This is a genomic window from Pseudonocardia sp. EC080619-01, from assembly GCF_001420995.1.
Lineage (GTDB): Bacteria > Actinomycetota > Actinomycetes > Mycobacteriales > Pseudonocardiaceae > Pseudonocardia.
Genome location: NZ_CP012184.1, coordinates 5,546,104 through 5,603,774, shown reverse-complemented (window position 1 = coordinate 5,603,774; position 57,671 = coordinate 5,546,104). Strand labels below are relative to the sequence as shown.

Below are 57,671 nucleotides of genomic sequence, written 5' to 3'. Positions count from 1 at the left end.
CGGCCGCGTAGTTGGCCTGACCGGCGCCGCCGAACACCCCGGCGACCGAGGAGAACAGCACGAACGCGTCCAGGTCGAGGTCCCGGGTCGCGTGGTGCAGGTTCCACGCGCCGTCGACCTTCGGTGCCAGCACGCGGGCGAGGCCCTCGGGGGTCTGCGAGGCGAGCACGCCGTCGTCGAGGACGCCGGCGGTGTGCACGACGGCGCGGACCGGGTGCCCGGCCACCAGCGCGGTGACCGCGCCGGGGTCGGCGACGTCGCACGCCGCCACCGAGACCTCGGCGCCCAGCTCCTCCAGCTCCGTCACCAGCTCGGCGGCGCCCGGTGCGTCCGCACCGGAGCGGCTGGTCAGCAGCAGGTGCCGGACCCCGTGGGTGGTGACGAGGTGGCGGGCGACGAGGCCGCCGAGCCCGCCGGTGCCGCCGGTGACGAGGACGGTGCCCTCGGTGGTCCAGGGCCGCGGCAGGGTCAGGACGATCTTGCCGATGTGGCGGGCGGCGCTCATGAACCGGAACGCGTCGGGGGCGTCGCGGACGTCCCAGGTGCGGACCGGCAGCGGGTCCAGCACGCCCGCCGCGAAGAGCTCCATCAGCTCCGCGAGCATCTCCCCGACGGCGGCGGGCTCGACCCACGCGAGGTCGAACGCCTGGTACGAGACACCGTCGGGTGCCGCGTCCGCGTCCCGGACGTCGGTCTTGCCCATCTCCAGGAACCGGCCACCGTCGCCGAGCAGGCCCATCGAGGCGTCGACGAACTCACCGGCCAGCGAGTTGAGGACGACGTCGAAACCGGCCCCGGCGAAGGTCTCGGCGAAGTCCAGGGTCCGCGACGACGCGATGTGGTCGTCGGCGACCCCCAGCGAGCGGAGCACGTCCTGCTTCGGCTCGGATGCCGTCGCGTAGACCTCGGCTCCGAGGTGCCGGGCGATCTGCACCGCGGCCATGCCGACGCCACCGGCGCCGGCGTGGATCAGGACCTTCTCCCCCGCCGTCAGGTTCCCGAGCTCGCGCAGGGCGTGCCAGGCGGTGAGGAACACCAGCGGGACCGACGCGGCGGTCTCCCAGCCCCAGCCGTCGGGGAGCCGGGTGAGGCGGCGGGCGTCGTCGACGGCGAGCGAGGAGAAGCTGCCGGAGATCATGCCCAGGACGTGGTCGCCGGGGGCGAGCCCGGTGACGTCCGGGCCGGTCTCGACGACCACGCCGGCGGCCTCGTGGCCGTACCGGCCGGCGTCGCCGGGGTACATGTCGAGGGCCTTGAGCACGTCGCGGAAGTTCAGCCCGGCGGCGCGGATCTCGACCCGCACCTCGTGCCCGGTGAGCGGGGCGGTCGCCTCCGGGTACGGCACGAGCGCGAGCCCGTCGACACTGCCGGGGGCGGTGCTGTCGAGACGCCAGGCGTCCGCAGCCGGTACCCGGAGCCCGGGACCTGCCTCCGCGCGGGCCAGCCGCCCGGCGAGCAGCGCGCCGTCGCGGACCGCGATCTGCGGCTCGCCGGTGTGCAGCGCGGCGAGCAGCAGGCGGCCGTCGTCGGTGGTGCCCGCGGTCCCCGGGTCGCGGTCGACCAGCACGATGCCGTCGGGGAACTCGGACTGCGCGGAGCGGACGAGGCCGTGCACGGCGGCGGCGACGACGTCGGTGGGTGCGGTCCCCCCGGCGGCGACGGCGCCACGCGTGACGACGGCCAGCCGCCCGGTGGCGGCACCGGCGGTCCACTCCTGCAGCAGGTCGAGGACCGCGGCGGTCAGGGCGTGGGTGGTGGCCGCGGTGCCGGTGTCGGTGCCGGTGCCGGTGCCGGTGTCGGTGCCGTCGACGGTGACGACCACCGTGTCCGGGAGGTCGTCCGCCAGGGCGGCGAGACCGGTGTGGACCTCTGCCTCGGCGCCCGCGGCGGACAGGCCGTCGGCGACCTCCGCGGCGGCCGCGCCGCCCCGGCCGATCCCGATGACGGCGACCCTCCCGGGCTCGGGGGTGCCGGTGGGGGTGCCGGCCGGGGTCCAGTCGAGCGCGAACAGCGCGTCACCGGTGGCGTCGCCGGTGGGTGCGAGCTGTGCCTCGGCGACCGGGCGGACCGCGAGGGTGTCGATCGTCGCGACGGGGTGGCCGGCGGGGTCGGCGGCGGCGATCGCGATGCCGCCGCCGGTGCGGGTCAGACGAACCCGGAGCGCGACGGCCCCGGTGCCGTGCAGGGTGACGCCCTCCCAGGAGAACGGGAGTCCGGCGGAGCCGTCGTCGTCGAGCATCCCGGCGTGCAGGGCGGCGTCGAGCAGGGCGGGGTGCAGCCCGAAGCGGGCGGCGTCGTCCGCCGCACCGTCGGCCTGCTCGGGCAGCGCCACCTCGCCGTAGACGGTGTCGCCGTCCTGCCAGGCCGCGGTCAGGCCCCGGAACACCGGGCCGTAACCGAACCCGGCGTCGGCGAACCGCTCGTAGCACCCCTCGACGTCGAGCTCGGTCGCCCCGGCGGGGGGCCAGGTCGTGGCGTCGAACCGCGCCGGCTCCGGCGCGTCCGCGGTGAGGGTGCCGGTGGCGTGCTGGGTCCAGGGTGCGTCGCCGGCGTCGTCGGGCCGGGAGTGCACGGTGACGGTGCGGCGGCCGTCGTCGTCGGCGACGCCGACCCGGACCTGGGTCCGGACGGCGCCGCGGGCGGGGACGACGAGCGGCGCGGCGAGGGTGAGCTCCTCGACGCGGTCGCAGCCCACCTCGTCGCCGGCCCGCAGGGCCAGCTCGAGCAGGGCGGTGCCGGGGACGAGGACGGTGCCCCGCACGGTGTGGTCGGCCAGCCACGGGTGGGTGGCGAGCGACAGCCGCCCGGTGCAGAGCACGCCCTCGCCCTCGGCGAGCTCGACGGCGCCGTGCAGGACGGGGTGCCCGGTCGCGGTGAGCCCGAGGGCGCCGGCGTCGGTCGCCGGACGGGTCGCGGCGGGCCAGTAGGTGGCGTGCTGGAAGGCGTAGGTCGGCAGGTCGACGCGGCGGCCGCCGGGAAGCAGCTCCGTCCAGCCGACGCGGGCGCCGGCGACGTGCAGCCGGGCCAGCGCGGTCAGGGCGGCGCCGGCCTCGTCGCGGTCGCGGCGCAGGACGGGAACGGTCTCGGTCGTCTCGTCGGGCAGGGTGTCGCGGGCCATCGCCGAGAGCACGCCGTCGGGGCCGAGCTCCAGGAACGTCGTCGCACCGGCCTCGGCCAGCGCCCGGACACCGTCGCCGAAGCGGACGGCCTCCCGGACGTGCCGCACCCAGTACCCGGGGTCGCACAGCTCGCCGGGCCCGGCGAGCGCCCCGGTCAGGTTCGACACCACCGGGATCACCGGCTCGGCGTAGGTCAGCTGCTCGGCGACGGCACGGAACCCGTCGAGCATCGGGTCCATCAGCGGCGAGTGGAACGCGTGCGAGACCGCGAGCCGCCGGGTCCTGCGGCCGGTGAGCTGCTCGCCGACCGCGGCCACGGCGTCCTCGTCGCCGGAGACGACGACGGCGGACGGGCCGTTGACGGCGGCGATCGCAACGCCGTCGGTGAGGTGCGGGCGCACCTCGTCCTCGCTCGCCTGCACGGCGAGCATGGCGCCCCCGGTGGGGAGGGCCTGCATCAGCGACGCACGGGCCGCGACCAGCCGGGCGGCGTCGGCGAGGGAGAACACCCCGGCGACGTGCGCCGCGGCGATCTCGCCGATGGAGTGCCCGGCGACGAGGTCGGCGCGCACACCCCAGGACTCGACGAGCCGGTGCAGCGCGACCTCGATCGCGAACAGGGCGGGCTGGGTCGCTCCGGTCTCGTCGAGCGCGGCGGCGGCCGCGTCACCGGTGCCCCAGACGGTCGCCCGCAGGTCGCCCCCGAGCTCGGCGTCCAGGGCCGCGACGACGGCGTCGAACGCGTCGGCGAACACCGGGAACCGCGCGTGCAGCTCGCGGCCCATCCCGAGCCGCTGCGAGCCCTGCCCGGAGAACAGGACCGCGGTGCGGCCCGCGCGGGCGCGGCCGGTGACGGTCGCCGGGTCGCTCGCGCCGTCGGCGAGCGCGGCGAGCGCCCGCCCGGTCGCGTCGGCGTCGGTGGCGAGGACGACGGCGCGGTGGTCGAACGCGGAGCGGCCGGTCGCCAGGGAGTGGGCGACGTCGACGGGGCGCAGCTCCGGCCGCCCGGTGACGGCGCTTCGGAGCCGGGCGGCCTGGTCGCGCAGCGCCTCCGGGGTCTTCCCGGACAGCACCCACGGCAGCGGGCCGTCGGGCCCGGGCTCCGCCGGTGCCTCGGCCGGGACGGCGGCGGGCTGCTCGACGATCACGTGGGCGTTGGTGCCGCTGATCCCGAACGACGACACGGCGGCCCGCCGGGCGCGGCCGGTCACCGGCCACGCCGTCTGCCCGGTGAGGAGCGCGACGGTGCCGTCGGACCAGTCGACGTGCGACGACGGCGCGTCGACGTGCAGGGTCCGCGGCAGCACCCCGTGGCGGAGCGCCTGCACCATCTTGATCACCCCGGCGACGCCGGCGGCGGCCTGGGTGTGGCCGATGTTGGACTTCAGCGAGCCCAGGTGCAGCGGGCGTGCCGGGTCGCGGCCGGCGCCGTAGGTCGCGATGAGCGCCTGCGCCTCGATCGGGTCGCCGAGGGTGGTGCCGGTGCCGTGCGCCTCGACGGCGTCGACGTCCGACGGGCTCAGACCGGCGCTCGCCAGTGCCCGGCGGATGACGCGCTGCTGCGAGGGCCCGTTGGGGGCGGTGAGGCCGTTCGAGGCGCCGTCCTGGTTGACGGCCGACCCGCGGACGACGGCCAGGATGTCGTGACCGTTGCGGACGGCGTCGGACTGCCGCTCCAGGACGAGCATGCCGACGCCCTCGGACCAGCCGACGCCGTCGGCGCCGTCGGCGAAGGGCTTGGAGCGGCCGTCGGCGGCGAGGCCGCCCTGCCGGGAGAACTCGACGAACGTGGCCGGGGTCGACATGACGGTGACGCCACCGGCGAGAGCCAGCGAGCACTCACCGGACCGCAGGGCCTGCATCGCCCAGTGCATGGCGACCAGCGAGGACGAGCAGGCGGTGTCGACGGTGACGGCCGGGCCCTCCAGCCCGAACGTGTAGGACACCCGGCCCGAGGCGACGCTGCCGGCGCTGCCCTGGCCCTGGAAACCCTCGTACTCCGGGCCGCCGAGGTTGTCGGCGTAGTCGTGGTACATCACGCCGGCGAAGACACCGGTGGCGCTGCCGCGCAGCGAGACCGGGTCGATCCCGGCCCGCTCGACGGCCTCCCAGCTGGTCTCCAGCAGGAGCCGCTGCTGGGCGTCGGTGGCGGTGGCCTCGCGCGGGCTCATCCCGAAGAACCCGGCGTCGAACTCGGCGGCGTCGTGCAGGAAGCCGCCGTGCCGGGTGTAGGAGGTCCCGGCGTGGTCGGGGTCCGGGTCGTAGAGGCCGTCGAGGTCCCAGCCGCGGCCGGTGGGGAACGCGGTGATCGCGTCGGTGCCGTCGCCGACGAGCTGCCACAGGTCCTCGGGCGAGGTGACCCCGCCGGGGTAGCGGCAGGCCATCCCGACGATGACGACCGGGTCGTCGGCGAGCGGCGGCAGCGCCGCGGGTTCCGGTGCGAGCGGGGCCGCGGAGCCGACCAGCTCGGTGCGCAGGTGGGTGGCGAGCGCCGACAGGGTCGGGTGGTCGAAGACGGTCGTGGCGGGCAGCCGCAGACCGGTGGCGGTCGCGAGCGTGTTCCGCAGCTCGACGGCGGTGAGCGAGTCGAAGCCGAGGTCGCGGAAGGCGCGGTCGGCGTCGATGTCGGCGCCGGAGGCGTGCCCGAGGACCAACGCGGCGGCACCGCGGACGACGTCGAGCAGGGCCTCGTGGCGCTGGTCGTCGTCGAGGCGGGCCAGCCGGGCGACGAGCCCGGCGTCGGCCGCCGCCGCGGCACCGGCGGCGGTGCGGCGCGGTGCGGTGACGAGTCCGCGCAGCAGGGCGGGGACCGGGGTCCGGCCGCGGAGCGCGGCGAGGTCGAGGCGGGCGGCGACGAGGGCCGGGTCGCCGGTGGCCGGTGCGGCGTCGAACAGGGCGAGGCCCTCGTCGGCGGTGAGCAGCGGCATCCCGGAGTCGGCGGCCCGGCGGACGTCGCGCTCGTCGAGGGCGGCGGTCATGCCGAGCCCCTGCTGCCAGGGTCCCCAGGCCAGCGCGGTGGCGGGCAGGCCGGCGGCGGCGCGGTGCGCGGCGAGGGCGTCGAGGAACGCGTTGCCGGCGGCGTAGTTCGCCTGACCGGCGCCGCCGAACACCCCGGCGACCGAGGAGAACAGCACGAACGCGTCGAGGTCGAGGTGCGCGGTCGCGCGGTGCAGGTTCCAGGCGCCGTCGACCTTCGGGGCGAGCACGGTGTCGAGGCGCTCCGGGGTGAGCGAGGCGAGCACGCCGTCGTCGAGGACTCCGGCGGTGTGGACGACCGCGGAGACCGGGTGCGCGCCGGGCACACCGGCGACGAGCGCGGTGACGGCGTCGGCGTCGGCGACGTCGCAGGCGGCGACCGACACGTCCGCGCCGTGATCCTCCAGCTCCGCGACGAGCTCCGCCGCACCCGGCGCGCCCGCGCCGGAACGGCTGGTCAGCAGCAGGTGCCGGACGCCGTGGGCGGTGACGAGGTGGCGGGCGACGAGTCCGCCCAGTCCACCGGTGCCGCCGGTGACGAGCACGGTGCCCTCGGACGACCACGTCGTGCCGCCGGTCGCGGCGGCGCGGGTCAGGCGGGCGGCGAGGACCTCGCCGCCGCGGACGGCGAGCTGCGGCTCGTCGAGGGCCGGTGCGCCGGCCAGGTCACCGGTCGCGGCGGCGTCGGCGGCCGGGTCGAGGTCGAGCAGGCCGAACGCACCGGGGTTCTCGGTCTGCGCGGAGCGGACCAGCCCCCACACCGCGGCGGCGGCGGGGTCGGCGACGGACTCGTCGCCGGTCGCGACGGCGCCGCGGGTGACGAGCACGAGCCGGGACCCGGCGAGCCGGTCCTCGGCCGACCACCGCTGGAGCAGGTCGAGGGTGGCGCCGACCCGGGCCCGCACGTCGCGCGGGGTGTCCGCGGCGGCGGCCGCCGCGGGCACCGCGGCGAGCACGGTCGCCGGCACGGGCGCGACCCCGGCACCGGTGACGGCTGCGTCGGCTGCGTCGGCTGCGTCGGCTGCGTCGGCGAGGAGTGCGTCGAGGGAGTCGTACCGGGTGCGCCCGTCGGCGAGCGCGTCGGTGACGGGGTCGCCTGCGGCGCCGAGCACCGCGAACGGCACGGTCTCCGCACCGGCGGACGGGGTGGCGGGGTTCCAGTCGAGCCGGAAGAGGGCGTCGCGCACGGCCGCGCCGGTGCCGAGTGCGGCGGGATCGACCGGGCGGGCCAGCAGGCGTCCGGCGGTGGCGACGGGCTGCCCGCCGGGGTCGGCGACCGCGACGGTCAGACCGCCGCCGTCGGCGGGCTCCAGGCGCACCCGCAGCGCGGTCGCACCGGTGGCGTGCAGGGTGACGTCCTCCCAGGCCCACGGCAGCCCGCCGGTGCCGTCGCCGGTGAGCAGCACGGCGTGCAGGGCGGCGTCGAGCAGGGCGGGGTGCAGCCCGAACCGGGCGGCGTCGTCCGCGGCGCCGTCGGCCTGCTCCGGCAGCGACACCTCGGCGTAGAGGGTGTCGCCGTCCTGCCAGGCCGCGGTCAGGCCCCGGAACACCGGGCCGTAGCCGAACCCGGCGTCGGCGAACCGCTCGTAGCAGCCCTCGACCGGCAGCGGAGCCGCACCGGCCGGCGGCCAGGTCGTCGCGTCGAACCGCACCGGCTCCGGCGCAGCCGTGGTGAGGGTGCCGGTGGCGTGCTCGGTCCACTCGCCGGTGTCCCCGGGGCGGGCGTGCACGGTGACGGGTCGGCGCCCGGTCCCGTCGTCGGCCCCGGCCCGGACCTGCACGGCGACGGTGCCGCCGGTGGGCAGGGTCAGCGGTGTGCCGAGGGTGAGCTCCTCGACGGCGGTGCAGCCGACCTCGTCGCCGGCCCGGACGGCGAGCTCCAGCAGCGCGGTCCCGGGCAGCACCACGGTGCCGGCGACGGTGTGGTCGGCGAGCCACGGCTGCGCGGACGCCGAGAGGCGGCCGGTGAGCAGCGCGCCCGCGCCGTCCGGGAACGCGACGGCGGCGCCGAGCAGCGGGTGCCCGGCGGCGCCGAGCCCGGCCGCGCGGACGTCGCCGCGGGCAGCGCCGGCTCCCGGCCAGTAGCGGCGGTGCTGGAAGGCGTAGGTCGGCAGGTCGACGCGGGCGGCACCGGTGCCGTCGAACACCGCGGCCCAGTCGGCGCGGACGCCGCGGACGTGCAGCGCGGCCAGCGCGGTGACGACGGCGACGTCCTCGGAGCGGTCGCCGCGCAGCACCGGCACGGTGACGGCGGTACCGCTGCGGGGCAGGGAGTCCTGGGCCATGGCGGACAGCACGCCGCCGGGCCCGATCTCGACGAACGTGGCGGCGCCGCGGCCGGTGAGGGTGGTGACGGCGTCGGCGAACCGGACGGGTTCGCGGACGTGCCGCACCCAGTACCCGGGGTCGCACAGCTCGTCGGCACCGGCGAGGTCACCGGTCAGCGAGGACACCACCGGCACGGCGGGGGCGGCCGGATCGAGGCCGGCGACGACGGACCGGAACTCCTCGAGCATCGGCTCCATCAGCGGCGAGTGGAACGCGTGGCTGACCCGCAGCCGGCTGGTCCGCCGTCCGCGGTCGGCGAGCACCGCCGCGACGGCGTCGACGGCGTCACCCGAGCCGGAGACGACGACCGACGACGGGCCGTTGACCGCGGCGATCGCGACGTCGTCGCCGGTGAGCAGCGGAGCGACCTCGTCCTCGGTCGCCTCGACGGCGACCATGGCGCCGCCGGTGGGCAGCGCCTGCATGAGGGTGCCGCGGGCGGCGACCAGGCGTGCGGCGTCGGCGAGGGTGAACACGCCCGCCACGTGCGCGGCGGCGATCTCGCCGACGGAGTGGCCTGCGACCAGGTCCGGGGTGACGCCCCAGGACTCCAGCAGCCGGTACAGCGCCACCTCCAGCGCGAACAGCGCGGGCTGGGTGGCGCCGGTCTCGTGCAGCGCGGCCTCGCCGGTGTCGCCGCGGCCCCAGACGACCGGACGCAGGTCGGAGCCCAGCTCGGCCTCCAGCGCGGACAGCGCCGCGTCGAACGCCTCGGCGAACGCCGGGTAGCGGGCGTGCAGCTCCCGGCCCATGCCGAGGCGCTGTGAGCCCTGCCCGGAGAACAGGAACGCGGTGCGGCCGGTGGCGGCGCTGCCGGTGACGACGGCCGGGTCGGGCTCGCCCGCGGCGAGCGCGGCCAGGCCGCGCAGCGCCTCGTCCGGCCCGGTGCCGACGACGACGGCGCGGTGCTCGAGGGCGGCGCGGGTGCTGAGCAGGGACCAGCCGACGTCGGCGGGGCGGAGTGCCTCGTCGTCGCGGACGCGGGTGAGGAGGCGGGCGGCCTGGTCGCGCAGCGCGTCGGCGGAGGCGCCGGACAGCGCCCACGGCACGGCCGGGAGCTCCCGCGAGCCGGTGGTGACGGCGGGCGTCACGACCGGGGCGGGCTGCTCGACGATCACGTGGGCGTTGGTGCCGCTGATCCCGAACGAGGAGACGCCGGCGCGGCGGGCGCGGCCGGTCTCCGGCCAGGCCACCTGCTCGGTCAGCAGTTCGACGGTGCCGTCGGACCAGTCGACGTGCGACGACGGCGCGTCCACGTGCAGCGTGCGGGGCAGCACCCCGTGCCGCATGGCGAGCACCATCTTGATGACGCCGGCGACACCGGCGGCGGCCTGGGTGTGCCCCAGGTTGGACTTGACCGACCCGAGCAGCAACGGCCGCTCCGGATCGCGGTCCCGGCCGTAGGTCGCGATCAACGCCTGGGCCTCGATCGGGTCACCCAGGGTGGTGCCGGTGCCGTGCGCCTCGACGACGTCCACGTCACCCGCGGCCAGCCCGGCGTTGGCCAGGGCCCGGCGGATGACGCGCTGCTGCGACGGCCCGTTCGGCGCGGTGAGCCCGTTGGATGCGCCGTCCTGGTTGACCGCGGACCCGCGCAGCACCGCGAGGATCTCGTGGCCGTTGCGGAGCGCGTCGGACCGCCGCTCCAGGACGAGCATGCCGACGCCCTCGGACCAGGCGACGCCGTCGGCGCCGTCGGCGAAGGCCTTGGAGCGGCCGTCGGGGGCGAGCCCGCGCTGGCGGGAGAAGTCGACGAACGTGCTGGGGGTCGACATGACGGTGACGCCGCCGGCGATGGCGAGCGTGCACTCCCCGGCCCGCAGCGCCTGCGCGGCGAGGTGCATCCCGACCAGCGACGACGAGCACGCCGTGTCGACGGTGACGGCCGGGCCCTCCAGCCCGAGGGTGTAGGACACCCGGCCGGACGCGACGCTGGGGGCGCTGCCGTTGCCGCGGAAAGCCTCGTGCTCGTCGCCCGTCAGCGTGGTGCCGTAGTCGTTGTACATGACACCGGCGAACACACCGGTGGCACTGCCGCGCAGGCTGGTCGGGTCGATCCCGGCCCGCTCCACCGCCTCCCAGCTCGTCTCCAGCAGCAGCCGCTGCTGCGAGTCGGTGGACAGTGCCTCGCGGGGGCTCATCCCGAAGAACCCGGCGTCGAACTCGGGGGCGGTGTGCAGGAACCCGCCGGCGCGGACGTGGGTGTGCCCGGGGCGGTCCGGGTCCGGGTCGAACAGGTTCGCCAGGTCCCAGCCGCGGTCGGTCGGGAAGGGGCCGGTCGCGTCGGCACCGTCGCCGACGAGCCGCCACAGGTCCTCGGGCGAGGCGACCCCGCCCGGGTAGCGGCACGCCATCCCGACGACGACGACCGGGTCGTCGGCGACCGCGGCGGCCGGGACCGGGGCAGCGGCGTCGGCCGCAGCAGCGTCGGCGGTGTCGGTGTCGGTGCCGAGCAGCTCGTCGCGCAGGTGGTCGGCGAGCGCGCCCGGCGTCGGGTAGTCGAAGACCATCGTCGCGGGCAGCCGCAGCCCGGTGGCGGCGTTCAGACCGTTGCGCAGCTCGACCGCGGTGAGCGAGTCGAAGCCGAGGTCCTGGAACTGGCGGCCGGTCTCGACCTGGCCGGGGTCGGCGTGCCCGAGGACCTGGGCGATCCGGTCGCGGACCAGGTCGAGCAGCGCCTCGCGGCGGCCGGCGGCGTCCAGCCCGCCGAGCCGGGCGGCGAGGTCACCGGCCGACGGCGACGCCTGCGCGGCGGCGCGGCGGGCGGGGCGGCGGATCAGGCCGCGCAGCAGCGGCGCCGGCTCGCCCTGGGCGCGCAGGGCGGGCAGGTCGAGCCGGACCGGGGCGAGCGCGGCGGACGTGGCGTCACCGGTGACGGCGAGCGCGGCGTCGAACAGGGCGGTCCCCTGCTCCGGGGTCAGCGGCGGCATCCCGGAGCGGGCGATGCGCTCGACGTCGACGTCGCCGAGCGAGCCGGTCATGCCGACGGCGCGGCTCCACGGGCCCCAGGCGAGCGCGACGGCGGGCAGTCCGGCCGCCCGGCGGTGCACGGCCAGCGCGTCGAGGAAGGCGTTGCCCGCGGCGTAGTTGGCCTGGCCGGGGCTGCCGAAGGTGGCGGCGACCGAGGAGAACAGGACGAACGCGTCCAGATCGAGGTCGCGGGTGAGCTCGTGCAGGTGCCAGGCCGCGTCGGCCTTCGGGCGGAGCACGGTGTCGAGGCGCTCCGGGGTCAGGGAACCGATCACGCCGTCGTCGACGACGCCCGCGGTGTACACGACGGCGGTCAGCGGGTGCGCGTCCGGGACGCCGGCGAGCAGCGCGGCGAGCGCGGCGCGGTCGGTGACGTCGCAGGCGACGGCGCGGGCGGTCGCGCCCAGCGCGGACAGCTCGTCGACCAGCCCGGCGGCGCCGGGGGCGTCCGGGCCGCGGCGGCCGGCCAGCAGCAGGTGCCGCACGCCGTGCTCGGCGACGAGGTGCCGGGCCAGGACGCCACCGAGCCCGCCGGTCCCGCCGGTGATCAGGACGGTGCCGTCGGGGTCCCAGTGGTGCGGCTCGGCGCCGGCCGGGATGCGGACCAGCCGCGGCACGAGGACGGTGTCGGCGCGGACCGCGAGATCGGGCTCGTCGGCCGCCGCGGCCAGCGCGGAGACGAGCGCGGCGGTGTCGACGGCCGGGTCGGCGCCGGTGGCGTCGTCGGGCAGGTCGAGCACCGCGAGCCGGCCGGGGTTCTCGGTGCGGGCGGTGCGGACGAGGCCGTGGGTCGCGGCGGCGGCCGGGTCGGTGCCGTCGGTGGCGCCGCGGGTGAGCAGCACGAGGCGGGCGTCGGCGAACTCGGCGCCGGCGAGCCACTGCTGGACCAGCTCCAGGGTCGCGGCGGTGCCCGCACGGGTGGCGTCGGCGACGGTGCCGCGGCAGGGCACGGTGGGGACGGTCCCGGCCAGCACCAGCTCGGGGACGGGTTCGCCGGATGCGGCCAGCGCGGCCAGGTCGGGGTAGGTGCGCACCGGGATCCCGGCGGCCCGCAGCGCGGCGGTGCCGACCGGGCCGGGGCCGCCCGCCTCGGGACCGACGACGGCGACCGCCGCCGGGGCCTGCCCGGTGCCGTCGCGCAGCGGGGTCCACTCCTGGCGGAACAGTGCGTCGTCGTGGCGGTCGGTGCCGGTGCCGGCGGGGACCTCGCGGGAGACCAGCGAGTCCACGGACAGCACGGGCCCGCCCGCGGCGTCGTACACCGCGATCGTGACGGTGTCGTCGCCGGCGGCCGCGATCCGGGCCCGGACGGTGCCGGCCCCGGCGGCGAGCAGCTGCACGCCCTCCCAGGTGAAGGGCAGGCCGCCGCGGCTGATCGCGCCGAGGTCGCCGTAGGCGGCGGCGTGCTGCGCGGCGTCGAGCAGGGCGGGGTGCAGGCCGAAGTCGGTCGCGTCGGTCCCGGCGTCGTCGGGCAGCGTGACCTCGGCGAAGACCTCGCCGTCGCGGCGCCACGCGGCACGCAGCCCACGGAAGGCGGGCCCGTAGTCGAACCCGATCCCGGCGAGGCGCTCGTAGCAGCCGTCGAGGTCGACCGGCTCGGCACCGGCCGGCGGCCAGGCGGTCGCGTCGAACGCGTCGGAGGCGGGGGCTCCCGCGCCGAGCACACCGGTGGCGTGCTGCGACCACGGCAGGCCGTCGGCGTCCTCCGGGCGGGAGAACACGCCGAGGGTGCGGCGCCCGCGGGCGTCCTCGGGGCCGACCCGGACCTGCACGCGCACGCCGCCGCGCTCGGGCAGCACCAGCGGCGCGGCGAGGGTCAGCTCCTCGACGCGGGTGCAGCCGACCTCGTCACCGGCCCGCACGGCCAGCTCGACGAACGCGGTGCCGGGCAGCAGCGCCCGGCCCTGCACGCCGTGGTCGGCGAGCCACGGGTGGGTGCGGACGGACAGCCGGCCGGCGAACAGCACGCCGTCGTCGCCCGCGAGCTCGACGGCGGCGCCGAGCAGCGGGTGGCCGGCCGTGCCGAGTCCGGCGGCGGTGACGTCCCGGGCGCCCCGCCCGGGCGCCGGCCAGTAGTGTCCTGAGTCAGGGATTCGCTTCAGATATCGGGTGAGTCGTTCGAGAATCTCGTCCGCGGTCTTGGTCCACGCGAAGGGCTTGGGGTTGTTGTTCCAGCCGGCGATCCAGTCGCGGATGTCGGCTTCGAGGGCGGGGACCGAGGTGTGCACGCCGCGGCGGATCTTCTTGGTGGTCAGCTCGGCGAACCAACGCTCGACCAGGTTGAGCCACGACGATCCGGTCGGGGTGAAATGCAGGTGGAACCTCGGGTGAGCCACCAGCCAGGTCTTGATAGCCGGGGTCTTGTGGGTGGCGTAGTTGTCCAGCACCAGGTGCACGTCCAGCTCGGCGGGGACCTCGCGGTCGAGCCTGGTCAAGAACGTGCGGAACTCGCTCGCGCGATGGCGGCGATGCAGCGACCCGATCACCTTCCCGGTCGTGACCTCGAGCGCGGCGAACAACGTCGTGGTTCCTGCCCGCACGTAGTCGTGGGTCAGTCGCTGCGGGATGCCGGGCATCATCGGCAGCACTGGTTGGGACCGGTTCAAGGCCTGGATCTGGGATTTCTCGTCCACGCAGAACACCAGCGCCCGCTCGGGCGGGTCAAGGTAGAGACCGACGACGTCGTGGAGTTTCTCGATGAAGTACGGATCGGTGGACAGCTTGAACGTCTCGGCTCGGTGCGGGGCCAACCCGAAGGTGCGCCAGATCCGCGAGATCGTCGATTGGGACAACCCCGAATGCTCGGCCATCCCGCGGGTCGACCAGTGCGTCGCATCAGCCGGTTTGGACTCCAACGTCGTGGTGATCACCTCGGCGACCTGAGCGTCGGTGACCGTGCGCGGACCGCCCGGACGGGGCAGGTCCCCCAGCCCGGCGATCCGGTGAGCAACGAACCGGGCACGCCACCGGCCCACCGTGTGCGCAGCCGACCCCGTCTGCGCCGCGACTTCCTTGTTCGTCGCGCCCGAAGCGCACGCCAGGATGATCCGACACCGCAGCGCCCACGCCTGCGGAGTCGACCCGCGGCGAATCCATTCCTCCAACGCTGACCGCTCATCGTCGGACAGGATCAGCTCGGCCTTGGGTCGTCCGGTCCGTGCCACCAGACCACCTTACAAATATGTCGCGAACTCGCGACTCATGACAGTAGCGGGTGTGCTCGAACGGATAGGTGGGCAGGTCGACCCGGGTCGCACCGGTGCCGTCGAACAGCCGGGCCCAGTCCACCGTCGTCCCGCGGACGTGGGCCGTGGCGAGGCCGGTGACCAGCGACAGCTCCTCGCCGCGGTCGCGGCGCAGCAGCGGAACGGCGACGGCGCCCTCGGGCAGGGACTCCTGCGCCATGCCGGAGAGCACGCCGTCGGGGCCGAGCTCGACCAGCGTGGTGACGCCGCGCGCGGTGAGGGCGGCGACGCCGTCGGCGAAGCGGACGGTGCCGCGGACGTGCCGCACCCAGTAGTCGGCGGAGCGGATGTCGGCGACCTCGGCGACCGAGCCGGTCAGGTTGGAGACGACCGGGATCCGCGGCTCGTGGTACGTGAGACCGGCGGCGACGGCGCGGAACTCGTCGAGCATCGGGTCCATCAGCGGCGAGTGGAACGCGTGGCTGACCCGGAGCCGGGTGGTGCGCCACTCCTGGGCGCGGGCGTGCCCCTCGATGGCGGTGATGCCGTCGGCGTCACCGGCCACCACGACCGACGACGGCCCGTTGACCGCGGCGAGCGAGACCCCGTCGGTGAGCAGGGCGGCGACCTCGTCCTCGGTCGCGCCGACGGCGAGCATCGCGCCGCCGCGCGGCAGCGCGGCCATGAGCCGGGCGCGCGCGACGACGAGCGTGCAGGCGTCGTGCAGCGACAGGACGCCGGCGACGTGCGCGGCGGCGATCTCACCGATCGAGTGCCCGCCGACCAGGTCCGGGGTCACGCCCAGCGAGGCGACCAGCCGGTACAGGGCGACCTCGATCGCGAACAGCGCGGGCTGCGCCCAGCCGGTGTCGTCGAGGGCGTCGGCGTCCGTGCCCCACAGCACGTCGCGCAGGGTGCGGCCGGTGTCGGGCAGCGCGGCGTCGAGCAGCGCGGCGGTCTCGTCGAACGCCTCGGCGAACACCGGGAACCGGGCGTGCAGCTCCCGTCCGGCGCCCAGGCGCTGCGAGCCCTGCCCGGAGAACAGGAGCGCCGTCAGGCCCTCCCCGGCGACGCCGCGGGCGATCTCGGTCGCGTCGTCCCCGGAGCCGAGCAGCACGGCGCGGTGCTCGAAGGTGGCGCGGCCGGTGGCCAGCGAGGCGCCGACGTCGAGCGGCCGGACGCCGGCGGCCGCCGTGGTGAGCCGGGTGCGCAGGGTGTCCAGGGCGGTGGCGGTCCGGGCGGACAGCGGCCACGGCACCACGGCGGGGGCGGGGACCTCGGCGGCAGGTGCCTGCTCGTCGGTCTCCGGGGCCTGCTCCAGGATGACGTGCGCGTTGGTGCCGCTGATCCCGAACGAGGAGACGCCTGCGCGGCGCGGGCGGCCGGTCTCCGGCCAGTCGACGGCGCCGTCGAGCAGCTCGACGGCACCCGCGGTCCAGTCGACGTCGGCCGAGGGACGCTCGGCGTGCAGGCTGCGGGGCAGCACCCCGTGCCGCAACGCCATGATCATCTTGATGACGCCTGCGACGCCCGACGCGGCCTGGGTGTGGCCCATGTTGGACTTCACCGAGCCGAGCAGCAGCGGGTGCGCGCGCTCCGCGCCGTACGTGGCGAGCAGCGCCTGCGCCTCGATCGGGTCGCCCAGCGTGGTGCCGGTGCCGTGCGCCTCGACGGCGTCGACGTCGCCGGAGCCCAGGCGCGCGCTCTCCAGCGCCGCCCGGATCACCCGCTGCTGGGACGGGCCGTTGGGGGCGGTCAGGCCGTTGGAGGCGCCGTCCTGGTTGATCGCCGACCCGCGCAGGACGGCGAGCACGTCGCGGCCCTCCCGGCGCGCGTCGGAGAGCCGCATCAGCACGAGCATCCCGGCGCCCTCGGCCCAGCCGGTGCCGTCGGCACCGGCGGCGAACGGCTTGCAGCGGCCGTCGGCGGCCAGCCCGCTCTGCGCGGTGAAGGAGACGAACGGGCCGGGGGTGGCCATGACCGACGCGCCGCCGGCCAGCGCCACCCCGCACTCGCCGGCGCGCAGCGCCTGCACCGCCTGGTGCATCGCGACGAGCGACGACGAGCAGCCGGTGTCGACGGTGACGGCCGGGCCCTCGGCGCCCAGGGTGTAGGACAGCCGCCCGGAGATGACGCTCGCGGCGTGCCCGGTCGTCGAGTAGACGGCCACGTCCTCGTCGGACGCGCGGATCACCTCGCCGTAGTCCTGGCCGGTGGTGCCGACGAACACGCCGGTGTCGGTGCCGCGCAGCGACGACGGGTCGATGCCGGCCCGCTCCAGGGCCTCCCAGGTGATCTCCAGGAGGATCCGCTGCTGCGGGTCCATCGCGACGGCCTCGCGCGGGGAGATCCCGAAGAAGCCCGGGTCGAACCCGGCGACGTCGTCGACGAACCCGCCGACCTGGGCCAGGCTGCCGCCCTCGCCGTCACCGGCGAGCGCGTCGAGGTCCCAGCCGCGGTCGGCCGGGAACGGCCCGAGGACGTCCCGGCCCTGGGCGACGACGTCCCACAGGTCCTCCGGGGAGGCGACGCCGCCGGGGAAGCGGCAGCCGATCCCGACGACCGCGACCGGCTCGGCCGCGGCCGCGACCAGCTGCTCGTTCTGCCTGCGGAGCCGCTCGACCTCCTTGAGGGACGACCGGAGTGCCTCGACGTACTTCTGGTCCGACGTGCTCATCAGAATCTCCTGCTTGTCGTTCAGTTCGCCGAGTTCTCGGTGACGAGCCGCAGCAGCGCTTCGGCGTCCATGTCGTCGAGGGACTCCGTGCCGTGCTCCTCGGTCCGGCCCGCGTCGGGGTCGGGTTCGTCGGCGGCACCGGGGTCGGCGTCGGCGAGGCCCAGCACCATGTCCAGCAGTCCGGCCCGTCGCAGCCGTCCGACGGGGACGGAGGCGAGGACCTCGCGGATGTGGGCGTCGGGATCGTCGGCTCGGGTGGTGCCCTGCTCGCCGGGGGTGTCGCCGAACAGCAGCGTCCCCAGGTGGCGGGCCAGGTCGGTGGGTGTCGGGTGGTCGAAGACGAGCGCCGCGGGCAGCGGCAGCCCGAGCCCGGCGCGGAGCCGGTTGCGCAGCTCCACCGCGGTCACCGAGTCGAACCCGACGTCGCGGAACGCGCGCCCGGCAGGAATCGCGTCGGGGCCGTCGGTGCCGTCGGTGCCGCTGTGGCCGAGGGTGGCCGCCGCCTCGCCGCGGACCGCCTCGACCAGCGCCCGGGCCCGCTCGGCGGTCGGCAGCGCCTCCAGGCGGCCGCGCAGCGGTGGGACGGCCGCGTCCGCGCCGGTGTCACCGGGGACCGTGGCCTGCCCGTCGGCGAGCGCGGCGACCGCCTCGGGCACCGTGCCCAGCAGCGGGCTGGGACGCAGCGCGGTGAAGCTCGGCGCGAAGACCTCCCAGTCCATGCGCGTCACCGCCACCGCGGTGTCGCCCTCGCCGAGCGCCAGCTCCAGCGCGGCCAGTGCGTCGGCCGGGTCCATCGCCGGGACCCCCTGGCGGTGCAGGCGCTCGTGCACCTGCGGATCGGTGGCCATGCCGACCTCGCCGAACGTGCCCCAGGCGACCGACGTCGCCGGCAGTCCGAGCCCGCGGCGGTGTGCGGCGAGGGCGTCGAGGTAGGCGTTGGCCGCGGCGTAGCCGGGCTGGCCGCCGCTGCCCCACACGGCGGCGCCGGAGGAGAACAGCACGAACGCGTCCAGCTCGGTGTCGCGGGTGAGCTCGTGCAGGTTCCGGGCCGCCGTCAGCTTGGACCGCAGCAAGGCGTCGAGCTGCTCCACGGTCAGGTCCGCCACGGGGGCGTCCCCGTCGGCGACGCCCGCCGAGTGCACGACGGCCGTCAGCGGCAGGTCCGCGGGCAGCCCGTCCAGCAGGGCGGCGAGCGCGTCGCGGTCGGCGGCGTCGCAGGCGGCGATCGTGACCTGCGCGCCGAGCGCCTCCAGCTCGGCGCGCAACGCCGCCGCGCCGGGGGCGTCCTCGCCGCGGCGGCTGGTCAGCAGCAGGTGCCCGGCGCCGCGCTCGGCGGCCCGCAGCGCCGTCCGCCCGCCGATGCCGCCGGTGCCGCCGGTCACCAGCACGGTGCCGCGGTCGCAGCCGCCGCGCCCGGGGCGCGGTGCGGCCGGTGCGGCGTGGGTGAGCCGGCGGGCGAGGACGCCGTGGGCGCGGACCGCGAGCTGGTCCTCGGTCCCGGCCCCGGCGACCAGCGCGGCGACCCGCTGCGCGGTCCGGGCGTCCGGGCCGGCGGGCAGGTCGATCAGCCCGCCCCACCGGTCGGGGTGCTCGAGGGCGACGACGCGGCCGAGACCCCACAGGGTGCCCTGCTCGGGATCGGTGACGGCGTCTCCGGGCGTGGTACCGACGGCGCCGCGGGTCAGGCACCACAGCGGTGCCGTGACCCCGGCGTCGCCGAGTGCCTGGACGAGCGCGAGGGTCCGGGCCAGCGCGGCGGGGACGCCCGGGTGGTCGGGGTGCGGTCGTCCCGTCGTGTCCGGGAGTGCCACGACCGCGGTGACCGGGCCGTCGGCGGCGTGCCGGGCCAGCTCGGCGGCCCACCCCGCGCGCCCGGTGCCGGGGTCGGTGACGGGGACGGCGCCGGGGCCGAACGCGTCGAGCAGCCCGTCGTCCTCGGTGCCGGTAGCCGGTCCGTCGCCCACGACCAGTACCCGCCCGGCGGGCGGGCCCGCGGCGGGCTCCGGGACCGGGGCCCAGTCGACGCGGTAGCGCAGGTCGTTCGCGCGGGTGCGGGCGCGGGACCCGGCGCGCCAGGCGGACAGCGCCGGCAGCACGGTGTCGAGTGCGCCGCCGGGCACGCCGAGCGCGTCCGCGAACGCCGCCGGGTCCTGGCCGTCGACGAGGTCCCAGAACGCGGCGTCGTCGGCGGCACCCGACGGGTCCGCCTTCGGCTCGGGCCAGTAGGTGCGGCGCCGGAACGCGTAGGTCGGCAGGTCGACGTGACCGCCACCGGTGGCGGGCAGGGTCGTCGTCCAGTCGACGGCGGCGCCGTGCACGTACGCCTCGGCCAGCGAGGTCAGCACCCGGGCGGGTCCGCCCTCGTCGCGGCGCAGCGTGCCCAGCACGACCGCGGCGGCGGTGCCGTCGGGGTCGGCCGCCTCCTGGGTCTCCTGGATCGGCCCCGCGAGCACCGGGTGCGGGCTGACCTCGACGAAGATCCGGTGCCCGGCCGCGAGGAGGGCCTCGGTCGCGTCCTGCATCCGGACGGTGTGCCGGAGGTTCGTGTACCAGTAGGTGCCGTCGACGCCGCCGTCCTCGGTGGTGTCGAGGCGCCCGCCGGTGACGGTGGAGTAGAACGGCACCGCAGGCGTGCGCGGGGTGACGGGGGCGAGTACCTCGGCGAGCTCGTCGCGCACGGCCTCGACGTGCGGGCCGTGCGAGGCGTAGTCGACGGAGACCCGGCGGGCGCGGACCCCGGCGGACTCGCAGGCGGGCAGCAGCTCGTCGAGCGCGCCCGCGTCGCCGGAGACGACCACCGACGACGGCCCGTTCACCGCGGCGACCGACAGCGCGCCGTCCCAGGGGGCGATCAGCTCCGTGACCCGGCCGGCGGGCGCCGCGACCGACACCATCCCGCCGCGCCCGGACAATCGCGGCAGCGCGCGGCTGCGCAGCGCCACCACGCGGGCCGCGTCGTCGAGGTCGAGCGCACCCGCCACGTAGGCGGCGGCGATCTCGCCCTGCGAGTGCCCGACGACCGCGGCCGGCTCGACGCCGTGGGCGCGCCAGACCGCGGCGAGTCCGACCATCATCGCGAACAGCGCGGGCTGGACGACGTCGACGCGCTCCAGCAGCGCCGGGTCGCCGTCGCCGGTGAGGACGTCGTGCAGCGACCAGTCGACGTGCGGGGCCAGCGCGGCGGCGCAGTCGTCGACCGCGGTGCGGAACGCCTCGGAGGTCGCGAGCAGCTCGCGGCCCATCCCCCACCACTGGGCGCCCTGCCCCGGGAACACGAAGACGGGACCGGCGGGGTCCTCGGCGGCGGTGCCGGTGACCAGCCCGGCCGCGGAGGTGCCGTCGGCCAGCGCGGTCAGGCCGCGCGCGAAATCGTCGGGCGTCTCCCCCACGACGACGGCGCGGTGGTCGAAGGTGGCGCGGGTGGTGGCCAGGGCGTGCCCGGTCCGAGCCGGGTCCTGCGGGTCGCGCCCGGCGGCGTCGCGCAGCCGGGCCGCCTGGGCGCGCAGCGCGTCGGCCGAGCGGGCGGAGACCGCCCACGGGACGGGTCCCGCCGCGGCATCGGCCGGCTCCCCCACCTCGGCGGGGGCCGCCTGTTCGAGGAGGACGTGGGCGTTGGTGCCGCTGATCCCGAACGACGACACCCCGGCGCGGCGCGGCCGGCCGGTCTCCGGCCACGCGGTGCGGCCGGTGAGCAGCTCGACGGCCCCCGAGGTCCAGTCGACGTGGCTGGTCGGCGCGTCGAGGTGCTGGATGCCGGGCAGCTCCCCGGCACGCATCGCGGCGATCATCGTGATCACTCCGGCGACGCCCGCGGCGGCCTGCGTGTGCCCGATCGCGGACTTCACCGACCCCAGCCGCAGCGGCTCGTCCCGGTCGTGGCCGTAGGTCGCGAGGAGCGCCTGGGCCTCGATCGGGTCGCCGAGCGCGGTGCCGGTGCCGTGTGCCTCGACGACGTCGACGTCGGCCGCGGTCAGTCCCGCGTCGGCCAGCGCCCGGCGGATCACACGCTGCTGGGACGGCCCGTTCGGCGCGGTCAGCCCGTTGGAGGCGCCGTCCTGGTTGATCGCCGACCCGCGGATCACGCCGAGCACCGGGTGCCCGTGGCGGCGCGCGTCGGAGAGCCGCTCCAGCAGCACGACGCCGACGCCCTCGGCGAGGGTCATCCCGTCAGCGGCCTCGGAGAACGGCTTGCAGCGGCCGTCGGCGGCGAGTGCCCGCTGCCGGCTGAACCCGACGAACGCCTGCGGGGTCGCCATCACCGCGGCGCCGCCGGCCAGTGCCAGCGAGCTCTCCCCGCTGCGCAGCGACCGGCAGGCCAGGTGCATCGCGACCAGCGACGACGAGCACGCCGTGTCCAGGGTGACGGCGGGCCCCTCCAGGCCCAGCAGGTACGACACCCGGCCGGACAGCACGCTGGCGGCGGTGCCGGTGACCATGTGGGTCTCGGTGTCACCCGCGGCGTTCGCCATCGTCGTCGCGTAGTCCTGGTAGGTGGCGCCGACGAAGGTGCCGGTGCTGCTGCCGCGGAGCGACGCGGGGTCGATCCCGGCGCGCTCGAACGCCTCCCACGAGGTCTCCAGCAGCATCCGTTGCTGCGGGTCCATCGCGGTCGCCTCGCGCGGGGAGATCCCGAAGAACCCGGCGTCGAAGTCGGCGGCGGTGTGCAGGAATCCGCCCTGCACGGAGTAGGTGCGGCCGGGCCGGTCCGGGTCGGGGTCGTGCAGGGCGGCGGCGTCCCAGCCGCGGCCCGCGGGGAACCCGGTGATCGCGTCGACGCCGTCGAGCGCGAGCCGCAGCAGCGCCTCGGGGGTGTCGGCGCCACCCGGGTAGCGGCAGCTCATGCCGATCACGGCGATCGGGTCGCCGTCGGTGGCGCTGCCCGCCGGGCCGGACGAGTGCTGCTGCGTCCCGTCCCCGGCGCCGAGCGCGGCCTCCTCCAAGCGGCCCGCGAGCGCGGCGGGGTTCGGGTGGTCGAAGACCAGGGTGGAGGGCAGCACCAGGCCGGTCGCGGCGGCGAGCCGGTTGCGCAGGTCGACCGCGGTCACCGAGTCGAACCCGGCATCGCGGAAGGCGCGGCGCTCGCCGAACGCGTCGGCGGAGGCGTGCCCGAGCACGGCGGCGGCCTCGGTGCGGACCAGCGTGATCAGCAGCCGGGAGCGCTCGGCCGCGGACAGCGGCTGCAGGCGTGCGGCGAGGTCCCCGCCCGCTCGGCCGGCGGCGGGCGCCGCGGCCCGGTCGAGCCGGGCCCGGACCTCCGGGATCGCGTCGAACAGGTGCGAGGGACGGCCGGCGGTGAAGACGTCGTGGTAGACGTCCCAGTCGACGTCCATCAGGCCGACGACGGTCTCGTCGTCGTCGAGGACGCAGCGCAGCCCGGTCAGCGCGCGCTGCGGGTCGAGGTACTCCAGGCCGCTGCGCCGGATCCGGTGCGGGTCGGCCTCGGTGCGGCCGGAGTCGGCGTCGGGCCACTTGCCCCAGTGCACCGAGGTGGCGCGCAGCCCGCGGGCGCGGCGCTGCTGCGCCAGCGCGGACAGGAACGCGTTGCCCGCGGCGTAGGCGGCGTGCACGCCGCTGCCCCACATGCCCGCCGTCGACGAGTACAGGACGAGGTCGGTGTCCGGGTCGTCGAGCAGCTCGTCGAGGATCCGGGCGCCGGTCACCTTGGCGTGCACGACCTCGGCGAACTCGTCCACGGTCGTGTCGGCGATCGCGGCCAGCCCGATCACCGCCGCGGTGTGCAGGACGGTGCCGACGGTGCGGCCCTGCGCGGCGAGGCGGTCCAGCAGCGCGGCGACGGCGGCCCGGTCGGTGATGTCGCAGGCGACCGCCTCGGCCTCGGTGCCGGCGTCGGCCAGCTCCGCGACCAGCGCGGCCGTGCCCGGGGCGTCGGCGCCGCGGCGGGACAGCAGCACGACGTGCTCCGCGCCGTCGGCGGCCAGCCGCCGCGCCAGGTCGGGGGCCAGGGTGCCGGACCCGCCGGTCACCACGGTGGTGCCGCGGGGGCTCCACTTCCGGGCCGGGGCCCGGCCGCCGCGGCCGGCGCGGACGATGCGGCGGGTGAGGACGCCGGACGGGCGGACGGCGAGCTGGTCCTCGTCGCCGAGCCGCCCGGCCAGGACGGCGGCGAGCCGGTCGCCGGTCCGGCCGTCGAGCTCCTCGGGCAGGTCGACGGTGCCGCCCCGGCGGTGCGGGTGCTCGACGGCGGCGGTCCAGCCGAGCGCGGCGACCTGGCTCTGCAGCGGCCGGGTCACGGTGTCGCCGGGCGCGGCGGTGGCCGTGCCGCGGGTGAGGTGCCACAGCGGGGCGTCGGACCCGGCGTCGACGAGTGCCTGGACGAGCGCCACCGACAGGGCGAGACCGCGGGTCAGGCCGGGGTGGCGGGGGTCGTCGTCCTCGGCGGCGGCCAGCAGCGAGACCACACCGGTGATCTCCCCGCCTGGGGTGGCGTCCTCGATCCGGGCGCGCAGGAGGCCCCGGTCGGCGTCGTCGTCACCGAGCACGAGGGGACGGACGCCGGCGCCGTGGCCCACCAGGACACCGGCGACGTCAGCCGGGTCCGTGCCGGTCGCGGAGACCACCAGCCAGTCACCGGTCGGTCCGGTGCGGGGCGGCTGCGGGGCCGTCGCCCACTCGACGCGGTAGCGCCAGGCGTCGACGTCCGCGCGGTCGGCGCGGGACCGGCGCCAGGCCGACAGCCCGGGAAGGATCGCGGCGACCGAGGCCTCGTCGGTGCCGAGCGCGGCGGTCAGGGCGGGCAGGTCGGCCTGCTCGACGGCGGTCCAGAACTCGGCGTCCATCGCGCCGGTGTCCGGGGCCGCGGCGGTCGCGGTCCGGGTGCTCCAGTACCGCTCGTGCTGGAACGGGTAGGTGGGCAGGTCCACCCGGGCCGCGGCGCCGGCGTCGAACAGGACCGTCCAGTCGACGTCGAGCCCGCGGACGTACAGCTCCGCCGCGGACAGCAGGAACCGGTCGTGGCCACCCTGGTCGCGGCGCAGCGTCCCACCGGCGACACCGGTGATGCCGGCGTCGTCGAGCGCGTCCTGCACCGCCGTCGACAGCACCGGGTGCGCGGCCGACTCGACGAACACCCGGTGCCCGGCCGCGGCGAGCGCGCCGACGGCGTCGGCGAACCGGACGCGGTTGCGCAGGTTCTCGTACCAGTAGGAGGCGTCCATCGTGGACGTGTCGAGGAGGTCGCCGGTCAGCGTCGAGTACAGCGGCACCGCGGACGCCTGCGGCGACAGGCCCGCGAGAGTCTCCAGGATCTCCCCGCGCAGGTCCTCGACCTGGTGCGAGTGCGAGGCGTAGTCGACCGCGACGCGGCGGACCCGGACCCCCTCGCCGTCGAGCACCGCGCCGAGCTCGTCGAGCGCCTGCGGCTCGCCGGAGACGACCACCGAGCGCGGTCCGTTGACCGCGGCCACCGAGACCCGGCCCGCGTACCCCTCCAACCGGCCGGACACCGAGTCGACCGGCAGCGCGATCGACATCATGCCGCCCCGCCCGGCCAGCGACCGCCCGATCGCCCGGCTGCGCAGGGCCACGACCCGGGCCCCGTCGTGCAGCGACAGCGCACCGGACACGACGGCCGCCGCGATCTCGCCCTGCGAGTGGCCGACCACCGCGTCCGGCTCCACACCGTGGGCGCGCCACAGCGCCGCGAGCGCGACCATCACCGCGAACGACGCCGGCTGCAGCACGTCCACCCGCTCCGCGTCCGGCGCGCCGTCGGCGCCGCGGAGCACGTCGTGCAGCGACCAGCCGGTGACCGGGTCGAGGGCGCCGGCGCACTCCGCGATCCGCGCGGCGAACACCGGGGACTCGTCGAGCAGCCGGGCACCCATCCCGAGCCACTGCGCCCCCTGGCCGGGGAACACGAACACGGTGCGGCCCTCGACGTCGGCGGCACCGTGCACGACGTGCGGGGCGGGCGTCCCGGCCGCGAGCGCCCCGGTCCCGTCGAGCAGGTCGTCGCGCCCGGCACCGACGACGACGGCCCGGTGCTCGTGCCGGGCGCGGGTGGCCAGCAGCGCGTGGCCGACGTCGTGCGGGCCGGCGGTGCTGTCGTCGCGCAGCCGGGCGTGCAGCGCGGCCGCCCGGTCGCGGCGGGCCTGCGCGGTGTGCCCGGACAGGACCCACGCGAGGACGCCGTCGGGGCGCTCCCCCGCCCCGGTCTCCTCCTCGGCGGGTGCCTGCTCCAGCACGGCGTGGGCGTTGGTGCCGCTGATGCCGAACGACGACACCCCGGCCCGCCGGGGGCGGCCGGTCTCCGGCCACGCGGTGCGCTCGTCGAGCAGCCGCACCGACCCGGCCGACCAGTCCACGTGCGACGACGGCTCGGCGGCGTGCAGGGTCGGCGGCAGCACCCCGTGGCGGAGCGCCTGCACCATCTTGATCACGCCGGCGACGCCGGCGGCGGCCTGGGTGTGGCCGATGTTGGACTTGAGCGAGCCCAGGTGCAGCGGTGTCCCGGCGTCGCGGTCGCGGCCGTAGGTGGCGAGGATCGCCTGGGCCTCGATCGGGTCGCCGAGCCGGGTGCCGGTGCCGTGCGCCTCGACGGCGTCGACGTCGGCGGGGGTGAGCCCGGCCCGCTCCAGTGCCTGGGTGATGACGCGTTCCTGGGACGGCCCGTGCGGGGCGGTCAGGCCGTTCGAGGCGCCGTCCTGGTTCACCGCGGAGCCGCGGAGGACGGCGAGCACCCGGTGCCCGTTGGCGCGGGCGTCGGAGAGCCGCTCCGCCACCAGCACGCCGACGCCCTCGGCCCAGCCGGTGCCGTCGGCGTCGTCGGAGAACGCCTTGCAGCGCCCGTCCAGCGACAGCCCGCCCTGGGCGCTGAACTCCACGAAGACCGACGGGTCGGCGAGGATCGTCACCCCGCCGACGACGGCGAGCGACGACTCACCGCTGCGCAGCGAGTGCGCCGCCAGGTGCAGCGCGACCAGCGACGACGAGCACGCGGTGTCCACGGTGACCGCGGGGCCCTCGAGCCCGAGCGTGTAGGAGAGCCGCCCGGACAGGACGCTCGCGGCGGTGCCGGTCAGGGCGTGCCCGCCCAGCTCGGTGCCGGCGTCGGCGGACGGGCTGCCCCAGTGGTACGAGCCGACGAAGACACCGGCCGGGCTCCCGCGCAGCGAGGTGGGGTCGATCCCGGCGCGTTCGAGGGCCTCCCAGGAGACCTCCAGCAGCAGCCGCTGCTGCGGGTCCATCGCGGCCGCCTCGCGCGGGGAGATCCCGAAGAACCCGGCGTCGACCCCGGCGGCGTCGTCGAGGAACCCGCCGCGGGCGGTGGCGCTGCCGCCCTCGCCGGTGCCCCGCAGCGCGTCGAGGTCCCAGCCGCGGTCGCCCGGGAACTCCGCGATCCCGTCGCCACCGGCGGACACCAGATCCCACAACGATTCCGGGGAATCGACGCCGCCGGGCAACCGGCAGCCCATTCCGACGATCGCGACCGGTTCGTTCCCGATCGATTCCAGTTCGTCGATACGGCGGCGGGCACGGCGCAGATCCGTCGTGACCCGGCGGAGCGAGTCGACGATTCTGTCGTGCTTGTCCGGCGATTCCTGCGGCTGGTTCCGGTGGTCCTGCATCGGCTCGTCCTCGTCATCCGGTCGCGCGCGGAGGCAGCGAATTCGTCATGCGGTGTCGAACTCTTCGTCGATGATGTCGAGCAGCCTGTCGACCGACACCGAGTCGAGGTCCTCGTCGGGGACTGCTCCCCCGGGGCCGGGACGGCGCAGCCCGGCGGCCAGTGCGTCCAGGCGGTCGGCGACGGCCCGGCGGTCCGGTCCGTCGCCGGGCAGCCCGGCCAGCGCCGCCTCCAGGCCGGCCAGCTCGGCCCCGCAGGGCTCCTGCGGTCCCGGGTCGAGCAGGTCGCCCAGCGCGCGGGCGGCGAGCCCGGGCGTCGGGAAGCTGAACACCAGCGTCGCGGGCAGTCGCAGTCCGGTGTGGCGGGCGAGGCGGTCGCAGAGCTCGACGCCGGCGAGCGAGTCGAAGCCCAGCTCCTTGAACACGCTGCGGACGCCGACGTCGGCGGGATCGGGGTGCCCGAGGACGGCGGCGGTGTGCGTGCGGACCAGGTCGAGCAGTGCCTTCTCGCGCACCGCGGGGGGCATCGCGGCGTAGCGCTCACCGGGGTCGCCCGCCACCGTCCCGGGGCGCGCGGGATCGGGTCGGTCGGTCGGGGCGGCGTCCGTGACGGTCCGGGCGTCGTGGGCGGAGTCCGCCGTGGTCCGGGCACCGGAGGCCGGGAGCAGCCCCGGCGCCCCGCCCGGGTTCCCGGGCGTCGGCGGCGCCGGCCAGTGCCGGACGCCGCGGAACGCGTAGGTGGGCAGCGGGACCCGGCGGGCGCCGGTCCCGGCGTGGAAGGCGTGCCAGTCGACCGGCACGCCGAGCGCGTGCAGCCGCCCCAGCGCGACGGCGAACGACGCCTCCTCCGGCCGGTCCCGGCGCAGCACCGGGACTGCGTGCGCCGCGGTGTCCGGGCCGAGGGTGTCGCGGGCCATCGCCGACAGCACCCCGCCCGGACCGAGCTCGACGAGCACGTCGACGCCGTCGGCGGCGAGGGCCCGGACGCCGTCGGCGAACCGGACGGTGCCGCGCACGTGCCGCACCCAGTATCCCGGGTCGGTGGTCGCGAGCCCGCCGAGCTCGCCGGTCAGGTTCGAGACCAGCGGGATCTCCGGCTCGGCGAACGTCAGTCCCTCGACGACGTCGCGGAACGCGTCGAGCATCGGGTCCATCCGCGGCGAGTGGAACGCGTGCGACACCGCCAGCCGGCTGGTGCGGCGGCCCCGGCCGGCCAGGTCGGCGGCCAGCGCGGTGACGGCGTCGTCGTCACCGGCGACGACGACCGAGCCGGGCCCGTTCACCGCGGCCAGCGCGACCCGGTCGCCGAGCAGCGGTGCGACCTCGTCCTCGGACGCCTCGACCGCGACCATCGCGCCGCCGGCCGGCAGTGCCTGCATGAGCGTGGCGCGGGCGGCGACGAGGCGCGCGGCGTCGTCGAGCGACAGCACCCCGGCGACGTGCGCGGCGGTGATCTCGCCGATGGAGTGGCCCCCGACCGCGGCCGGGCGCAGGCCCAGGGCCGTGACCAGGCGGAACAACGCCACCTCGACGGCGAACAACGCGGGCTGGGTCCAGCCGGTCTCGTCGAGCAGGGCGGCGGCGTCGTCCCCGGTGCCCCAGAGGACGTCGCGGACCGGCCGGTCGAGATGGGGGTCGAGGGCGTCGGCGACGTCGTCGAGGGCGCGGGCGAACACCGGGAAGCGGGCGGCGAGCGCGCGGCCGGTCCCGAGCCGCTGGCTGCCCTGCCCGGAGAACAGGACCGCGGCGCGGCGCGGCGCGGCCTCCTCGCGGGCCACCTCGACCGGGCCGTGCTCGCCGGGCAGCAGGACCGCGCGGTGCCGCAGCGCGGCGCGGCCGGTGGCCAGCGACCAGCCGACGTCGCGCGGGTCGGGCGCGCCGGGCCCGGTGGTGTGCGCCCGCAGGCGCTCGATCTGGGCGTCGAGGTCACGGGCGGCGGCGGCGGAGACCGGCCAGGGCGTCACCGCGGACGGCGCGGTCCCGCGCTCCGCGGCGCCGGGCACGTCGGCGGCCGGGGGCTCCTCGACGATCACGTGCGCGTTGGTGCCGCTGATCCCGAACGACGACACCCCGGCGCGGCGCGGCCGGTCGCCGCGCGGCCACGGCACCGGCGCGGTGCGCAGCGCGAGGGCCCCGGCCGACCAGTCGACCCGGGTGCTGGGGGTGCCGGCGTGCCGGGTCGCGGGCAGCAGCTCGCGCCGCAGTGCCTGCACGGTCGCGATCAGCCCGGCGATCCCGGCCGCGGCCTGCGCGTGCCCGATGACCGACTTGAGCGAGCCGACCCACAGCGGGCGGTCCGGGTCCCGGTCCTGCCCATAGGTGGCGAGCAGGGCGCGCGCCTCCACCGGGTCGCCGACCGGGGTGCCGGTGCCGTGCGCCTCGACGGCGTCGACGTCGGCCGCGGTCAGGCCCGCGTCGGCGAGCGCGTCGCGGATCATCCGCTCCTGCGCGGCACCGCTCGGCGCGGTCAGTCCGTCGGTGGCGCCGTCGGCGGTGATCGCCGAGCCGCGCAGCACCGCGAGGACGGGGTCACCGTCCGCGCGGGCGTCGGAGAGCCGCTTGAGCACGACGACGCCGACACCCTCCGCCCAGGCGGTGCCGTCGGCGTCGTCGGCGAAGACCTTGCAGCGCCCGTCGGGGGCGAGGCCGCCCTGGCGGGAGTGCCCGACCAGCGCCGCCGGGGTGGACATCACGCACACGCCGCCGGCCAGGGCGGCGGTGCACTCCCCCGCGTCCAGCGACCGGATCGCGAGGTGCAGCGCCACCAGCGACGACGACGACGTCGTGTCCACGGTCAGCGCGGGCCCCTCCAGCCCGAGCAGGTGCGCCAGCCGGCCCGAGGTGAGACCGGGGATCAGGCCGGTGAGGGCGTGCCCGGCGAGGTCGTCCGGCGAGTTCTGGACGACGCCGGCGTAGTCCTGCCCGCCGGCGCCGACGAACACGCCGGTCCGGCTGCCGCGCAACGACGACGGGTCGATCCCGGCCTGCTCGACCGCCTCCCAGGCGGTCTCCAGCACGAGGCGCTGCTGCGGGTCGGTGGAGACGGCCTCGCGGGGGGACATCCCGAAGAACGCGGCGTCGAAGTCCCCGGCGCCGTCGAGGAACCCGGCGGTGCGGGTCGCGCAGCGCCCCGGCCCGTCGCCGTGCAGGGCGCCGGTGTCCCAGCCGCGGTCGTCCGGGAAGCCGGTGGCGGTCTCGCGCCCGGAACACAGCAGGTCCCAGAAGCCGTCGGCGTCGCGCACGCCGCCCGGGTAGCGGCACGCCATCCCGACGACCACCACCGGGTCGGCGCCGTGTCCTGCCGTCATGCCTCACCCCTGCACACGAATTCGGTCGTCTCGATGTGCGGGGACCGTACGGTCGGCGCGGCTGTGGTTTTCCCTAAGGAATGGGACGCGGCGGTGGCGAAGACTAGGGATTCCCCGGCCACCGGCGTGGGATCAACTACCTGATCGCTGCACCGCGCCGCGGTGCGCCACGCGGCGGGCATCGGCCCGTCACAGTCGGAGAGGGTGTCTACCCATGGGCGCGAATCGGCGGCCGATCCTGTTCGTCAGCTATGCGGAGAGCGGACTGCTCAATCCGCTTCTGGTACTCGCCGGGGAACTGTCCCGGCGCGAGGTCGGGGACCTGTTCTTCGCCGCCGACGAGAAGGCACGCGACGACGTCGAGAGCGCGGGCACCGGCAGCCCCGTCACCTTCACCTCGCTCGGCGACACCGTGTCGGAGATGTCCGCGGTGACGTGGGACGACGAGACCTACGCCGCGGTGACCCAGCGGGACCGGTTCAAGGCGCACGCCGCGGTCATCCGGCACTCGTTCGCTCCGGAGTCGCGGATCGAGAAGTACCGGGCGCTGGAACGCGTCGTCGAGGAGGTCCGCCCGGCCCTCATGGTGATCGAGAGCATGTGTCAGTACGGCTACGAGCTCGCGATCACGAAGGGCATCCCGTTCGTGCTCGGCGTGCCGTTCGTGCCCAGCAACGTGCTCACCTCGCACGTGCCGTTCGCGACGTCCTACACGCCGTCGGGGTTCCCGGTGCCGCACTCCGGGCTGCCCGCCGACATGACCCTGCGCCAGAGGATCACCAACCAGCTGTTCCGGATCCGGACGCTCGGCATGTTCGTGACCAAGGAGACGCGGAAGGTCGTCGAGCGCGACGACGCCGTCCGGGCCGAGCTGGGCATCGCGCCCGAGGCCCGGCAGATGATGGCCCGCATCGACCACGCCGAGCAGGTCCTCTGCTACTCGGTGCCGGAGCTGGACTACCCGTTCGACCTGCACGAGAAGCTGCGCCTCGTCGGCACGATGGTCCCGCCGCTGCCCCAGGTCGCCGACGGCGGCGAGCTCACCGACTGGCTGGACGAGAACCCGTCGGTCGTCTACATGGGATTCGGGACGATCACCCGGCTGACCCGGCCCCAGGTCGCGTCGCTGGTGGAGGTCGCGCGACGGCTGGACGAGCAGGGCCACCAGGTGCTGTGGAAGCTGCCGCGCGAGCAGCAGGAGATGCTCCCGCCCGCCGACGAGCTGCCCGGGAACCTGCGGATCGAGAGCTGGGTGCCGTCCCAGCTCGACGTGCTGGCCCACCCGAGCGTGAAGGTGTTCTTCACCCACGCCGGCGGCAACGGCTACCACGAGGGCCTCTACTTCGGGAAGCCGCTGGTGGTCCGCCCGCTATGGGTGGACTGCGACGACCAGGCCGTCCGCGGCCAGGACTTCGGGGTCAGCCTCACCGTCGACCACCCGGAGACCGTCGACACCGCCGACGTCCTCGACAAGGTCACCCGGGTCCTCGACGACCCGGCCTTCACCGAGCGCGCCGCACACATGGGCCGGCTGCTGCAGGAGGCCGGCGGCCGCGCCGCCGCCGCGGACCTGCTCCTCGGCCTGCCCGCGCTCGCCGGGTCCGGCGCCCCGGCCGCCCGGACCGCCTGACCCCACCGACCCCACCGACCCAGGGAATCGCGATGTCCTTCACCCAACCGGTGTCCAAGCCGTGGCTCGACGGCCACGAGCTCTCCTACGTCACCGACGCCGTCGGCGGCGGCTGGATCTCCTCGCAGGGCCCCTACATCGCGCGGTTCGAGGAGGCGTTCGCCGCCTGGAACGGCGTCCCGCACGGGGTCGCGTGCTCGTCCGGGACGACGGCGCTGACCCTCGCCCTGCGCGCACTCGGCGTCGGCCCCGGCGACGAGGTGATCGTCCCGGAGTTCACGATGATCGCCTCGGCGTGGGCGGTCACCTACACCGGCGCGACGCCGGTCTTCGTCGACTGCGGCGACGACCTGAACATCGACGTCGCGCTCATCGAGGAGAAGATCACCCCGCGCACCAAGGTGATCATGCCGGTGCACGTCTACGGCCGCCGGTGCGACATGGAGCCGATCCTCGAGCTGGCCTACGAGTACAACCTGCGGGTCGTCGAGGACTCCGCCGAGGCGCACGGCGTCCTGCCCACGGGGGACATCGCCTGCTTCTCGCTGTTCGCCAACAAGATCATCACGTCCGGTGAGGGCGGGATCTGCGTGACCCGCGACGCGCACCTGGCCGGCCAGATGGCGCACCTGCGGGCGATGGCCTTCACCCGCGACCACAGCTTCCTGCACAAGAAGCTCGCCTACAACTACCGGATGACCAACATGCAGGCCGCCGTCGCGCTCGCGCAGACCGAGCAGCTCGACGGCATCCTGGCGGCCCGGCGCGACATCGAGAAGCGCTACGACGACGCCCTGCGCGACGTCCCCGGCGTCACCCTGATGCCGCCGCGGGACGTGCTATGGATGTACGACGTGCGCGCCGAGCGCCGCGACGAGCTCCTCGCCCACCTCGCCGAGCAGGGCATCGACACCCGGGTGTTCTTCAAGCCGATGAGCCGCCAGCCGATGTACCTCGACCCGGTCTGGCCGTCGCTGAACGCGTCACGGCTGGCCGCCGACGGCTTCTACCTCCCCACCCACACCGGGCTGACCGCCGAGGACCAGGAGTTCATCACCGGCCAGGTCCGCGCGTTCTACGGAGTGGCATGAGCACCGGCACCGAGGAGACCACGCCCGCCGGGTCCGACGCCGTAACCGGGACCGAGGCCGGAGCCGGGACTGGGATGAGGACCGGGACCGACGCCGGGACCGGGACTGCCTGCCCCGTCACCGGGGCCGGCAGTGCTGGCGCCGGAGCCGGTGGTGCCGCCGCCGAGGCCCATGGTGCCGCCGCCGGCTGCCCCGTCGCGTTCCCGCTGCGGCGCCCCGGCCGGCCGTTCCCGCCGCCCGAGTACGCCGACTACCGCGACGGCGGCGAGCCCGTCCGGTCCGAGCTGCCCAGCGGGCCGGTCTGGCTGATCACCCGGCACGCCGACGTCCGCGCCGTCCTCACCGACCCGCGGATCAGCGCCGACCCCTCCCGTCCCGGCTTCCCGAAGGCGGCCCGGACCGGCGGGGCTCCGTCGGCGGACGAGGTGCCGGGCTGGTTCGTGTCGATGGACCCGCCGGAGCACGACCGGTTCCGCCGGACCCTGATCCCGGAGTTCACCGTCCGCAAGGTGCGCGCGCTGCGCCCGGAGATCCAGCAGATCGTCGACGAGCGGATCGACGCCGTCCTCGCCAAGGACGGCGCCGCCGACCTGATCGAGGACTTCGCGCTGCCGGTGCCGTCCCTGGTGATCGCCGGCATGCTCGGCGTCCCGAAGGCGGACCGCGACTTCTTCGAGGCGAAGACCCGCGTCCTGGTCACCCTCAGCTCCACCGACGACGAGCGCGACGCGGCCACCGCGGCCCTGCTCCGCTACCTGGGCCGGCTCATCCGGATCAAGGAACGGCGCCCCGGCACCGACCTGATCAGCCGGCTCGCCGCGGCCGGGACCCTGTCCCGCCAGGAGCTCTCCGGCGTCGCGATGCTGCTGCTGATCGCCGGGCACGAGACGACGGCGAACAACATCGGCCTCGGCGTCGTCCAGCTGCTGACGAACCCGCAGTGGATCGGCGACGACCGCATCGTCGAGGAGCTGCTGCGCTACTACTCGGTGGCCGACCTGGTCGCGTTCCGGGTGGCGCTGGAGGACGTCGAGATCGGTGGCCGCACCATCCGCGCCGGTGAGGGCCTCGTACCGCTGCTCGCCGCCGCCAACCACGACGGCGACGCCTTCGACGGAGCCGACGCCTTCGACCCGGACCGCTCCGCGCGCTCGCACGTGGCCTTCGGCTACGGCGTGCACCAGTGCCTGGGCCAGAACCTCGTGCGGCTGGAGATGGAGATCGCCTACCGGACCCTGTTCGAGCGCATCCCGAACCTCCGCCTGGCCGTGCCCGCCGAGGACCTGCCCGTGAAGTACGACGGCGTCCTCTTCGGCCTGCACGAGCTCCCGGTGACCTGGACCTGACACCAGTGATCACGGATCGGGCGGCCATGCGGACAGATGTGGCCGGTTCTCCCCCCGATCCGTGATCACCAGGCTCGGCCCGCACCCGGACCCGCAGCTCAGGACCACGAGCCGGTGCCGATGACGAGCGCTCCCGGCACGGGATCGAGCTGGTGTCCGACACCCCTCGTGGCACCCCTCCCACCACGCCCGTGCCATCCCCGGCAGCTGCCGCCGGATCGGGCCGGGAACACAGGGCGCTCCCGCCGAGCCACGTGATCACGGATCGGGAAGCCACCCGGACAGATGTGACCGGGCCCCTTCCCGATCCGTGATCACCGAGTCCGGTCCCCACCCGGACCCCTGCTCGGCACCACGAGCCGGTGCAGAACACGAGCGCTCCCGGCACGGGATCGAGCTGCCGTCGGGCCCCCCTCGTGGGCGCACCGGATCACCCACCGCGCCGCGCCGTCCACCGTGCCGCGCCACCCCATCGGCGGCTGCGCCCCTCCGGCCCGGGGGCCACGAGGCCCGGCCCCGGACCGGCCGCCGAAACCCTCGTGATCACGGATCGGGAACCCAGCCGGCCACATGTGACCGCCTCCATCCCCGATCCGTGATCACGGGGTTCACCAGGTCACGGGGAGCTCCGTCAGGCCGCCGGAGAGGCCCTCGGAGCCACGGCGCATCTCCTCCACCGGACCTGCGGGGCGCAGCCCGGGGAGCCGGGTGAACAGCTGGGTGAAGGCGATCCGCAGGGACATCCGGGCCAGCGGGGCGCCGATGCAGTGCCACATGCCGTGCCCGAAGGTCAGGTGCGGGTTCGACTGCCGGCGGATGTCGAACACCTCGGGCTCGTCGAACACCTCGGTGTCGAAGTTGACCAGGGTGAAGTCGAGCAGCACCAGGTCGCCGGTGCGGATGGTGACGTCGCCGATCTCGACGTCGTCGGTGGCGTAGCGGGGCAGCACCGAGCCGCCGGCCTTGGCGCAGCGCAGGATCTCCTCGACGGCCTCGCGCATGGTGCGCTCGTCGGCGAGCGCGGCCTCGAGCTGGTCCGGGTAGGCCGAGAAGAGGAGCACGCCCAGGTCGACGTGGCTGGCGACGCTGTCCAGGCCGGCGAACAGCAGGCCGGCGGCGATCGGGCCGATCCGCTCGTCGGGGACCTGGTCGCAGAGCCGGGAGATGACGTCGTCGGTGGGGTCGATCCGCTTGCGCCGGGCGATGCCGGACAGCAGGCCGAAGAGTTCGGCCTGACCCGAAGCGACGCGCTCGGAGTCGTCCAGGTCGCCCATCGTCATGATCGTCTGCACGAGCGCGGGGCGGTCCGCGGGCGGGATCCCGATCAGCGCGCACAGGACGGTCAACGAGTACGGCATCGAGAACCCGCCGTGCAGGTCCCCGGGGGCGCCGGCGGCGACGAACCCGTCGAGGACCTCCTCGGCGATCGCGGACACGGCAGGCATCAGGTTCAGCACCCGCCGCGCGGAGAACTGCGGGGTCAGCAGCCGCCGCATCTCCTTGTGCAGGTCCCTGGCCTGCTCGGCGTCGTCGACGACGAGCAGGTCCAGGAACGGGTTCTGCACGTACCGCGGGGCGTTCGGCGGGTCGGCGTGCGCGCGGCCGAGACGCTCGTCGTGCAGCAGGGACTTGAGCTCGGCGTAGCGGGTGACCAGCCAGCCGTCGTCACCGGCGGGGGTGCGGACCCGGCAGACCGGCGCCTGCTGCTGCAGCTCGCGCAGCAGCGGGCTCATCCGCAGGACGGGCGGGGTCTGTCCGCCCAGCGACGGCGGCCCGTCACCGGTGACCGGGCAGGTGGCCGGGGTGCTCATGAGACGTCCTCCGTGGTCGGGGCGGGCAGCTCGGCGAGCCAGGTCTCGATCGCGCCGGCGGTCAGCGACGAGTGCTCCATGGCGAGCGAGAGGTGGTCGGCGTCGATGTCGACGACGGCGTCGGCGGGCACCGCGGAGGTGTCCAGGATGAAGCCCTCGACGTCGCGGGCGGCGCGGACGAGCAGCGTCGGCGCGGTCGTCGGGGGCGAGTCGATCTCGGTCATCGTCATGAACCAGTGCGCCATCGCCGACATCCGCGCGCTGTTCAGCGTCACCGACGGCGAGTCGATGTCGGCCAGGTAGAAGCGGGTCGTGCGGTCCAGGTCGTTGCCCTCGGCCGCGTCCCAGCGGATGGAGGCGGTGTCGAGCAGGACGACCGCCTCCGGCCGCACGCCCCAGGTGTCCTCGAGGACGCCCGCGGCGAGGTAGGCCAGCGAGCCGCCGGTGGAGTGGCCGACCATGACGAACGGCTCGCCGTCGCTGGCCAGCAGCACGCTCTCGGCGACGATGCGGGCGGCGGCCTCGCTGGTGGCGGGCAGCTGCTCGCCGGGTGCGAAGCCCATCAGCGGCAGCGCGGACACGTGCCGGCTGCCGCGGAAGTGCGCGGCGATCCGGGCGTACTGGTGCACGCCGCCGGTCGCACCGGGCGCACTGACGAAGATCAGCCGCGGGTCGGTGGGCCCCTCGGCGAGGGTGACCGGCTCGGACAGCTCCTCCAGCTCGGCCGGGGACGCGAACATCGGACGCGTGTTCGCGGCGGCCTTGAGCATCCGCATCGCCTCCACCAGCTTCCCGCCGCGGACGGCGGCGTGGAACATGCCGACGAGCGTCTCGTCGCCGTGCGCCGCGGGCCGCCCGGCCGTGGCGACCGGCGTCGCACCGGGTGCGGGGGCCTGCTCGATCTGCTCGTGCAGCCGCCGGGCGAGCTTCACCGGGGTCGTGCTGTCGAAGACGATCGACCCGGCGAGTCGCAGCCCGAGGACCTCGCCGAGCTGGTTGCGCAGCCCCACCGCGACCAGTGAGTCGAAGCCCAGCTCCAGGAAGCCGCGCTCCGGGTCGACCGCCGCCGGGTCCTCGTGGCCGAGCAGCCCGGCCGTGTAGCCGGTGACGAGCTCGACGAGCAGCGCCTCCTGCCCGGCCGGGTCGAGGTGGCGCAGCCGCTCCCGCACCGTGACCGGCGACGAGCCCGCCGCGGCGGCGGTGCGGCGGGTGCGGGGCACCAGGTCCCGCCACAGCGCGGGCAGCGCCTGCTGCACGGCCAGCCCGGCGACGTTGATCCGGGTCGGGACGACGACCGGCTCCGGCCGGGCGAGTGCGGCGTCGAACAGGGCGAGACCGTCGGCGGCGTCGAGGGCGGGCAGCCCGCCGCGGGCCATCCGCTCCAGGTCGGCGTCGCCGACCTGCTCGGTCATGCCGCTCCCCTGGCCCCACGGGCCCCAGCCGAGCGACACCGCGGGCAGCCCGAGCCCGGCCCGGTACCGGGCCAGCCCGTCGAGGCCCGCGTTGGCGGCGGCGTAGTTGGCCTGCCCGGCGCTGCCGAGGATCCCCGACACCGACGAGTAGAGGACGAACGCGGCCAGCGGCAGCTCGCGGGTCGCGGCGTGCAGGTGCCACGCGGCGTCGAGCTTGGGACGCAGCACCCCGGCGAGGCGCTCGGGGGTGAGCGAGCCGGTGAGGCCGTCGTCGAGGACGCCGGCGGTGTGGACGACCGCGGTCAGCGGGCGCCCGGCCGGGACGGACCCGACCAGCGCGGTGACGGCGTCGGGGTCCCCGGCGTCGCACGCGGTGACGGTGACGGCGGCGCCGAGCGCGGTCAGCTCGTCGCGCAGCGCGGCCGCGCCGGGGGCGTCCGGGCCGCGGCGGCTCGCCAGCAGCAGGTTCCGGGTCCGCCCGGTCGTGACGAGGTGCCGGGCGAGCAGCGCGCCGAGGCCACCGGTGCCGCCGGTGACCAGGACGGTGCCGTCCGGGTCCCAGTCCGCCGCCGGACGCGTGGTCTCCGGTGCGGCCTCCGGCAGCCGGGCCAGGCGGGCGGCGCGGACCGCGTGGTCGCGGACCAGCAGCTGCTGCTCGTCGAGCAGCAGCAGGTGCGGCAGGACCCCGGCCGAGCGGAACGTGTCGTCGAGGTCGACGAGCCGGATCCGGCCCGGGTTCTCCGTCTGCGCGGCGCGCACCAGGCCCCAGACGGCGGCGGCCGCCGGGTCGGTGACGGTCCCGCCGTCGGCGGCGACCGCACCCCGCGTGACGACGACGAGGCGCGCGTCGGCGAGGCGCGGCTCGTCGAGCCACTCCTGCAGCAGGCCCAGCACCCGGGTGGTCAGGGTGTGCACGGCGGCCGCGCCGCCGTCCGGGTCGCCGACGACCGGGATGAGGAAGACGTCGGGGGCCAGCCCGGTGTCGCCGACGGCCCCGCCGAGGGACTCGGCGTAGGCGCTGACGGTCTCGTCGGCGCGGTGCATCGCGTAGCCGAGGTCGAGCTCGTCGTCGCCGACGACGGCCCAGCGGGTGCCCGCGGCGCGGTCGCCGAGCTCGACGGGGGTCCAGTGCAGGCCGAAGAGCCCACCCTGCCCGGTCGCGGCGGGTGCCGGCGCGTCGCCCGTCCCTCCGGTGTGGACGGTGTCGGCGGTGAGCACCGGGGCGCCGGTGGGGTCGGTGGCGACGAGGGCGAACGTCCCGGGACCGGTCCCGGTGATCCGCACGCGCAGCGTGCCGGCGCCGGTGGCGTGCAGGGTCAGGCCCTCGATCCGGTCCGGCCCGGTGGCGGCGTCGGTCGTGGCGTCGGTGGTGGCGTCCCGGCCGAGCGCGGCGGCGGTGCGCAGGGCCGCGTCCAGCAGCGCGGGGTGCAGGCCCCAGCCGTCGGCGGTGGCGCCGTCGGGGAGGGTGACCTCGGCGAGGATCTCGCCGTCGCGAACCCACGTCCCGGGTGTGCCGGCTGCCTGCCGGGCGTCGCGCGGCGGCCACTCGCCGGGGTCCGCGACGGTGTCCCGGCCGTCGTCGGGGGCCAGGACGCCGCGGGCGTGCAGGGTCCACGGCGCGTCGTCGGAGGGGCGGGCGTGCACGGTCAGCCGCAGGCGCCCACCGACGGCACCGGTGCCGGTGCCGGTGTCCACGGCGCTGTCCACGGCGGTGTCGACGGAGACCTGCAGGGCCACGCCGTCGCGGTCGCCGACGCTCAGCGGGGCGACGAGATCGAGCTCCTCGACCCGCGGGGCGCCGACCTGGTCACCGGCGCGGACCGCCAGCTCGGCGAACACGGTGGCGGGCACCGGACCGCCGGGCAGCCACGGCTGGGTCCGCCGGGAGAGCCGTCCGGTGAGGACGGTGCGGTCGGCGTCGGCGAGGGCGACGGCGGCGCCGAGCAGCGGGTGCCCGGCGGCGGTGAGGCCGAGCCCGGCCGCGTCGACGGTGCCGGCCCGCAGCGTCGGCCAGTACCGCTCCCGGTCGAACGGGTAGGTCGGCAGCGGCACCGGGGCGGCGTGCGGGGTGGTGGTGCCCTCGGCGACCGCCGCCCAGCCGACGCCGGTCCCGCGGGTCCACAGTGCACCGGCCGCGCCGAGCAGGGTGGCCTCCTCGCCGGCGTCGCGGCGCAGCGCGGGCACGGCGACCGCGTCGGGCGCGTTCTCGGCGACGAGCGCGGACAGCACCGCGTCGGGGCCGAGCTCGAGGAAGGTCCGGACGCCGAGCCCGGCCAGTGCCGCGACGCCGTCACCGAAGCGGACGGCGCCGCGGGCGTGCCGGACCCAGTAGCCGGGGTCGGTGAGCCCGCCGTCGACGGCGCCGGTCAGGTTCGACACGACGGGGATCTGCGGCTCGGCGAACGTGAGGCCGTCGACGACCCGGGCGAACGCGTCGAGCATCGGGTCGATCAGCGGTGAGTGGAACGCGTGGCTGACGGCGAGGGCGCGGGTGTTGCGGCCGTCGGCGTCGAACCGGGCCCGGACGGCGGCGACGGCGTCGGCGTCGCCCGAGACCACGACCGCGTCGGGGGCGTTGACGGCGGCGATCGCGACGTCGTCGCCCAGCAGCGGGGCGACCTCGTCCTCGCGGGCCCGCAGGGCGACCATCGCCCCGCCCGCGGGCAGGTCGGCCATGAGCCGGGCGCGGGCGGCGACGAGGGTGCAGGCGTCGTCGAGGGAGAGGACCCCGGCCACGTGCGCGGCGGTGATCTCGCCGACCGAGTGGCCGGCGACGTGGCCGGGTCGCACGCCCCAGGACTCGACGAGCCGGTAGAGCGCGACCCCGGTCGCGAACAGCACGGGCTGGGTGTGCCGGGTGTCGTCGAGCGCGGCCCGGTCGGTGCCCCAGACGACGTCGCGCAGCGCGGTGCCGAGCCGGGCGTCGAGCAGGTCGACGGTCTCGTCGAACGCGGCCGCGAACACTCCGAACCGGGCGTGCAGCTCCCGGCCGGCGCCGAGCCGCTGCGAGCCCTGCCCGGAGAACAGCACGGCGAGCCCGCCGCGGTCGCCGGTGGGCACGACGTCGCGGGCGGCCTCGGTGAGCCCGTCCGCGGTGTTGACGAGCAGCGCGCGGTGCGCGAACGCGCTGCGGGTGGTGGCCAGGGCGTGGCCGACGTCGGCCGGGGCGTGCCCCGACCCGAGGGCGCGGAGGTGTTCCAGCTGGGCGTCGAGCGCCGTGGCGGAGCGGGCCGAGACCGGCCAGGCGACGGCCCGCGGCGACACCGCGGGCTCCGCCGGTTCCGCCGGGTCGGCGGGGGCCTGTTCGAGGACGACGTGGGCGTTGGTGCCGCTGATCCCGAACGACGACACCCCGGCGCGGCGGGCCCGTCCGGTCTCCGGCCAGGCGGTCTGCTCGGTGAGCAGCCGCACCGCCCCGGCGGACCAGTCGACGTGGCTCGACGGCGCGTCGACGTGCAGGGTCCGTGGCAGCGTCGCGTGTTGCAGTGCCAGCACGGTCCGGATCACCCCGGCGGCGCCGGCGGCGGCCTGGGTGTGGCCGAGGTTGGACTTCACGGAGCCGAGCAGCAGCGGCCGGCCGGGGTCGCGGTCGGCGCCGTAGGTGGCGAGCAGGGCCTGCGCCTCGATGGGGTCGCCGAGCGCGGTGCCGGTGCCGTGCGCCTCGACGGCGTCGACGTCGGCCGGGGACAGCCCGCCGCTCGCGAGCGCCTGGCGGATCACGCGCTGCTGCGCGGGCCCGTTCGGGGCGCTGAGCCCGTTCGACGCGCCGTCCTGGTTCACGGCCGACCCGCTGAGGACGGCGAGCACCGGGTGCCCGTTGGCGCGGGCGTCGGACAGCGTCTCGACGACGAGCAGGCCGATGCCCTCGGACCAGCCGGTGCCGTCGGCGCCGTCGGCGAAGGCCTTGCAGCGCCCGTCCGGGGCGAGGCCGCCGTGCAGGCTGAACCCGGAGAAGTTCGCCGGGGTGGTCATCACGGTGACGCCACCGGCCAGCGCGAGGCCGCACTCCCCGTTGCGGACGGCCTGGGCCGCGAGGTGCAGCCCGACCAGCGACGACGAGCACGCCGTGTCCAGGGTGACGGCGGGGCCCTGCAGCCCGAGGGCGAACGACACGCGCCCGGACAGCACGCTGGCGGCGAGGCCGTTCCCGGCGTAGCCGCCCATGTCGTCGCCGGAGGCGAGGACGAGGTGGGTGTAGTCCTGCCCGTTGGTGCCGACGAACACGCCGGTGCGGCTGCCGCGCAGCCCGGCCGGGTCGATCCCGGACCGCTCGAACGCCTCCCACGCGGTCTCCAGCAGCAGCCGCTGCTGCGGGTCCATCGCGAGGGCCTCGCGCGGGGAGATGTCGAAGAACGACGGGTCGAACTCGGCGGCGCCGGGCAGGAACCCGCCGCGCTGGGTGGCGCTGGCGCCGGGTCCGTCACCGGCGAGCGCGTCGAGGTCCCAGCCGCGGTCGTCGGGGAACGGGCCGATGCCGTCGCGGCCGCCGGCGAGCAGCTCCCACAGGTCCTCCGGGGAGCGGACCCCGCCGGGGAACCGGCAGGCCATGCCGACGATCGCGACGGGCTCGTCCCGCCCGGACTCCGCCTCGGCCAGCCGTCGGCGGGTGTCGTGCAGATCGGCCGTGACCCACTTCAGGTAGTCGACGAGCTTCTGTTCGTCGGGCATGGTCCTGTCCGCCTCTCTCGTTCGTGGGGGTCCGGGGTCAGCTCGCCGACGACCGGCCGAGTTCGTTGTCGATGAAGGCGAGGACCTGCTCGGTGCTCGCCGCGTCGAGGCGCTCGTCGACGGCGGTGCGGCCGTCGGTGTGGGCCCCGTCGGGCCGGGCGCCGTCCCACCGCTCCAGCAGGCGGCGCAGCCGGCGGGCGACCCCGCTGCGGGTCTCGGGGTCGGCGCCGTCCGGGGACAGTGCTGCCTCCAGCCGGTCCAGCTCGGCCAGCGGCGACGCCGCTGCCGCCGGGCCCGCGGAGCCGACGACCTCGCCGTCGAGGTGGCGGGCCACCTCGGCCGGGGTGGGGTGGTCGAAGACCAGCGTCGCCGGGAGCCGGCTCCCGGTGGCGGCGGCCAGCCGCATCCGCAGCTCGACGCCGGTGAGCGAGTCGAACCCGAGCCGGCTGAAGTCCCGGTCGGCCGGGACGGCGTCGGCGCCGGTGTGCCCGAGCACGCCCGCCGTCTCGGTGCGGACCAGCTCCAGCAGCTCGGCGTACCGGGCGTCGGGCTCCAGCCCGGCGAGCCGCCGGAGCAGGCCGCCCGCGCCCTCGGTGGCCGCCGCGGTCCGGCGCCTGCTGCGCACCAGGGCGCGCAGCACGGCCGGGACGTCGCCCGCGGCCGCTCCGGCCCCGGCGGCGAACCGGGCCGCCACGGTGAACCGGTCACCGCGGGCGATGGCGGTGTCGAACAGGGCGAGCCCCTGGTCGGGCTGCAGGGGCGGCATCCCGGAGCGCTCGTGCCGTTCCCGCTCGGCGGCGTCGAGGGTGCCGGTCATGCCGGCGTCGGCGGACCACGGCCCCCAGGCCAGCGACAGTCCGGCCAGGCCGCGTGCCGCGCGGTGCGCGGCGAGCGCGTCCAGGAAGCTGTTGGCGGCCGCGTAGTTGCCCTGGCCGGGGCCGCCGGTGATCCCGGCGACCGAGGAGTACAGGACGAACGCGGCCAGCGGCAGCTCGCGTGTCGCCTCGTGCAGGTGCCATGCGGCGTCCGCCTTCGGGCGCAGCACCCGGTCCATCCGCGTCGCGTCGAGCGACCCGACGGTGGCGTCGTCGAGCACGCCCGCGGTGTGCACGACCGCGGTCAGCGGGTGTGCGGCGGGGACGGAGCCGACGAGGTCGGCGACGGCCGCCGGGTCGGCGACGTCGCAGGCCGCGAGGGTGACCTCGGCGCCGAGCGCGGTGAGCTCGGCGCGCAGCTCGGCGGCCCCGGGGGCGTCCGGGCCGCGGCGGCCGGCGAGCAGCAGGTGCCGCACGCCGCGGGTGCTGACGAGGTGCCGCGCGAGCAGCGCACCGAGGCCACCGGTACCGCCGGTGACCAGGACGGTGCCGTCCGGGTCCCACGCCGCCGGTGCGGGGGCGTCCGGCGTGGCCCGGGTCAGGCGGGCGACGGTGAGGTCGCCGCCGCGCAGGGCCGCCTGGGTCTCCCCCGCCGCGGCCAGGCCGGGCAGGGCCTCCAGGGCGGCGCCGAGCCCGGCACCGGGGGCTTCCGGGTCGAGGTCGAGCAGCACGACGCTGCCCGGGTCCTCGGACTGCGCGGACCGGACGAGCCCCCAGACCGGGGCCGCGCCGAGGTCGGGCACGTCGCCCGCACCGGCGGCGACCGCACCCCGGGTGACGACGACGAGGCGGGAGCCGGTCGTGCGGGCGTCCCCGGACCAGCGCTGGAGCAGCTCCAGCACGGCGCCGGTGGTGGCACGGGTCGCGGCCGGGAGACCGGCCCCGTCCGGCCCGGGGTCCCCGGAGACCGGGGCGAGGACGACCGGCGGCAGCGGGTCGCCGGAGTCGAGCAGCGCGCCGACCGAGGTCGCGCGGACCGGCGGTGTCCCGCCGGACGCGGCCAGGGCGTCGTCGAGCTCGGGCAGGCCGTCGCCGAGGACCCCCCACCCGGCCGTCGTGGTCCGGTCGGTCGGGGGTGCGGTGGTCCAGTCGAGGGTGAGGAGGGCGGCGTCGGTGGATCCGGCCGGACCGGTCGTGGCGGCGGGCTCGGCCAGGGTGAGCGCGCCCGCGGTGAGCACGGCTGCCCCCTGCGCGTCCGACGCCGCGAGGGTCCGGGTGCCGTCGCCGCGGTCGGTGAGCCGGACCCGCAGCACGGTGGCCTCCGACGCGTGCAGCGTGACGTCCCGCAGGGCGGCGAGGTCGGCGTCGTCGGTGGGCGCGCCGAACCGGGCGGCGACGTCGAGCAGGGCCGGGTGCAGCGTGTACGCGGCACCGGCGGCGGGCTGCCCGGTGAGCTCGAGCTCGGCGAGCAGGGCCCCGTCGTGCCGCCAGCCCCCGCGGACCGTCACCGGCCCGACGGCGCCGGGCAGGCCGGGCAGCGGCGTCGCGCCCGGCGGCGGCCACGCGGCACCGGCCGGCTGCCCGGTGCCCGGCCCGGCCGCCGGATCGGTGGCCGGGGCCGCGGTCAGCACGCCGGTGGCGTGCCGCAGCCACCGGCCCGCACCGTCGACGTCCCCGGTGCCCCCGGCGGGGCCCTCGGCGGGCCGCGAGTGCACGTCGACGGGTCGGCGGCCGTCGTCGTCCGGTTCGCCGACCCTCACCTGCAGCAGCCGCGGCGCCCCGGCGGGCAGCGGCGCGGTGATCGTCAGCTCCTCGACGGTCGTGGCGCCGATCTCGTCGCCCGCGCGGACGGCGAGCTCGGCGAGCACCGACGCGGGGAGGGCGGGGAGGTCGTCGCCGGCCCACCCCAGGTCGGCGGGCGTGAGGCGGCCGGTCAGGAGGATCTCGTCCGACCCGGCGACGGCGGTCGCGGCGCCGAGCAGCGGGTGCCCGCCGGCGCGCAGGCCGAGGCCACCGGCGTCGGCCGGGGTCGTGGCGGCGACGGTGGGCCAGAAGCGTTCCCGCTGGAAGGGGTACGTCGGCAGCGCCACCGGCCGGGTCGCGGTCCCGTCGAGGACGACCGCCCAGTCCACCGCGGTCCCGGCGACGTGCAGCCGGGCCAGCGCGGTGAGCAGGGTGCGGTCCTCGTCGCCGGCGCCGCGCAGCGCCGGGACGACCACCGCGGAGTCGGGGACGCAGGAGCGGGCCGGGGCGGACAGCACGGCGTCCGGCCCGATCTCCAGGAACGCGGTCGTCCCGCGGCCGGTCAGCGCCCGCACCGCGTCGGCGAAGCGCACGGTGTCGCGCACGCCCCGCACCCAGTGCTCCGGGTCGCACAGCTCGGCGGCGGCCGGGGCGCCGGTGACCGTGGAGACCACGGGGGTCCGCGGCTCGGCGGGGTCCAGCCCGGCGACGACCGCGCGGAACCCGTCGAGCATCGGCTCCATCAGCGGCGAGTGGAACGCGTGGCTGACCCGCAGCGCCGTGGTGCGGCGCCCCCGTCCGGCCAGCTCGGCGGCGACGGCGTCGACCTCGGCGGCCACACCGGACAGGACCACCGCGGACGGGCCGTTCACGGCGGCGACGGCGACGCCGCCGGTCAGCAGCGGCGCGACCTCCTCCTCGTCCGCCTCGACGGCGACCATCGCGCCACCGGCAGGCAGGGCCGCCATCAGGCGGGCCCGGGCGGCGACGAGCGTGCAGGCGTCCTCCAGCGAGAACACGCCCGCGACGTGGGCGGCGGCGATCTCGCCGACCGAGTGCCCGGCGACGGCGTCCGGGGTGAGGCCCCAGGACTCCAGGAGCCGGAACAGCGCGACCTCGACGGCGAACAGTGCGGGCTGGGTGGCGCCGGTGTCGTCGAGCGCGGCGGCGGCGGTGTCGCCGTCGCCCCAGACGACGTCGCGCAGCGACGGGTCCAGGTGGGCGAGCGTGGTGTCGAGCGCGTCGGCGAACACGGGGTGGCGGGCGTGCAGCTCGCGGCCCATGCCGAGGCGCTGGGCGCCCTGCCCGGAGAACAGGAACGCCGTGGACCGCTCGATCGCCTCGGCCCGCGCGACCTCGGTGACACCGGCTGCCCCGGCGCCGGCGAGGAGCACGGCGCGGTGCTCGAACACCGACCGGCCGGTGGCCAGCGCGTACCCGACGTCGGCGGCGGCGACGTCCGGGCGGGCGGCCGTCGCGGCGCGCAGCCGGTCGAGCTGGGCGTCGAGCGCGGGCCCGGAGCGGGCGGAGACCACCCACGGGGTGACGGCGGGCGCGGTCACCGCGGCCGGTGCCGGGAGCTCCGGCGCCTGCTCCAGCACGACGTGGGCGTTGGTGCCGCTGATCCCGAACGACGAGATCCCGGCCCGCCGGGCGCGCCCGGTCTCCGGCCACGGCACCTGCTCGGTGAGCAGCTCGACCGACCCGGCGGTCCAGTCGACCCGGCTCGACGGGGCGGCGACGTTGAGCGTGCGCGGCAGCGTGCCGTGCCGCAGCGCGAGGATCATCTTGATCAGGCCGGCGGCGCCCGCCGCGGCCTGGGTGTGGCCGATGTTGGACTTCACCGAGCCGAGCAGCAGCGGGTGCTCCCGGTCCCGGCCGTAGGCGGCGAGCAGGGCCTGCGCCTCGATCGGGTCGCCGAGCACGGTGCCGGTGCCGTGCGCCTCGACGGCGTCGACGTCGGCCGGGGTCAGGCCGCCGGAGGCGAGGGCCTGCCGGATGACCCGCTGCTGGGACGGCCCGTTGGGCGCGGTCAGGCCGTTCGAGGCGCCGTCGGAGTTGACGGCGGAGCCGCGGACGACGGCGAGGATCTCGTGCCCGCGGGCGACCGCGGTGGACTGCCGCTCCAGCACGAGCACGCCGACGCCCTCGGACCAGCCGGTGCCGTCGGCGTCGTCGGAGAACGCCTTGCACCGCCCGTCGGGGGCGAGGCCGCCCTGCCGGGTGAACCCGGCGAAGCTCGTGGAGGTCGACATGACGGTGACGCCGCCGGCGAGCGCGGCGTCGCACTCCCCCGCGCGCAGCGCCTGGGCCGCCCAGTGCACCGCGACCAGCGACGACGAGCAGGCGGTGTCCACGGTGACCGCGGGGCCCTCCAGGCCGAACGCGTAGGCGAGCCGGCCGGAGATGACGCTCGCGGCGAGGCCGGTCCCGGCGTGGCCCTCGACGTCGTCCGGGGAGCGCAGCAGGAGGTTCGCGTAGTCCTGCCCGTTGGTGCCGACGAACACGCCGGTGCGGCTGCCGCGCAGCCGGGCCGGGTCGGTGCCGGTGCGCTCGAACGCCTCCCACGTGGTCTCCAGCAGCAGGCGCTGCTGCGGGTCCATCGCGACGGCCTCACGGGGCGAGATGTCGAAGAAGGCGGGGTCGAAGCCGGCGGCGTCGTGCAGGAAGCCGCCCTCGCGGGTGGCGCTGCGGCCCTGGCCGTCGCCGGCGAGGACGTCGAGGTCCCAGCCGCGGTCGGTGGGGAAGCCGGTGATGCCGTCGTCGCCGTCGACGAGCATCCGCCAGAACTCGTCGGGCGTGGTGATACCGCCGGGGAGCCGGCAGGCCGTCCCGACGACGACGATCGGGTCGTCGGCGTCGGCGACGGTCACCCCGGTGGGCTCGGCGCCGCCGGTCTCGCCGGTCAGCTCCGCGACCAGGTGCGCGGCCAGCGCACGCGGCGTGGGGTGGTCGAAGACGAGGCTCGCGGGCAGGGACAGGCCGGTCGCGGCGGACAGCGCGTTGCTGAGCTCGACCGCGGTGAGCGAGTCGAAGCCCAGGTCGCGGAACGGTTTCGCGGATCGGATCGCGTCCGGCCCGGAGTGCCCGAGCACCCCGGACGCGGTGTCGCGCACCAGGTCGAGCAGGACGGCGGTCCGGTCGTCCGGCCCGGCGGCGGCGAGCCGGGCGCGCAGCCCGCCCGCGGCGTCGTCGAGGCGGCGGCGCGTCTCCTCCGCGGCGCGGGCGATGTCCCGGGCAGCGGGCAGGTCCGCGAGCAGCGGGCTGGGCCGCACCGACAGCAGCGCCTCCAGCCGGCGCGGGCGGGTGAGGTCGGCGAACACCAGGGTGGGCTGCGGCTCGGCGACCGCCCGGACCATCGCCCGGACGGCGAGATCCGGGTCCAGCAGCCCGTCCGGGGTCGTCCCGGTGCCGGTGTGCCGGGCGGCCATGCCGTCGCTGGCCCAGGCGCCCCAGGCGACGGCGGTGGCCGGGCGGCCCTCCGCGACGCGGCGGGCGGCGAGCGCGTCGAGGGCGGCGTTCGCGGCGGCGTAGCCGGCCTGGCCGGGGTTGCCGACGCTGCCGGCCACGGAGGAGAACAGGACGAACGCATCGAGCTCGCGGTCGCGGGTCAGCTCGTCGAGCAGCAGTGCGGGGGTGAGCTTGGCGCGGAACACCGCGGCGAGCCGCTCGGTGCTGAGTCCGGTGAGGACGCCGTCGTCGAGGACGCCTGCGGCGTGCACGACGCCGGTGAGCGGCCGGTCGGCCGGGATCGCGCCGAGCACCGCGGACAGCTGGTCCCGGTCGGCGGCGTCGCACGCGGCGACGGTGACGCCCGCACCTAGTTCCTCCAGCTCCGCGCGCAGCGCGTCCGCGCCGGGGGCGTCCGGGCCGCGGCGGCCCAGCAGCACCAGGTGCGGTGCGCCGTCGGCGGCGAGCCGGCGGGCGACGTGCCCGCCGAGGGCGCCGGTGCCGCCGGTGATCAGGACGGTGCCGGTCGGGGTCCAGTCCCCGGCCGGCTCACCCGCCGGTCCGTCGGCGGGCCCGGCCGGTGCCGGGGTCATGCGGCGGCCGTGGGCGCCGGTGGCGCGCAGCGCGACCTGGTCCTCGTCTCCGGCGAGCACGGCAGGGAGCCGGCGGGCGGTGGCGGCGTCCAGCTCGGCGGGCAGGTCGACCAGGCCGCCCCACTGGCGGGGCAGCTCCAGCGCGGCGACCCGGCCCAGGCCCCAGACGGCCGCCTGGAGGGGTGCGGCCGGTGCCTCGCCCGCCGGTGCGACGGCGCCGCGGGTCACGGCGTGCACCCGGGCGGCGACGCCGGTGTCGGCGAGCGCGGCGGTGAGCGCCACGGTCGCGGCGAGCCCGGCGGGCACCGCGTCCACCCCGGACCCGGTGTCGTCCACGGTGGACACGCACGGGGTCTCGTCGAGCCCGAGCAGGGACACGACGCCGGTGGTCCCGGCGGTCGCGTGCTCGGTGAGCGCCGCAGCGAGCCCGGCGCGGCCGGTGTCGCCGTCGGCGAGGTCGACCCGGCGGGTGTCCGGGCCGAGCGCGGCGACGACGTCGCCGACCCACGGGTCACCGGCCGCGGCGGCCGGGACGAGCACCAGGTACCGGCCCGGTCCGGCGGAGGTGGGCAGCGCCAGCGGGCGCCAGGTCTCCCGGTGGCGGAGCCGGTCCACCGAGGCGTCGGTGCGGCGCCGGGTCCGCCAGGCCGCGAGTGCGGGCAGGACGGCGCCGAGCCGGTCGCCGTCGACGTCGAGCCGGGTGGCGAGCTCGCCGACGTCCTCCCGCTCGACGGCGGCCCAGAACTCGGCGTCGTCGCCGGTGCCGGTCGTCTCGCCGGTGGCGAGCCGCGGCCAGAACCGCTCGTGCTGGAAGGCGTAGGTGGGCAGGTCGGCGCCGCGGCCGGTGCCGGTGAGCCCGGCCGCCCAGTCGACGTCGACGCCGGCGACGTGCAGCCGGGCGAGCGCGGTGAGCAGCGCGGCCTCCTCGCCGCGGCCGGACCGCAGCGCGGGGGTGACGACGGCCGCGTCGTCGCCGGTGCCGGGCAGCGCGGCCCGGGCCGGGGCGGACAGCACGCCGTCGGGACCGATCTCCAGGAAGGCGGTGACGCCGCGGCCGGTGAGGGTGGCGATGCCGTCGGCGAAGCGCACGGACTCGCGGACGTGGCGCACCCAGTGCTCCGGGGTCGCCAGGTCGTGCGGCGAGCCCGCACCGGCGAGGAGCGACACGACCGGGATGGTGGGCAGCGTGTAGGTGAGGTCCTGCGCGACGGCGCGGAAGTCGTCGAGGACCGGGTCCATCAGCGGCGAGTGGAACGCGTGGCTGACCCGCAGCGCCGTGGTGCGGCGGCCGCGGCCGGCGAGCTCGGCGGCGACGGCGTCGACCTCGGCGGCCGCACCGGACACGACGACGGCCGCCGGCCCGTTCACGGCGGCGATCGCGGTCCCGCCGGTGAGCAGCGGGATCACCTCGTCCTCGCCCGCCTCGACGGCGGTCATCGCGCCGCCGGCGGGCAGGGCGTCCATCAGGCGGGCGCGGGCGGCGACCAGCCGGCACGCGTCGGCGAGGGAGAACACCCCGGCGACGTGCGCGGCGGCGATCTCGCCGACCGAGTGGCCGGCGAGCTGGTCGGGCCGCACGCCCCACGACGTGACGAGCCGGTACAGCGCCACCTCGATCGCGAACAGCGCCGGCTGGGTGTGGCGGGTGCGGTCCAGGGCGTCGGCGTCGTCGCCCCAGACGACGTCGCGCAGCGAGCAGCCGAGCTCGGCGTCGAGGAGGGCGACGATCTCGTCGAACGCGTCCGCGAACACTGCGAAGCGGGCGTGCAGCTCGCGGCCCATGCCGAGGCGCTGCGCCCCCTGCCCGGAGAACAGGAACGCGCTGCCGCGCGTGACGGCGGCGCCACGGGCGGCCTCGGTGGTCCCCTCTGGTCCGGCCAGCAGCACGGCGCGGTGCTCGAACAGGGCGCGCCCGGTGGCGAGGGTGTGCGCGACACCGGACGGGGGCAGATCGGGTGCGGCGGCGCGCAGCCGGTCGAGCTGGGTGTCGAGGGCCGCGGGGGTCCGCGCGGAGACCGGCCAGGCGACGACGTCCGGGGTGGACGCCGCGGCCGGCGCAGGCTCCGCGGGCGCCTGCTCCAGCACCACGTGCGCGTTGGTGCCGCTGATCCCGAACGACGACACCCCGGCGCGGCGGGCGTGCCCGGTCTCCGGCCACGGGGTCTGCTCGGTGAGCAGCGCGACGGTGCCGTCCGACCAGTCGACGTGCGACGACGGCTCGGTGACGTGCAGCGTGCGCGGCAGCTCGCCGTGCGCCATCGACATGATCATCTTGATCAGCCCGGCGGCACCGGCCGCGGACTGGGTGTGCCCGATGTTGGACTTCACCGAGCCGAGCAGCAGCGGCTGCTCCGGGGCCCGGTCGCGGCCGTAGGTGGCGAGCACGGCCTGGGCCTCGATGGGGTCGCCCAGCGGGGTGCCGGTGCCGTGCGCCTCGACGGCGTCGACGTCGGCGGTGGACAGTCCGGCGTCGGCCAGCGCCTGCCGGATGACCCGCTGCTGGGCGGGCCCGTTCGGGGCGGTGAGCCCGTTGGACGCGCCGTCCTGGTTGACCGCGGACCCGCGGACGACGGCGAGCACCCGGTGCCCGTGGTGGCGCGCGGCGGAGAGCCGCTCCAGGGTGAGCACGGCCGCGCCCTCGGACCAGCCGGTGCCGTCGGCGGAGTCGGAGAACGCCTTGCAGCGCCCGTCGCCGGCGAGGCCGCCCATCCGGGAGAAGCCGGTGAAGTTCGCGGGGGTCGTCATCACGGTGACGCCGCCGGCGAGTGCCATGTCGCACTCCCCCGCCCGCAACGCCTGCGCGGCGAGGTGCAGCGACACCAGCGACGACGAGCAGGCGGTGTCGACCGAGAGGGCGGGGCCCTCCAGGCCGAGGGCGTAGGCGAGGCGCCCGGACACGACGCTGACCGCGAGGCCGGTGGTCGCGTGGCTCGCGATGTCGTCGGCGGAGCGCATGACCAGGCCGGAGTAGTCCTGGCCGGAGACGCCCATGAAGACGCCGGTGCGGCTGCCGCGCAGCGTGTGCGGGTCGATCCCGGCGCGTTCGGCGGCCTCCCAGGCGACCTCGAGGAGGATCCGCTGCTGCGGGTCCATGGCGAGGGCCTCGCGCGGGGCGATCCCGAAGAACTCGGCGTCGAAGCCGGCGATGTCGTCGAGGAACCCGCCCTGCCCGGTGAGCTCGCCGGGCTCGCCGCCGCCGAGCGGTGGGTGCCGGTCCCACTCGCGGTCCGGCGGGAAGCCGGTGATCGCATCGGTGCCGCCGGCGACGAGGTCCCACAGCTGCTCCGGGGAGCCGACGCCGCCGGGGAACCGGCACCCGATCCCGACGACGACGATCGGGTCGTCGGCGTCGGCGCGCGCCGTCACGGAGCCGTCGGGGACGGTCGCCGCGTCGTCCCCGGCCAGCTCGTCGAGCAGGTACGCGGCGAGCCGTTCCGGCGTCGGGTAGTCGAAGATCAGCGTGGCGGGCAGGGTGAGCCCGGACGCGGTGCCCAGCCGGTTGCGCAGCTCGATCGCGGTGAGCGAGTCGAAGCCGATGCGGCGGAACTCGTGGCGGGCGTCGATCCCGTCGGGGCCGCCGAGCCCGAGGACGGTCGCGGCCTCGGTGCGGACGAGATCGACGAGGACGGGGCCGCGGTCGTCGGCGGGCAGCCCGGCGAGACGCTCGGCGAGGCCCGCGCGGGCGACGCCGGCGGTGCCGGCCCGGCGGCGGCCGCCGGTGCGGACGAGGCCGCGCAGCACGGCGGGGACGCCGTCGGCCGACGGCAGGTTCCCGCCGCCGGTGAGGCCGAGCGGGACGACGAGGGGTTCCGCGGCGAGGGTCGCGGCGTCGTAGAGCGCGAGGCCGTGCTCGACGGACAGCAGGGGCATGCCGCCGGTGCTGCCGACCCGGGCGACGTCGTGGTCGGACAGGCCGCCGGTCATCCCGGCGCCCTGCTCCCAGGCGCCCCAGGCCAGCGAGGTGGCGGGCAGCCCGAGGGCGTGCCGGTGCGCGGCGAGCGCGTCGAGGAAGGTGTTGCCGGCCGCGTAGTTGCCCTGGCCGGGGCCGCCCATGACCCCGGCCGTCGAGGAGTAGAGGACGAACGCGGCGAGGTCGTGGTCGCGGGTGAGGTCGTGCAGGTGCCAGGCGGCGTCGACCTTGGGGCGCAGCACGGTGTCGACGGCGTCCGGGGTCAGCGAGGTGACGGTGCCGTCGTCGAGGACGCCCGCGGTGTGCACGACCGCGGTGAGCGGGTGCGCGGCCGGGACGGCGTCGAGCAGGGCGGCGAGCGCGTCGCGGTCGGCGACGTCGCAGGCGGCGACGGTGACCTCGGCGCCGGCCGCGGCCAGCTCGTCGCGCAGCTCGGTGGCGCCGGGCGCGCCGGGCCCGCGGCGGCTCGTGAGCAGCAGGTGCCGCACGCCGTGGGTGGCGACCAGGTGGCGGGCCAGTGCGGCGGCGAGCCCGCCGGTGCCGCCGGTGACGAGCACGGTGCCGTCCGGGTCGAGCGGCGGCGGGACGGTGAGCACGAGCTTGCCGACGTGCCGGGCGGAGCTCATGAACCGGAACGCCTCGACGGCGTGGCGCACGTCCCAGCTGCGGACCGGCAGCGGGGACAGCGCACCCTCGGCGAACAGGTCGAGGAGCGCGCGCAGCATCTCCTGGATGCGGTGCGGGTCGACGGCGCCGAGGTCGAAGAACCGGTAGGTGATCCCGGCGAGGAGGTCCGCGGCGTCGCGGATGTCGGTCTTGCCCATCTCCAGGAACCGGCCGCCGTCGCCGAGCAGCCCCATCGAGGCGTCGACGAACTCCCCGGACAGGGCGTTGAGGACGACGTCGAGACCGCCGGGGAACTCGACGGCGAAGTCCAGGGTCCGCGACGACGCGATGTGGTCGTCGGCCACCCCCAGCGAGCGGAGCACGTCCTGCTTCGGCTCGGATGCCGTCGCGTAGACCTCCGCACCGAGGTGCCGGGCGATCTGCACCGCGGCCATGCCGACGCCACCGGCGCCCGCGTGGATCAGCACCTTCTCCCCCGGCCGGAGGCCGGCCAGGTCGACGAGCGCGTGGTAGGCGGTGAGGAACACCAGCGGCACCGACGCTGCGGTCTCCCAGTCCCAGCCGTCCGGGACGGTGGTGAGCATCCGCTCGTCGGTGACGCCGAGCGGGCCGAACCCGCCGAACAGCATGCCGGTGACGCGGTCGCCGGGGGCGAGTGTCGTGACGTCCGGCCCGACCGCGGTGACGACGCCCGCGGCCTCGGACCCGAACAGCCCGGCGTCGCCGGGGTACATCCCGAGCGCGTTGAGGACGTCGCGGAAGTTCAGGCCGGCGGCGCGGATCCCGACCCGGACCTCGTGCCCGGTGAGCGGGGCGAGGACGTCCGGGTGCGGTGCCAGCTCGAGGCCGTCGAGGCTGCCCTTGGCGCGGCAGCCGAGCCGCCACGGCGTCCCGGCCGGTGGGACGAGCGCGGCGCCGGACTCCAGCGCGGCGAGCCGCCCGACCCGGACGGCGCCGTCGCGGACGAGCGCCTGCGGCTCGTCGGCGTCGAACAGTGCGGGCAGCTGCGCGACGGCGGCGAGCGACGCGGGGGTGTCGTCGAGGTCGGCGAGCAGCAGCCGGCCGGGGTTCTCCGACTGTGCGGAGCGGAGCAGTCCCCACACCGGGGCGGTGGCGAGGTCGAGCGGGCCGCCCGCGCCGTCGGCGACGGCGCCGCGGGTGAGGAACAGCAGCCGGGTGCGGGCGAGCCGGTCGTCGGCGAGCCACTGCTGGAGCAGCGCGAGGACCTCGCGGACCAGGGTGTGCGCGGCGGCCGGGTCGGTGTCGCCGGTGTCGCCGGAGCCGCCGGCGTCCAGCGGGACGGCGACGAGATCCGGGACGTTCCCGGAAGGACCGCCGTGCAGCTCGGCGAGGTCGGTCACGGTGCGCACGGGGGCGGGCGCACCCGATCCGCCGGCGGCCGGGGTCCCGGTGGCGAGGGCGGCGCCCAGCCGGTCCGCGGCCGTTCCCCGCGCGCCCGGTCCGGTGAGGATCGCCCAGCTCGCGGGCGCCTCCGCCGTGGTGAGGGTGTGCGGCACCCAGTCCATCCGGAACAGCGATCCCGTGTCGTCGCGGCGGCCCGGGCCCGCCGCGTCCGGCCCGGCGGCGCGCAGGGTGAGGGACTCGACGGAGATCACCGGCCGGCCCTGCGGGTCGGCGGCGCTGATCCGGACGGCGTCCTCGCCGGCGGAGGTGACGCGCACCCGCAGCGCGGTCGCGCCGGCGGCGTGCAGCGACACCCCGTTCCAGGCGAACGGCAGGAGGCTGCGGTCGTCACCGTCGGCGGAGGCGAACACGGTGCTGTGCAGGACGGCGTCGAACAGGGCGGGGTGCAGGCCGAACTCGGCGGCGTCGTCGGCGCCGGAGGCGGGCAGCGCGACCTCGGCGAGGATCTCGTCGCCGCGGCGCCACACCGCCTGCAGGCCGCGGAAGAGCGGGCCGTACTCCAGGCCGTTGCCGGCGTAGCGGTCGTAGAGGCCGTCGACGTCGACGGGCTCGGCGTCGCGGGGCGGCCAGGTGGTCGCGTCGAACTCCTCGACCTGCTCGCCGGTGGTGACCCGGCCGGTGGCGTGCCGGGTCCAGTCGGCGTCGGGGTCCTGGGCGGGGCGGGCGTACACGCTCACGTCGCGGACGCCGTCCGGGCCGGCGGCGCCGACGGCGATCTGCATCTGGACGGCGCCGGTGGCGGGCAGCACGAGCGGCGCGGCGAGCATGAGCTCCTCGACACGGTCGCAGCCGGCCTGGTCGGCGGCGCGGACGGCGAGCTCGAGGAACCCGGTGCCGGGGAAGAACGCCATGCCGCCGACGACGTGCTCGGCGAGCCACGGGTGGGTGGCCAGCGACAGGGTGCCGGTGAGCAGCAGCTCGTCGGACCCCGCGACGGACATGGCGGCGCCGAGCAGCGGGTGGTCGGCGGGGGCGAGCCCGAGCCCGGCGGCGTCACCGGCCCGGTGGACGGCCTTCGGCCAGTACCGCTCGTACTGGAACGCGTAGGTGGGCAGGTCGGTGCGGCGGGCGCCGGTGCCGGCGTGGAACGCCTCCCAGTCGACCGGGGTCCCGGCGACGTGCAGCGCGGCGAGGGCGGCGACGGCGGCGGCCTCCTCGTCGCGGTCGGTGCGCTGCAGTGCGACGGCGGTGGTGTCGGGGGCGGACTGCGCGGCGAGCGCGGTGAGCACGCCGGCCGGGCCGATCTCCAGGAACACCCCGGTGCCGGCGTCGGTGAGGGCGCGGACGCCGTCGGCGAACCGGACGGCGTCGCGGACGTGGCGCACCCAGTACCCGGGGTCGCACAGCTCCGCCGTGGCCGGGGCGCCGGTGAGGGTGGAGACCAGCGGGATCTGCGGCTCGGCGTAGGACAGGCCCTCGGCGACGGCGCGGAACTCGTCGAGCATCGGGTCCATCAGCGGCGAGTGGAACGCGTGCGACACCCGCAGCCGGCTGGTGCGCCGGCCGCGGTCGGCGAGCCGGGCGGCGACGGCCAGGGTGGCGTCCTCGTCGCCGGACACCACGACCGACGACGGCCCGTTCACCGCCGCGATCGCGACGCCGTCGGTGAGCAGCGGGGCGACCTCGTCCTCGGTGGCCTCCACGGCGACCATGGCGCCGCCGCGGGGCAGCGCCTGCATCAGCGACGCCCGCGCGGCGACCAGCCGGCAGGCGTCGTCGAGGGAGAACACGCCGGCGACGTGGGCGGCGGCGATCTCGCCGATCGAGTGCCCGGCGACGGCGTCCGGGGTCACGCCCCAGGACTCCAGGAGCCGGTACAGGGCGACCTCGACCGCGAACAGCGCGGGCTGGGCCCGGCCGGTCTCGTCGAGCGCGGCGGCGTCGGTGTCCCCGTCCCCCCAGACGACCTCCCGGAGGTCCTCCCCGAGCAGCGCGACGATCTCGTCGAACGCGGCGGCGAACACTCCGAACCGGGCGTGCAGCTCGCGACCCATGCCGAGGCGCTGCGCGCCCTGCCCGGAGAACAGCGCGGCGAGCCGGGGGCGCCCGGTGACCTGGCCGAGCACGACGCCCGGCGCGCTGCCGTGCTCCAGCCAGCCGGCGAGCGCGTCGCGCCCGGCGCGGCCGTCCGGGCCGGTGACGACGGCGAGCCGGTGCTCCTGCGCGGCGCGGGTGGTCGCGAGCGAGTACGCGGTGTCCAGCGCGCCGGGTGCGCCGTCGCCGTCCAGCTGGGTGAGCAGGGCGGCGGCCTGGTCGCGCAGGGCGGCCGGGGTGCGCGCCGAGACCGTCCAGGGCAGGGCCTGCGGGACGCGGGTGGCGGGCTCGGCGGCGGGCTCGGCCGGGGCGGGTGCCTGCTCGACGATGACGTGCGCGTTGGTGCCGCTCACCCCGAAGGAGGAGACGCCGCTGCGCCGCGGCCGGTCCGCCGCGGGCCACGGGCGCGCCTCGGTGAGCAGCTCGACCGCGCCGGTGGACCAGTCGACGTGGGTCGACGGGCGGTCGACGTGCAGGGTGCGGGGCAGCTCCCCGTGCCGCATCGCCATGATCATTTTCATGACGCCGGCGACGCCGGACGCGGCCTGGGTGTGGCCCATGTTCGACTTGACCGAGCCGAGCGCGAGCGGCCGCCCGCGGTCCCGGCCGTAGGTGGCGAGGATGCTCTGCGCCTCGATCGGGTCGCCCAGCGGCGTGCCGGTGCCGTGCGCCTCGACGGCGTCGACGTCGCCGGTGGACAGCTCGGCGTTGGCGAGCGCGGCGCGGATGACGCGCTGCTGGGACGGCCCGTTCGGCGCGGTGAACCCGTTCGAGGCACCGTCCTGGTTGACCGCGGAGCCGCGGACGACGGCGAGCACCGGGTGCCCGTTGCGGCGGGCGTCGGAGAGCCGCTCCAGCACGAGGATCCCGGCGCCCTCGGACCAGCCGGTGCCGTCGGCGCCCTCGGCGAACGCCTTGCAGCGGCCGTCGCGGGCCAGCCCGCCCTGGCGGCTGAACTCGACCAGCGA

At 76.9% G+C, this 57,671-nt stretch carries 9 protein-coding genes and 3 pseudogenes (2 of these 12 only partly in view); 3 read left to right on the top strand and 9 right to left on the bottom strand.

Annotated elements, in window-relative coordinates:
* The 6 genes and pseudogenes from AD017_RS25860 to AD017_RS25845 all read right to left on the bottom strand — a co-directional run.
* Positions 1–12,133: the 5' end (the start) of an SDR family NAD(P)-dependent oxidoreductase gene (locus tag AD017_RS25860; protein WP_369822005.1), read on the bottom strand. Its footprint begins 16,607 nt before the window's first position; 12,133 of the gene's 28,740 nt are visible here — the first part of the coding sequence; the start codon lies at positions 12,131–12,133; its stop codon lies off the left edge, out of view.
* 510 nt (positions 12,134–12,643) lie between these two features.
* Positions 12,644–13,345, bottom strand: a pseudogene (locus AD017_RS37530) (polyketide synthase dehydratase domain-containing protein); the annotation flags it as partial.
* A 138-nt stretch (positions 13,346–13,483) separates the two neighbouring features.
* Positions 13,484–14,557: pseudogene (locus AD017_RS36575) on the bottom strand (IS630 family transposase); the annotation flags it as partial.
* Positions 14,508–17,255: a type I polyketide synthase gene (locus AD017_RS25855; protein ID WP_060575841.1), complete on the bottom strand. Its 2,748-nt coding sequence runs from the start codon at positions 17,253–17,255 to the stop codon at positions 14,508–14,510. The gene AD017_RS25855 and the pseudogene AD017_RS36575, both read right to left, overlap by 50 nt.
* Positions 17,256–17,275: 20 nt before the next feature.
* Complete coding sequence (locus AD017_RS35870) at positions 17,276–26,842, bottom strand: type I polyketide synthase (protein ID WP_060575840.1); 9,567 nt, start codon at positions 26,840–26,842, stop codon at positions 17,276–17,278.
* A gap of 45 nt (positions 26,843–26,887) precedes the next feature.
* Positions 26,888–30,148 carry a type I polyketide synthase gene (locus tag AD017_RS25845; RefSeq protein ID WP_060575839.1) on the bottom strand — a complete coding sequence of 1,087 codons (3,261 nt, stop codon included), beginning with the start codon at positions 30,146–30,148 and terminating at the stop codon, positions 26,888–26,890.
* Between the two features lie 214 nt (positions 30,149–30,362).
* Here AD017_RS25845 and AD017_RS25840 point away from each other — a divergent pair, with 214 nt between their 5' ends.
* The 3 genes from AD017_RS25840 to AD017_RS25830 are packed head-to-tail and all read left to right on the top strand — an operon-like array spanning position 30,363 to position 34,215.
* Positions 30,363–31,778, top strand: coding sequence for a glycosyltransferase (locus tag AD017_RS25840; RefSeq protein ID WP_060575838.1), 1,416 nt, complete (start codon positions 30,363–30,365; stop codon positions 31,776–31,778).
* Positions 31,779–31,810: 32 nt separating this feature from the next.
* Entirely contained in the window at positions 31,811–32,869 is a 1,059-nt protein-coding gene (locus AD017_RS25835; RefSeq protein ID WP_060575837.1) for a DegT/DnrJ/EryC1/StrS aminotransferase family protein, read from the top strand.
* A complete protein-coding gene (locus AD017_RS25830; RefSeq protein WP_227012586.1) occupies positions 32,866–34,215 on the top strand; it encodes a cytochrome P450 in 1,350 nt (449 codons plus the stop codon). The genes AD017_RS25835 and AD017_RS25830 overlap by 4 nt, the downstream gene beginning before the upstream one ends.
* A gap of 608 nt (positions 34,216–34,823) precedes the next feature.
* Here AD017_RS25830 and AD017_RS25825 read toward each other — a convergent pair.
* The 3 genes and pseudogenes from AD017_RS25825 to AD017_RS25815 form a co-directional block, all read right to left on the bottom strand.
* Positions 34,824–36,026, bottom strand: coding sequence for a cytochrome P450 (locus tag AD017_RS25825; RefSeq protein ID WP_010232938.1), 1,203 nt, complete (start codon positions 36,024–36,026; stop codon positions 34,824–34,826).
* Positions 36,023–42,106, bottom strand: a pseudogene (locus AD017_RS25820) (type I polyketide synthase); the annotation flags it as partial. The pseudogene AD017_RS25820 and the gene AD017_RS25825, both read right to left, overlap by 4 nt.
* 37 nt (positions 42,107–42,143) lie before the next feature.
* Positions 42,144–57,671, bottom strand: the 3' portion of a protein-coding gene (locus AD017_RS25815) for a type I polyketide synthase (protein WP_060575835.1). Its footprint extends 738 nt past the window's final position; 15,528 of the gene's 16,266 nt are visible here — the last part of the coding sequence; the start codon falls outside the window, past its right edge — the gene reads right to left on this strand; the stop codon is at positions 42,144–42,146.

What these genes read in the sequence shown, in the direction of transcription:
- AD017_RS25855 (WP_060575841.1), bottom strand. Translation starts at nt 17,255, where the DNA reads ATGAGCACGTCGGACCAGAAGTACGTCGAGGCACTCCGGTCGTCCCTC.
- AD017_RS35870 (WP_060575840.1), bottom strand. Translation starts at nt 26,842, where the DNA reads ATGCAGGACCACCGGAACCAGCCGCAGGAATCGCCGGACAAGCACGAC.
- AD017_RS25845 (WP_060575839.1), bottom strand. Translation starts at nt 30,148, where the DNA reads ATGACGGCAGGACACGGCGCCGACCCGGTGGTGGTCGTCGGGATGGCG.
- AD017_RS25840 (WP_060575838.1), top strand. Translation starts at nt 30,363, where the DNA reads ATGGGCGCGAATCGGCGGCCGATCCTGTTCGTCAGCTATGCGGAGAGC.
- AD017_RS25835 (WP_060575837.1), top strand. Translation starts at nt 31,811, where the DNA reads ATGTCCTTCACCCAACCGGTGTCCAAGCCGTGGCTCGACGGCCACGAG.
- AD017_RS25830 (WP_227012586.1), top strand. Translation starts at nt 32,866, where the DNA reads ATGAGCACCGGCACCGAGGAGACCACGCCCGCCGGGTCCGACGCCGTA.
- AD017_RS25825 (WP_010232938.1), bottom strand. Translation starts at nt 36,026, where the DNA reads ATGAGCACCCCGGCCACCTGCCCGGTCACCGGTGACGGGCCGCCGTCG.